The organism is Streptomyces sp. NPDC056224 (assembly GCF_042267665.1).
Taxonomy (GTDB): domain Bacteria; phylum Actinomycetota; class Actinomycetes; order Streptomycetales; family Streptomycetaceae; genus Streptomyces.
The window spans coordinates 1-56,651 of record NZ_JBHJTK010000043.1 but is presented as its reverse complement, the minus strand read 5'-3'; the positions used below and the strand labels follow the sequence as shown (position 1 = coordinate 56,651).

Sequence of the window (56,651 nt, the reverse complement as noted above, 5' to 3'; positions counted from 1 at the left end):
CCTGGTACCTCGCCGGCGGCGACCCCCGGAACGGCAAGGAGACGGTGCTGCGCTTCTGCTTCAAGGACGGCAAGCTTGCCGAGAAGGCCGAGTACCCGATGGCGTAGGGCCGCGACCGCCCACCGTCCCGGCCGCCTCGGGCCCCGGCGCTCATGCGGTTTCCCGGCCCACGGGTAAAGCGCATTAGTGCGGGTCTTCGCGGACCGTCGACAAAGAGTCAACATCCTGACGGTGAACCGGCTTCGCCATCGAATCGATATCACGGTCGATTTCTTTTGGACTAAAGCGCATCAGTCCAGTTCGGAGGCGGTCGCACCGGGCGCCCCAGAGGCGGGTGCGGAGCCGCCGCAGCGATCGTCACCTGTGCACCACCGGCCATTGCCGCTCCGGCCTCATTGACGAGGTCTTGCTCTCCGGCGACCGTGGGCACCGCCTCCGGCAATGAGGCCGGACTTCTGCGAAGGCGGCGACGATGACCCGTGCGAACCCGACCCGTATCGCCGTTGCCGCGCTGGCGGCCGGCGTCCTCCTCTCGGCCGCCGGGTGTGGCATGAGCGGCGCTTCCGGGCAGTCCCGGGAGGCCGAGAGGACGGGCAGGGTGGCGGGTGAGATCACCTTCCGCACGCTCCAGCTGAAGCCCACGTTCACGGCGTACGTGCAGGGCGTGATCGACGGCTTCGAGCAGAAGTACCCCGGGGCCGAGGTCAGATGGGAGGACGTCCCGGGCGACGGCTACAACGAGAAGCTCGTCGCCGACGCCCAGGCCGGAGCCCTCCCGGACGTGGTCAACCTCTCCACCGACTCCTTCCAGCTCCTCGGCGACCGCGGCATGCTCGCCGACGTCGCCAAGCTCGACGGCGCGGTCGCGGGGGAGTACGTGCCGGGCGCCTGGGAGCAGTTCAAACTCCCGGGCAGGGGCGACGGCGTGTTCGCGTACCCCTGGTACGTGACCCCGGAGATCCTCACCTACAACGAGGCGCTCTTCGAGAAGGCGGGCCTGGACCCGGCCGAGCCGCCCACCAGCGTGGAGCAGTTCTTCGACTACGCCGAGAAGATCGCCGCCTCGTCCGGCGGCCGGTACTCCGCCTTCATGGCCGACCCCAAGGGCCGCCTGCCCGGTGACTGGCAGAAGATGGGCGTCCCCCTCCTCGACGAGAAGCGCGAACGGTTCACCTTCGACACCGACACGGCCGTCGCCTGGGTGGAGCGGATGAAGGACCTGTACGCCAAGGGCGCCATGCCCAAGGAGTCACTGCTCAAGTCCGACGACATCAACCAGCTCTACGGCGGCGGAAAGCTCGTCTTCGGCCCCGGCTCCCCGGGCTTCGTCAAGGACGTCAGGCGCAACGCTCCCCAGGTGTACGCGGGCACCCGGGTCGCGGGCGCCGTCACGGGCAAGCTCGGCCACATAGGCATCTACGCCCAGTGCCTCGGCATCAAGAGGGACACCAAGCACCTGGACGCGGCGGCCGAGTTCGCCAAGTGGGTCACCAACGGTCCCAACCAGGTGGAGTTCTCGAAGAAGGCCACCATCTACCCCTCCAACGCCCGGGGCCTCGCCGACCCGTACTTCACGGACAGGGGCGACGGCAAGGACGCGGAGACCCTCGCCCGCGCGGTCGGCGCCGAGCAGCTGAAGACCGCCGGGCTCGACGCCAACACCCCCGTCCAGTGGACCAACCAGGTGGGCGACGCCGTCGTACGCGAGGTGCAGAAGGCCATCAAGGGCGAACAGGACGCCCGTACGGCGGTGAAGAGGGCCCAGGAGGAGGCCAACAAGCTCCTCGCCGACGCGGCGCGCAGGTGACCGGCGCCCCGGACGGCACGCGGCACCGCAGACGGGCGCGGAAGGCGAAGGCGGCCATGGAGGCCGACACCGGGCTGGTCCACCGCACCTGGTGGACCCCCTACCTCTTCCTCGCCCCCGGCCTGGTGATGGTGACGCTGTTCAGCCTCTGGCCGTTCGTCAACACCGTGATCCTCTCCCTCACCGACTCCCGGATCCTGCGCGGCGGCACCTTCATCGGCTTCGACAACTACACCCGGGCCTTCGCCGACCCCGACTTCTGGGTCGCGACCGCCAACAGCGTCCTGTACCTGGTGGTCGTCGTGCCCTGCCTGGTCTTCCTGCCGCTGGCCCTCGCGGTCCTCGTACGGACCAGGGTCCCCGGCATCGGGTTCTTCCGGTCCGCCTTCTACACGCCGGTGATCGCCTCCGCCGTGGTCGTCGGCCTGATCTGGCAGTGGGTGCTGCGCAGCGACGGGCTGGTCAACACCGTCTTCCTGAAGCTGCGCGTCGTCTCGGAGCCGGTGCCGTTCCTGACGGACAGCACGATGCTGCTGGTCTCCGCGATGATCGTGACCGTGTGGAAGGGCCTCGGCTACTACATGGTCTTCTACCTGGCGGCCCTCGGGAACGTCCCCGCCTCCCTCCACGAGGCGGCCGCGCTCGACGGCGCCGGCTCCGTCCGCCGCTTCTTCAGCATCACCGTCCCCCAGGTGAAGCCGATGATGCTGCTGGTCGGCACCCTCTCCGCCATCTCGGCGCTGCGCGTCTTCACCGAGATCTACATCCTCGGCGGCGAGAGCGGCGGTCCCGGCGGCGGTGCCCGCACCCTGCCCTTCCTCATCCGGCAGGTCGGCCTCGGCTTCTCCGGCGAGACGGGCTACGCCTCCGCGATCTCCCTCCTGCTGTTCCTCCTGACGCTGGTCTTCAGCCTGCTGGGCCGCCGCCTGTCGAAGGGGGACGAGAGGTGAGACGTCCCTGGACCGGCCCGGCCTGCCGGTACGCCACACTGCTGCTGATGCTCGTGGTCATGCTGGGCCCGATCGTGTGGCAGTTCCTGACCTCGATCCGCGGCCGCACGGAGAACGTGTACGACGGCGTGCTGCCCTCGCAGCCCACCCTCGACAACTACGTCCGCGTCGCCGAGTCCTTCCCGCTCCTCCAGTACGTCGGCAACACCCTGATCGTTGCCGTCCTCGCCGTCACCTCGAACACGCTGTTCGCGTCGATGGGCGGGTACGCCCTGTCCCGGGCCGCCTGGAAGGGCCGCAAGGCCGTCTTCACCGTCCTGGTGGCGTCCCTGATGTTCCCCTTCGAGTCCGTGATGATCTCGATGTTCCTCACGGTCCGCGGGATGGGCCTGGTCGACACCCTCATCGGCGTGTGGCTCCCCGGCGCGGTCTCCGTCCTCAACATCATGATCATGCGGGCGGCCTTCCTGTCCGTGCCCAAGGAAGTGGAGGAGGCCGCGGTCCTGGACGGCGCGGGCGAATGGGCCCGCTTCACCCGCGTCTTCCTCCCCTCCGCCAAGGGAGCCCTGGCCGTCGTCTGCATCACCAGCTTCATGGGTGCCTGGGACGACTTCCTGTGGCCCCTGCTGGTCCTGACCGACAGCGAGAACTACACCCTGCAACTCGGCCTGAAGACCCTGGCCGGCGCCACCACCGTCAACGACCAGCGGCTCATCGCCGCCGGCGCGATGGCCGCGCTCATCCCGATGGTGCTCCTCTTCTTCGCCCTCCAGCGTTTCTTCTTCAAGGGCGTGGGCGAGGGAGCCGTCAAGACCTGAGCCGGTCCGTCCACCGCCCGTACCGACCACCCTCCCCTGGAGCAGCCGTCATGCACGACGACCGCAGCGTCACCGAACACCGCCTCCGCCGGGTCCTCAAGGAGCGGATCAAGCCCGCCGTCCACTCCCGCCCGGTCCCGCTGACCGTCGAGCGCTGGGAGGTGCCGGGTGAACCCGTCCCCGTCGCCGAGGGCCTGGCGGCGACGTACGGGCCCTGCGCGATCGGCGACGCGTGGGGCCCGGCCTGGGGCACCACCTGGTTCAAGGTCACCGGCACCGTCCCCGCCGAGTGGGCCGGCCGTACGGTGGAGGCCGTCCTCGACCTCGGCTTCGACCGGATGATGCCCGGCTTCCAGTGCGAGGGCCTGGTCCACCGGTCCGACGGCGGCGAGGTCAAGGCGCTCAACCCGTACAACGACTGGGTGCGCGTCGCCGACCGCGCCGCGGGCGGCGAGCAGGTCGAGTGGTACGTGGAGGCCGCCTCCAACCCGGTCCTCGTCGACCACACGGCCACGTCCGAGGGCGACCGGCTGACCAGCGGCGACCAGCCCCTCTACCGGCTCGCGCGGATGGACCTCACCGTCTTCGAGACCGAGGTCTGGGAACTGGTCCAGGACCTCGAAGTCCTCTACGACCTCATGGTGCAGCTCGACACCGCGGACGCCCGGCGGTACGAGATCCTGCGCGCCGTCGAGGCGGCTCTGGACGCGGTGGACCTCGGCGACGTGGCCGGCACGGCGGCCGCCGCCCGGTCGTGCCTGGTGGGCGTGCTCGCCGCGCCCGCCCACGCCTCCGCGCACCGGATCAGCGCGGTCGGCCACGCCCACATCGACTCCGCGTGGCTGTGGCCCCTGCGTGAGACGGTCCGCAAGGTCTCGCGCACCTCGTCCAACATGGTCAACCTGATGGACGAGCACCCCGAGTTCGTCTTCGCCATGTCGCAGGCGCAGCAGCTCGACTGGATCAAGACCTACCGGCCCGAGCTCTTCGAGCGGGTCAAGAAGAAGATCGCGGACGGGCAGTTCGTGCCGGTCGGCGGCATGTGGGTGGAGTCCGACACCAACATGGTCGGCGGCGAGGCCATGGCCCGCCAGTTCCTCTACGGGAAGAAGTTCTTCCTCGACGAGTTCGGCATCGAGACCCTGGGCGCCTGGCTCCCCGACTCCTTCGGCTACACCGCCGCCATGCCCCAGATCGTCAGGCTCTCCGGCTCCAAGTGGTTCCTGACCCAGAAGATCTGCTGGTCCCAGGTCAACACGTTCCCCCACCACACCTTCTGGTGGGAGGGCATCGACGGCACCCGGGTCTTCACCCACTTCCCGCCCGTCGACACCTACAACTCGGACCTCGGCGGTGCCCAGCTGGCCCACGCCGCCCGCAACTACCGCGAGAAGGGCCGGGGCACGCGGTCGCTGACCCCCTTCGGCTGGGGCGACGGCGGTGGCGGCCCCACCCGCGAACACCTCGCCCGTGCCAAGCGCCAGCGGGACCTCGAAGGCTCCCCGCGGGTCGAGATCGAGCGGCCGGACGCCTTCTTCGAGAAGGCCCGCGCCGAATACCCGGACGCGCCCGTCTGGGCCGGCGAGCTCTACCTGGAGCTGCACCGCGGCACCTACACCTCCCAGGCCAAGACCAAGCAGGGCAACCGGCACAGCGAATCGCTGCTGCGCGAGGCCGAATTGTGGGCCGCCACCGCCGCCGTGAAGGTGCCGGGGTACGGGTACCCGTACGAGGACCTGGAGCGGATCTGGAAGACGGTGCTGCTGCACCAGTTCCACGACATCCTGCCCGGCTCCTCCATCGCCTGGGTGCACCGCGAGGCGCGCGAGACGTACCGGGCGCTGCGCGAGGAACTCCGGGGCATCACCCTGGCCGCCCAGCAGGCACTCGCGGGGGAGGGCACGGAGGAACTGGTCTTCAACTGCGCGCCGCACGCCCGGCGCGGCATCCCGGCCGGCGGCGCGGGCCACCCGGCCGAGGCGGGGCATCCCGTCACGGTGGAGGAGCGGCACGGCGGCGGGCACGTCCTGGCCAACGGGCGGCTGCTGGTCGAGATCGACGGCCGGGGGCTGGTCGTCTCCGCCTACGACCTGGAGGCGCGGCGCGAGTCGGTCGCCCCCGGAGCCGCCGCGAACCTGCTCCAGATCCACCCCGACTTCCCGAACATGTGGGACGCCTGGGACGTCGACGCGTTCTACCGCAACAAGGTCACGGACCTCGTGCAGCTGGACGCGCTGGAGGTCGCCGAGAGCGGTCCCGCGTCCGTCACCGTCCGGGTCACCCGCTCCTTCGGCCGCTCGAAGGCGGTCCAGTCCCTCACCCTGCGGGCCGGGGCCAAGACGCTCGACATCGTCACGGACGTGGACTGGCACGAGACCGAGAAGTTCCTCAAGGCCGCCTTCCCCCTGGACGTGAAGGCCGACCGGACCGCCTCCGAAACCCAGTTCGGGCACGTCTACCGGGCCACCCACACCAACACCTCGTGGGAGGCGGCCAAGTTCGAGATCTGCGCCCACCGCTGGATCCACGCGGAGGAGCCCGGCTGGGGGGTCGCGCTGCTCAACGAGTCCACGTACGGGCACGACGTGACCCGCGACATGCGGGCCGACGGCGGGCAGACCACCACCATCCGGCTCTCGCTCCTGCGCGCCCCGCGCTACCCCGACCCGGAGACCGACCAGGGCTCCCACACGCTGCGGTACTCACTCGCGCCCGGCGCGGGGATCGGCGACGCGGTCCGTGAGGGCCACGCGCTGAACCTGCCCGAGCGCGTGGTGCCGGGCGCGGGCCCGGTCGCCCCGCTGGTGGCGGTGGACGACGACGCGGTGGTCGTCGAGGCCGTCAAGCTCGCCGAGGACCGGGGCGGCGACGTGATCGTCCGCCTCTACGAATCCCGGGGCGGCCGCGCCACGGCCACGCTCACGGCGGACTTCCCGCTCACGGCGGCCGCCGAGAGCGACCTCCTCGAACGTCCGCTGGAGGGCGGGGCGGTGGGATCTCCCGCACCGGACGGGACGGTCGCCCTGACCCTCCGTCCCTTCCAGATCCTCACGATCCGCCTGCGCCGCTGATGTCGCGGTAGGCGCGTTGCCGCCGGGCCCGCCGCCTCGTGGCGGCGGGCCCGGACCGGCCGGGGCACCGGGCCGGAGGCGTGAGGCGCTCCGTCATCCGGCAGACGGTACGGGCACCACGTGAGCCGCTGGGGACCGCTGGGCGGGGGAACTGCGTGGACGGTGCTCGGCCGTTGCCGTATGTTCCTGCCTGCCCGCCCCCTGTTGGCGGGCTTCTTCATGTCACGTGCACCCATGGGGGGTCCTTCGCCATGTCCTTCGGCACCAGATCACTGCCTCCGCTCGGCGCGCCCCCGGTGCGCCCGCTGGCCCGCTCGCCGAAGGGCCTGGCCACGGCGCTGACCGTGCTGCTCGGCCTGTGCGCGGCGACCCGTCTGCTGGCCGTGGCCGCCGGGATCAACCGGTACCTGGCCGTGGACGCCCTGCCGAAGGGACCGGTGGCGGGCGCGGGACCGTCCTGGCCGCTGTACTCGATGGCGATGGGTCTGGTCCTGCTGGCCATGGCGCCCACGGCCGTGGTGTTCGTCGTCTGGTTCCACCGGGTCCGGGCGAACGCGGGTGTGTACGCACCGGGGATGTTCATCCGGGGCGCGGGCTGGGCGATCGGGGTCTGGTTCATCCCGCTCGTGGGCTGGACCCTCCTCGCGCACATGATCGCCGTGAAGGTGTGGGCGGCCAGTGCGTCGAGGCAGCCCGGCAGCGCTGCGTCACCCGTTTCGGCGGCCCCCGTCGCTGCCTGGTCCGGCACGTTCGGCGCGGCGCTGCTGGTTTCCCTGGCCGTCGGCCGCTTCGCCGCCGACGCCACGACCCGGGACGGGCTGCGCGACGCCGTCCTGGTCGCCATGGCCTCGGACCTGCTCTTCGCCGTGGCGGCCGGGCTGACCGTCGTCTTCGTGCGCAGGCTGTCGGCGATGCAGTCGGCGTGAACTCCGCCACAGCCGGCGGCGCGGGCGGGCCGCCCGGCCCGGGTTCCGGGCGGGGTAGGGCCCCACTTGGTTTTGCACCTAGTTGCAAAACCGGGCCGCCCTCGCTAGAACAGGGACATCACCCCCGCGCGAGGAGGCGCCCCCCATGTCCCAGAGCCGGTACCCGCACCTGCTGAGCCCCCTGGACCTCGGCTTCACCACCCTGCCGAACCGCGTGATCATGGGGTCGATGCACACCGGCCTCGAAGAGCACGAGGGCGGCTTCGAGCGCCTCGCCGCCTTCTACGCCGAGCGCGCCCGCGGCGGCGCGGGCCTGATCGTCACCGGCGGCATCGCGCCCAACGACGCCGGCCGGCCCTTCGAGGGCGGCTCCCGCCTCACCACCGAGGACGAGGCCGCCGAGCACCGGGTGATCACCGAGGCGGTGCACGCCGAGGGCGGGAAGATCGCGATGCAGATCCTCCACTTCGGCCGCTACGCCTACCACAAGGACCTGGTCGCCCCCAGCCCCCTCCAGGCCCCGATCAGCCCGTTCGTCCCGAACGAGCTCACCGACATCGAGGTCGAGCGGACGGTGGAGGACTTCGTCCGCGCCGCCCGCCTCGCCAAGCTCGCGGGCTACGACGGCGTCGAGATCATGGGCTCCGAGGGCTACCTGATCAACGAGTTCATCGCCGCCGCCACCAACCGGCGCACCGACCGCTGGGGCGGCGCGTACGAGAACCGCGTCCGCTTCCCGCTGGAGATCGTCCGCCGCACCCGCGCGGCCGTCGGCGAGGACTTCATCCTCATCTACCGCCTCTCCATGCTCGACCTGATCCCCGGCGGCTCCACCCTCGACGAGGTCGTCCACCTCGCCAAGGAGATCGAGGCGGCCGGCGCCACCATCATCAACACCGGCATCGGCTGGCACGAGGCCCGCATCCCCACCATCGCCACCTCCGTCCCGCGCGGCGCCTACACCTGGGTCACCAAGCGGCTGATGGGCGCGGTGAGCGTCCCCCTCGTCACCAGCAACCGGATCAACACCCCCGAGATCGCCGAGGAACTGCTCGCCGACGGGCGCGCCGACCTGGTTTCGCTGGCCCGCCCCTTCCTCGCCGACGCCGACTTCGTCGCCAAGGCCGCGGCCGGCCGCCCCGAGACGATCAACACCTGCATCGGCTGCAACCAGGCCTGCCTCGACCACACCTTCAGCGGCAAGATCACCAGCTGCCTGGTCAACCCGCGTGCCTGCCACGAGACCGAACTCGTCCTGTCGCCCACGCAGCTGAAGAAGCGCGTCGCCGTCGTCGGCGCCGGTCCGGCGGGACTGGCCTGCGCCGTCTCCGCCGCCGGCCGCGGTCACGCCGTCACCCTCTTCGAGGCCTCCGGCCACATCGGCGGGCAGCTCGACATCGCCCGCCGCATCCCGGGCAAGGAGGAGTTCGAGGAGACCATCCGCTACTACGGCACCCAGCTCGCCGCCCACGCCATCGACGTCCGGCTGAACACCCGAGCCGACGTGGAGACGCTCCAGGGCTACGACGAGGTCGTCGTCGCCACCGGCGTCACCCCCCGCACCCCCGACATCGAGGGCGTCGACGGCGAGAACGTCGTCACCTACCTCGACGTGCTGCGCGACGGCGCCCACGTCGGCGAGCGCGTCGCCGTCGTCGGAGCCGGCGGCATCGGCTTCGACGTCGCCGAGTTCCTCACCGACAGCGACGAGGGCGCCTCCCAGGACCCCGAGGTGTACTTCCGCCACTGGGGCGTGGACACCACGTACACCGGCCCCGGCGGGCTCGCCAAGCCCGAGCGCCCCGCGCCGCCGCGCCAGGTCCACCTGCTCCAGCGCAAGACCACCAAGGTCGGCGCCGGACTCGGCACCACCACCGGGTGGATCCACCGCGCGGAGCTCAAGCACCGCGGGGTCGTCTCCGTCGCCGGGGCGACGTACGACCGGATCGACCACGAGGGCCTGCACATCACCGTCGGCGACGAGCAGCGCCTCGTGCCCGCCGACACGGTGGTCCTGTGCACGGGCCAGGAGCCGCGCCGCGACCTGTACGAGGCGCTGCTCGCGGCCGGCACCCGGGCGCACCTGATCGGCGGCGCCGACGTCGCCGCCGAACTCGACGCCAAGCGGGCCATCCGCCAGGGCACGGAGCTGGCCGCCACGCTCTGACCCCCCTGCGGCATCGTCTGACCGAAAGGGATTGTGGCGGTCCGCCCGGACCGCCACAATCTCCCGGGTGACGTTCTCACCCGCAGACGCAGACAAGGTCCTCGCCGACAACTTCGCCCCCTGGGTGCTCGCCCTCGGCCTCACCGTCCAGGAGACCGGCGACCGGCACGCCGTCCTGCGGCTGCCGTGGTCCGACACCCTGGCCCGGGACGGCGGCGCCCTCTGCGGGCAGGCCCTGATGACGGCCGCCGACACCGCCACCGTCATCGCGATCTCCGCCGCGCGCGGGGCGTACGGGCCGATGACCACCGTTCAGCAGTCGACGAGCTTCCAGCGGCCGGTCACCGGCGCCGACGTGCTGATCCACGTACGGGTCACCAAGCTGGGCCGGCGGATGGCCTTCGCCGACATCACCATGACCCCCGAGGGCGCCGACGAGCCGTCCGCCACGGCCTCCACCGTGTACGCCCTGCTCGGCTGAGCTCAGTCGCGGCCCGCGAGCGGCAGCCGGACCACGAGCCGGGCCCCGCGCGCGGACGCCTCGGCGGTGAGGGTGCCGCCGTGGTGATGCGTCAGGTCCCGGGCGATGGCGAGACCGAGGCCCGCTCCGCCGTGGTCGCGGCTGCGGGCGTCGTCGAGCCGGGTGAAACGCTCGAAGACGCGCTCCCGGTCACCGGGCGGGATGCCCGGCCCGTCGTCCGTGACCTCCAGCACGGCGGTCCGTACGTGCGGGCCGTCGGCGGTGCGCAGCACCACCTCCACCCGCCCGGCGGCGTACCGCTGGGCGTTGTCGAGCAGATTGGTGACCACCCGGGCCAGCCACAGCTCGGTGCCCGTCACCTCGACGCCGGACGCCAGGTCGGTGCGTACGGGAACACGGTCCCCGAGGCGTGACTCCACCGAGCCGCGGACCACGTCGCCCAGGTCCAGCCGGACCGCGGCGACGGGCTGGGCGGCGTCGATGCGGGCGAGCAGCAGGAGGTCGGAGGCGAGCTGCTGAAGGCGTTCGATGTCCTCCAGCGCTCCGCTGATCAGCTCCGGCCACAGTTCCGGGTCCCGGACCGCCAGGGCCACCTCCAGCTGGGTGCGCAGCACCGTGATCGGGCTGCGCAGCTCGTGAGAGGCGTCGGCGATGAACTCGCGCTGGCGGATGCCGGCGGACTCCAGCCGGTCCAGGGTGGTGTTCATCGTCTGCGCCAGCCGGGCCACCTCGTCGCGGGTGGGCGGCACGGGGACCCGGCGGTGCAGGTCCCTGTCGGTGATCTCGGCGACCTCGGCGCGGATCGCCTCGACCGGGCCGAGCGCGCGGCCGGTGACCCGCCAGGTGACGAGCGCGACGGTGACGAGCAGCAGCGGGCCGCCGACCGCCAGGGCGGCGGTGGTGGTGTCGTCGGCGGCGTCCACGTCGCGCAGCGAGGTCCCCACGAAGACGGTGACCAGGCCCTGCGGGGTCTCGGTGGTGACCTGGACGACGCGCTGGCGGTGCTCGCCGCCGAGCATGCCGATCCGCCAGGTGTGGAAGGCCGTACCGGGCCGCATCGGTTTGACGGGGGCGATCGAGGGGGCCGCCGCCAGGTTCGGGGTCGCGCGCAGCACCCGGCCGCGGGCGTTCACCACCTGGACGAAGTCGGCGCCGTGCAGCGGCGGCCGCATCCGTTCGAGATTTCCGGTGGCCGCGAGCTGGGCGACCGTCTCGGCCTGCCGCTCCGCGTCGCGCTCGGCGTTGCGGAGCAGTTCGGCCTCCAGCAGCCCGAGCAGGGCGAAGGAGGCCAGCGCCAGGGCCGCGGCGACGACCACGACGGCACCCACCGTGGCACGGGCGCGGACGGTCGTGGGCCACAGCCGCCGCAGCGGCGGCCACGGGAGGGCGCCCCGCAGACGTCGCCGACGGGCCGGGCGGGGGAGCGCGGTCTCAGCCACCGTCGGCCGCCAGGCGGTAGCCGGCACCGCGTACGGTCTCCAGGGCGGTGCGACCGAACGGCGTGTCGATCTTGCGGCGTACGGCGCTGACGTGGACCTCGACCACGTTGGGGTCCCCGGCGAAGGCACTGTCCCACACCTGTTCCAGGATCTCCCGTTTGGGTATCACCTCGCCGGGACGCCGGGCCAGGTACTCCAGGACCGCGAACTCCCGTGCGGTCAGCCGTATCTCGCTGTCGCCGCGGGCGCAGGAGTGCCGGGCCGGGTCCAGCGTCAGGTCGCCGAACCGCATCGTCTGCGGGCCCCGCCGGCCCGTACGCCGCCCCAGCGCCCTCAGCCGGGCGACCAGGACGAGGTACGAGAAGGGCTTGGACAGGAAGTCGTCGGCGCCGGTGTCCAGGGCCTCCGCCTCGTCGTACTCGCCGTCCTTGGCCGTGAGCATCAAGATCCCCGACTCGTTGCCGGCGGCGCGCAGCCGCGCGCACACCCGGTAGCCGTTCAGGCCGGGCAGCATGATGTCGAGCACGATCAGGTCGTAGTCGTGCTCGGTGGCCATCCACAGCCCTTGCAGCCCGTCGTGGGCCACGTCCACCGAGAACCCCTCGGATTGAAGTCCCCGCTGCAGGGCCACGGCCAGTCGCCGTTCGTCCTCCACCACCAGTACGCGCATGCCGACAGGGTCTCAGGCCCGGCCGGCATCCGGCTGAAGAGGTCTTCAGCTGGCTTCAGGTGGGCTTCAGCATCCGCTCGGCATGCTCGGGAACGATCCGGGTGCGGTGCCCGGTTGTGCATGAGGAGTGCCGGTATGTCTGAGTCCGTCCCGCCGTCCGTCCCGCCGTCCGTCCCGCCGTCCGAGCAGCCCGAGAACACCCCGGGACCCGGCGTCCGCAAGCGCGCGCCCCTGGGACGCCTGGTCCCCGGCAGCAAGGGCGCCCGCTGGGCGGCGCTGGGTGCGGCCGCGGTCATCGTCGGCGGTGGCGCGGCGGCCGTCGCCGTGGCCGGGCACCACGACGGCCAGGTGAGGGCGCACGGGGGCCCGCGCATGGCCTGGGCCGGTCCCGGTCACGAGGGTGAGGGCAAGCGCGGACCCGGGAAGCCCGGCGAGCCCGGTGAGAAGCGCGAGCGCATGCGCCTCGACCTGAGGGGGATGGGCCCGGGGCAGCCCGGCATGCTCAAGGAGCACGGCGCCAAGGGCGGCCCGGGCTCCGGGAAGGCGGCGCCGGCGCCGCTGCCGTCGCTGCCCATCGGCCAGGCCGCCGAGAAGGCGGCCGGCGCGGTGGAGGGCGGCAAGGTGGAGAGCCTTCGCGTCGTCGCACAGGAGGGTGGCGGCAGCGCGTGGCGGGCCGTGGTGATCGGACCGGACGGGGTGCGGCACGCGGTGACCGTCTCCGGCACCGACGGCACCGTCACGGGCAACACCACCCTCACCGGCCACGGCCGGTAGGAGAGGGCCGCCGGAGGGCCGGCCGGGGGCCGACCGACGGTCGCGCCGGAGGAAAACCGCGAGACACACCGGGACGGCGTCGCATAGCGTCCCGGTGTCGACGTCCTCGCCGTCGCACACCACACACGCGCGTAGTGCGGAACGGGAGTTCGTCCGGTTTGACTGATCGAGGCCTTGCACGCGAGCAGCCCCCGCTCGGACGGAACAGGGACTTCAACGTCTTCTGGCTCGGCCAGGCCCTCTCCGTCCTGGGCGGGTCCGTCTCGCTGCTCGCGCTTCCGCTGCTGGTCCTCGAAGCCACCGGTTCCGTCGTGCAGTTGGGCCTGATCACCGTCGTCTCCGGTGTCACCGCCATCGGCACCGGGCTGTTCGCCGGATACGTCGTGGACCGGGTGGACCGCCGCCGGCTGATGATCGTCTGCGATCTGACGCGGGCGGCGCTGCTCGGTGCGGTGCCGGTCGTGTGGTGGGCCGCCGGGCCGCGGATCTGGCTGCTGTACGTGCTGACCGCGCTGGCCACCGTACTGAAGACGCTGTTCGACGTGGCCTACGTGACGTCCGTGCCGAACCTGGTCCGCAGGCAGGACCTGATCGCCGCCAACGGACGGCTGATGGGAACCTTCGCCATCGGGACCCTCCTCGGGCCGGTGGCGGCCGGGTTCCTCGCGGCCGGGGTGGGCCCGGACTGGGCACTGGGCGTCGACGGGGCGACCTTCCTCGTCTCCGCCGCCAGCCTGGGATGGGTGCGGTTCCGGCGTCCCGACGACGGCTGCGCGGAGCCGGCGGGGGCGCGGGCGGGGGCGGGGGCGCTGCGCGAGGTGTTCCTCGTGGGCTTCCGCTTCCTGTGGACGCATCCGCTGCTGCGCCCGCTCACGGTGCTCCTCACCCTGCTGACCTTCGTCACCATGGGCGCCGTCGACCTGCTGATCTACCGGGTCCGGATCGACCTGGACCGGGACGCCGCCACCCTCGGCTACGTGATCGCCGTCAGCGGGATCGGAGTGGTCGCCGCGTCCCTCGGCGCCGGGCGGCTGCGCCGGGTCCTCGGCTTCGGACCCTGCTGGCTGACCTCGGTCGCGCTGATCGGCGTCGCGGTGGCGGGAATCGGCGTCAGCCGCAGTGTGCCGGTGATCGCCGTGCTCGCCGCCGTCTTCATGTTCGGGATGACCCTGGGCGGGGTGACCAGCATGACGCTGCGCCAGGAGGTGACCCCCGGTCACCTGCTCGGCCGGGTCACCTCCGCCTTCTGGACGGTCCACAACGCCTCGGGTCCTGTGGGCGCGGGCGTGCTCACGGTGCTGGCCGACGGCCACGGGGTTCCGGCGGTCAGCCTGGCGGCCGGAGCCTTCTGCCTGCTGATCTTCGGGGCCGGGCTGCTGACGCCGCTGCGCGCCGCACGCGACGGCGCTGCCGGCGCGGCGCCCCGGGCCACCCGGAAGCCGGATGCGAGGTGCGACCCGGAGGAGCGTCTGGGATCGTGAGGGACGGGCCGTCTCAGCGAGGAGCGGATATGTCCGGACAGTTCGAGGCGGGCGTCGAGATCGACCGGCCGGTCGAGGAGGTCTTCGCCTACCTCGCCGACGGTCGCAACGACCCCGAGTTCAGCCCGCGCGTCCAGCAGATCACCAAGACCCCCGACGGCCCCACCGCGCTCGGCACGGTCTTCCGCAGCACCGTCAAGGACGCCGGGATGAAGACCGGCCGGGAGTTCCGCATCGTCGGCTACGACCCGCCGCACCGGATCCGCTGGTCGGAGCAGAGCCGCAACCTGGTCACCGCGGAGGGCGGCTACGACCTCGAAGCCCTCCCCGGCGGCCGCACCCGGGTCCGCATCTTCAACACCCTCGAAGGCCACGGCCTCGGCAGACTGCTCGTCGGCTTCGCGGTGAGCGCGGCCCGCAAGGACGCCCCCGCCTTCGGCCGCCGCATCAAGGCGGCCGCGGAGGCGTCCCTCAGGCGGTAGGGGTCAGAACCGCGCCGGACCGACCGGGAACGGCAGCGGCTTCGACGGGACCGGGGACACCCGCCGCTCGGCGGCGGCCGGCGGGTTCTGGCAGGTCACGTCCCCGGCGGGCAGCCGCCCGGTGGTGAGGTACGTGTTGACGTGTTCGTTGGCGCAGGAGTTCGGGTCGGAGAGGTACACGCCGTGCCCCTCACCGCCCATCGCCAGCACCATCCGCGAGCCCTTCAGCGCACGGTGCAGGCCCTGGCCGCTGCTGAGCGGGGTCTGCGAGTCCCACTCGTTCTGCACCGTCAGCACGTTCGCCTGCTTCTTCATCGGCGTGGCCGCCTCGGCCGGCCGGTCCCAGAAGGCGCACGGCTTGATGTTGGACGCGAAGTCCCCGTACAGCGGGTACTTCACCTTGTCCTTCGCCGCGTCCCGCTCGTACTGCTCGGTGTAGCGGGGCCAGCTGCCCGTGTCCCCGCACGCCACGGCCCAGAAGACGGCGGTGCCGGTGTCCGGGGCGGGCCCGGCCGCCCGGCTCCCCGAAAGCAGCCGCTTGAGTCCGGCCGTGTCCGAGCCCGCGGGCTGCGGCTTGCCCTCGGCCGCCGCCTTGAGGGCCACGACCAGGGGAGTGGCCTGCGCCGGGTAGAAGAACACGCCGCGCGCGGTGCGGATGATGTCGCCGGTGACCTTCTGCCCCTCGAAGTCGATCGGCTCCCGGTCGGCGCGCGCCACGAGCGCCCAGAAGGTGTCGGACACCGCCTTCGGGGTCTCGCCGAGCCCGTACTGGGCCGACCGCTCGGCCGCCCAGCCCGCCCACCGCTCGTAGGCGGGTTCGGCCTCGGTCGCCCACATCTGGATCATGCCGCGCCAGATCCGCTGCGGGTCCACGCCGCTGTCCAGCACGAAGCGGTCGGTCCGCTCCGGGAACATCTGCGAGTACACCGCGCCGAGGTAGGTCCCGTACGAGTAGCCCAGGTACGAGAGCTTGCGCTCGCCCAGCACCGCCCGGATCGCGTCCATGTCGCGCGCCGTGTTGCGGGTGGTGATGTAGGGGAGCACGTCCCCGGCCTTCTCGCGGCACTTGTCCGCGACCGTACGCGCCCACGCCACGTCGGAGGAGAAGGTCTCGGGACGGTACGGCCGGTCGAAGTTCTGCTCGGTGTCGGTCAGTCCGCAGGTGATCGGACTGCTGGCGCCGACGCCGCGCGGATCGAAGCCGATGAGGTCGTACTGGTCCCGTACGTCCTTGGGCATCAGCTCGGCCGCCATCAGGGGCAGATCGAGTCCGGAGCCGCCCGGGCCGCCCGGGTTGAGGAGCATCACACCGTGACGCTTGGCGGGGTTCTCGCTCTTGACCCGGGATATCGCGAGGTCGATCGTGCGGCCCTGGGGGCGCTTGTAGTCGAGCGGGACCTTCAGGGTGGCGCATTCGTACGAGGCCGGCTGGCCGTCCGCGCAACGGTGCCAGGCGGGCTTCTGCTTGAGGTAATCCGCCTCCGGAGCGGCGGAGGCCTGGGTCGCGGCCAGCAGCGGCACGGTGGTGGCGATGAGGCCGGCGGTGGCGAGCAGCGGTGCGAGGCGTTTCAGGCGCACTGTGGTCGTCCTTGCGTTCGGTGAAGTCGTGTACGCATCCACCTTGTTGCACGCGGGGACGAGGCGAATCATCCCGAAGGGTCGGCCCGTGTGCGCCTCACGAAGGAGCTGATATCCGGACAACTGGCCGACACGCCGGAGCCGTTGCCCGCCCCGGCCGGCCACACCTGGTCAGTGGTGGCCGCTGTGCGCGGCGCCGGTTTCGACGGTGCCGCCGATCTGGCCGCGCAGGGCTGCCAGGGCCTCCTCCGATGGGCCGGTGACCACCCAGCGGCTCCCCACCAGGTAGGTGCCGCCGTACATCCGCGCCTCGTCCAGCCAGGAACGCTGCCCCTGGTCGGCGGCGAAGGTGGCCATCCGGTAGGCGCCCTGCCCGGTCTCGCACCCGCCCTCGCGCAATTCGTCGGCCTGGATGTCCACGTGGGCCGTGCAGCCGACGGCCGCGGCGATCTCCTCGATCGACGAGGACGGTGGGGACGATGCGGAGGGTGCGGACGGTGCCCCGCTCTCCTCCTCGGAGGTGACGTGGGCGCCGTGCGCGGCCTGCGCCGCCGGGCTTCCGCCGCAGCCCCCGGTCAGCAGCACGGCGCACAGGGCGGCGCAGGCCGGCCCGAGAGCGCGGAGGATCCGGCGGTGCGGGCGGGCGGCGGTGGACGGCTGCATGGCTTCCTCTTCACTGACTCACTGACTCACTGACTCACTGACTCACTGACTCACTGGGCTCTCGTCGACCCACGTCTTCAGGTGTTCACGAACTCACTCGCTCACTTGCTCACCGGCTGACCGGGATGCCGGCGTGGTGCCCGGGCTGGGGAGGCGCCCGGGCACCACGGGTCTTCGCGGGCCGGGGCTAGCTCGCCATCTTCGCCTTCTTTCCCTTGTCGGTCACGGCGAACCAGAGGCCCTGCTTGCCCTGTCCGAGAACATCGCCAGGTGCCTTGTCGCCGGTGAACGTATAAACCGGCCAGCAGTCGATCGTCAATTGTTCCGAACCGTCGGGACGCTTTACCGAGCCGATCAGTTGGGGCGCAATTCCCGTCACCTTCGTCTTGTCGACGGGCTTGGCGGGCTTCCAGGTGTCCAGGCAGGCATCGAGACAACCGATCTTCATCGGCCAGGCACTGTCCTTGTCGAATCGGTAAAGCGTCTGGCCTTCCCCGTCCGCGATGATGTCGCCGAGCATGACGTTCTTCGTGATGGACAGTTCGGATTCCTGCGCCGGTGCCTTCTTGGCGGCCTTGGCCGGCTTCCCGTCGGCCCCCAGCACGTGCCAGGTGCCGCCGACGCCCTCGCCGAGGGTGTCGCCCGCCTTGGCGTCCTTCGCGTAGCGGTACACCGGCCAGCCCGCCAGGGTCAGCTGCCGGGTGCCGTCGGCGCGTTCGACCGAGCCGAGCAGGCCCGCTTCGATTCCCGCGCCCGCCGTGGCGTCGTCCGCCGGCACGGGCGGCCACGTCGTGGCGCAGTCCCCCTCGCAGTTGGACTTGGGGGGCTTGGGCGTGTCCTTGTCGAACCGGTAGAGCGTGAGGCCGTCGCCGTCGGTGACCGCGCCGCCCACGTTCTCGACCTCCGCGACCTTCAGCTGTCCGGCCGGGCCGTTCTTCGCCGGCCCGCCCGCCGGGTTGGCGCCGGAACCGCTCCCGTAGCCCGCATCCGCTCCGGAACCCGCATCCGCGCCGTACGAGCCGTCGGCGCCGTAAGCGGACCCTATCTTCTTGCTGTCGCTCACCGGCTGCACTGCATTTCCCTTACCCGACGGTTTCTCGGCGAGGCCGCATCCGGCCGTAAGCAGCAGTACCGCTACCGCCGACCCGGCGAATATCTCACGGCGCATCCTCTTCACGATTTCTCCTTCAGGTTCGGTCCCGTGTTTCCGTTCGCCCCTCGGGTAATTGATACGGGGCCCGGGGCGGTGAAAGCGGATATCCTCCGGAATTTGTCAGATCGCGCCAACATTGAACTCGCCGACGGCCCGCATTCGTACACGCCCTCATTCCTGGATGCGCAGCGCGAGGGCCGGGCACCGCCGCACCGCGCGCAGCGCCTTCGGCCGCAGCCGGGCCGGCACCGGCATGGACGCCTTCGCCGGGTAACCGTCCGCGTCGAGCCGTACGACCTCGGGGAGGACGTCCACGCACAGGCCGTGCCCCTTGCACAGGGTCCAGTCCACGAGCAGCCGCTCCGGACTCTCGTCCCGCGGCCGCTCCGGAGCTTCGTCCTGCGGCAGCGGGAGCGCACCCACCACCCGTCGGCCGCATCCGGAACCGTAGGCGTGGTCGTGGAACTCGTCGGGGAAGGCGGCGAGCGCCGAGGCCACGAAGCGCGAGGTGCCGTCGGGATGGCTGCACGCACCGCGTCCCAGAACGGCCGCCAGCCGCGCCTCCAAGGTCTCCAGGGCGCCGCCGCCGCCTCCCCGTAGGGCGTCGTCCAGTACGTCGGCGAGCGCGGGCAGGCCGCGTACGCAGGGCCCGCACTGCCCTGCCGTCTCCTTCGCCATCCACCGGGTCACCCGGGCCACCTCGCCGGCCGGGCAGGTGTCATCGGGCAGCGGAAGCACCGCCCCCGCCCCCAGCACCGCGCCGAAGGACGTCAAGGACTGGCGGGACATCTGTGCGGAGCGCGCGGAGACCGGGTCCAGCCACTTGCCGTGGTAGCCGCCGACCAGGACGCCCTGGCCGGGATCGGTACCGCACAGATCCAGGACGTACGCCAGGGACGTGCCCGTCGGCGCCTCGACCACCGTGGATCCGGCGACGGTCAGCATGACGGTGCCCGGCTCGGTCGGCAGGCCGGTCGCGCAGAACTCCCGCGCGCCCAGCCGTGCGGCCAGGCCGAGTTGGGCGTAGGTCTCGGTGTTCGACAGCAGGGTGGGCACACCACCCAGGCCCCTCTCGCTGGTTCGTACCTTCTGCCCGGACGGCACCGTGGCACCGCCGTTGAGTCCGTTGACCATGGCGGTCCCCTCCCCGGTCACGAAGCGCTCGGGAAGCCGTGCCACCCGCACCCGGCGGCCGGCCGGGCCGCGTTCGGCGACGGCGTCGCGTACCGACTGCTCCACGTCCCCCCGGGTGACGGCCACCACGATGTCCTCCGCGCCGAGCGCGGCGGCGGCCAGCAGGGCTCCGTCGAGCACCAGGTGCGGGGCGTGCAGCAACAGGGCCTTGTCCTTGAGGCAACTGGGCTCGCCCTCGCTGCCGTTGACGACGACGGCGGTGGGCGTGTCCCGCCCCCGGGCCGACCGGGTGACCGCCTGCAGTTTCCGCGCGAACGGGAATCCCGCTCCGCCGCGGCCCCGCAGGTCGATGTCCTCCGCGAGGGCGATGAGTTCGCCCGGGCGGTACCGGGGCAGCGTGCCGTGCGCGGCCAGATGGGCCGAGCGGTCGAGCCGGGGGAGCTGGTCGAGTCCGGCCAGCAGTCTGGGGGCGCCCACACAGCCGAGGCTGGGGCGCGGCCAGCCGTTCACAGCCACCTCTCCGCGCCGGCGGGCTGCTCACCGTACAGCTGCCGCCTCCCCCTCGCCCCGCCCGGTGTGGACGCCGCGGCGTACGCCCGGGAGGTGGGCCGGGGCAGCGGGGCGGGCCCCGTGGCCGTGGATGCGAGCGGACGAGCCCCGCGCGCCGTGGCGGCACGCGGACGCGGACGCGGCCGCGGGCTCGGCTCGGCGACCGGGCGCGAAGGCGCCTCGCCCGCCCGCGATTTGACGCGGAGCAAGAGGACTCCGGCGACACCGATCAGGCAGAGCCCGTACGAGACCGTCACGAAGGTGCCGCCGGGTCGGCCCGACTTCAGCCCGTGCACGAGGGACGCGCCCCAGGCCGGATAGGCACCGAAGTGCAGGGCCCGCCACCACAGTGAGCGGGCTTTGGTCGCGAACACGCTGCGCACCGCGCCGGAGACGGCGACGGACACGAAGAGGTATCCGGCGAGCGTGCCGAATCCGATGAGGACGGGCCGTCCTTCGTCCGCGAAGGGCACCACCGCCGCGGCCGCCGATGCCTGTTGCGATGCGACCTTGACCCAGATGTGCAGGGCCAGGAAGGACAGCCCGGACACGGCCAGGCCGCGGTGAGCTCCTTGGGCGAGCAGCCGGTGGCCCGGCCCGAGAAGCGCCCGGTCGGTGGCCAGCAGTCCCCATAGGACGGTGGCGGTGAGTGAGACGAGCGAGAGCACGCCCGCCCCGAAGTCGAGGAAGTCCCATATGTGGGACAGGGCGCCCGCACGGGCCACCACGATGAAGGAGACGACCGCCGCGGCGACGGCCGGGACCGTCGCCGGGTGCCGATTCCTGCGGCGCGCCCGGTGCGAGCGGCGTATGTGCGGCTGGGGCAGGGGCATCCAGATCTCCTGTGCGCCTGGGAACCGAGCACGTCACCTGGCGCTCGGCACCCGGGGGTTGTTGTCGGTCGAGCCCGGCAGCGCTGTGAATTCCTGCGCCGGCCGAGGAGCGTGGGGCCGGAGTGCAGAAGCATCGTGGAGCTACACGGCACCTCCACAGGATTTATCGAAACGTGATAATTTCTCGCAGCGTGTCTACAGGGCACCGAACAACACCGGAAGATTCCCCTCCAGCGGAGGTTCCGACTGGCCACCGCACCGTCCGTCACCTACGCGTCCCCAACGGCAAAATCACGGTAAAACCACGGGACCGAAGGTGGCCGGACCCCTCCAGGAGGGAGTACGAGGACCGCAACTCTCTTGCGTAGAGCGGCTGTTGGCGAGAGAGGCAACCTCGGAGGGCTTGTCGCACAGACACCGGACAGGCCTCACCCCGGCACGAACGAGGAAACGATGTGCGAACTTCTGAACCGCATCTGGTCCCGCCCGCGAGGCGAGTGGACGCGCGTCCTGCGCAGGGAACTCCCCGCGCTGGCCGCCGAGATAGTGGAGGAGCTTCTGCATGGAATTCCGGGATTTTCCACCCTTATCGATGACAACGATGCCATCGACGACGAATTGCTCAGACAGTGCGTGGAAGAGGCCCTTCTCAGCGCTCTCGGCTACCGCGACGCGCGTAGCGGCAACTTGTGCAAGGAGCAGGAACAACACCGGCAGCAGGCAATGGACATGGAGCTGGACCCGGACGAGGGCGTGTGCGCGGACGAAGTGCAGCACGAGCGCGCGGGCGAGCTCCGGGTCGAGGCCAGGCATCACGGCAGGCAGCAGGACGCCGGCCGGCACGACGAGAAACAAGGCGGGCACCACGGTGAGCCGCAAGGCGGGCACCACGACGGGCACCACGACGGACTGCCCGGGCTGCCCCGGCAGCCCGGGCGCCCCGGCCGTGACCGGGCACGCCAGGACCTGTTCAAAGCCCTCACCGATGACCGGGCCCCCTCGGAGAGTTCCCTCACCGAGCTCGCGGAGGCGGCCGGCTGGCCCCTCCCGGTGGCCGTACGGGCCATCGTGCCGGCCACGCCCGGCGAGGCCCAGCAGCTGGCGACCGTGCTCGACGACTCCCTCGTCGGCATGTTCGCGGGCCGCCCGTGCCTGCTGGTCCCCAGCCCCGATCCCGACACCCGGGCCCCTTTCGAACTCCCGCTGCGCGGCCGCTTCACAGCCGTCGGCCACGCGGTTCCGCTCCGGGACACCGCGTCCTCGTTGCGCTGGGCACTGCGCCTGCTCGCCCTGACACCTGCCCGCGCCGGTCTGGACGCCCGCCCCGTCTTCGTCGACGACCACCTCTCGACCCTGCTGCTGCTCCAGGACGAGCCCCTGGCCCACGCGCTGGCCGCCCGCTGGCTCCGGCCGCTGGCTGATCTGACCCCGCGCCAGAGCGAACGGCTGGAGGTGACCCTGCTCGCCTGGCTGGAGGGCGGCGGCGCCCCCGAGGCGGCGAAGGCCCTGAGCGTGCACCCGCAGACCGTGCGCTACCGCATGCGGCAGCTGGAGAAGCTCTTCGGACCCGGTCTGCGTGACCCCCGTACCCGGTTCGAACTGGAGATGGCGCTCCGCAGCCGCCGACTGATGGCCCAGGTGCGGCGTCAGGCCTCGCGGGTGGGACGTCGCACGGCACGCGTGGTCACGGCGGACTTCAGGCCCGTGGTCGTCGGGCGGATGGCTCGCGTCAACGGTCTGTGAGCAACCACGGCAAACCGGCCCGGCCCCGTCCACACGGGGGCCGGGCCGGCTGCATGTGCGCCGGGCCAGGTGTTCACATGGCGGCCGGCGCGGCGGAAACCGCACCGTGCATCGTGGAGTTGATGTCCATCAGTTCCTGGTACGCCTGGGCACAGGGCCCGCACGCCGCCAGATGACGGGCCAGGCCGCGGGGCTGCTGCGTACGGCTGCGCCGGACCGCCGAGCCGAGCATGTGGCTGTAGTGGTCGCACCGGGCGTCGGCCGCGGTGTCCAGATGGGCCAGGAGGAACGCCTCGCGCAGCCCTTCCCTGGCCCGGAACGCCAATGAGGTCACCGCGCTGGGGGTGATGCCCAGCAGCGCGGCGACCTCGTGCGGCGAGTCCTCCTCGACGAGCGTGTGCCACAGCACGGCCTGCCAGCGCGCGGGCAGGGTGTGGAAGGACCGGGCGAGGAGCCTGCGGTCCTCGCCGGCCAGCAGCCGGCGCTGCGGGTCGCCGCCGGCGGCCGCCTGCTGGCACCAGGAGTCGAACTCCGCGGTCAGCAGCATCCTTTCGGCGCCGTCGCTCCACTGCATGGCCGTGTGCCGGACGACGGCCAGCAGGTACGCGCGCCAGGGGCCGCGGGGCCCGGCGCCGGAGCGGACGGCCTGCAAGGTCCGCAGGAAGGCCTCCGAGACGAGGTCCTCGGCGTCCTGCGGGGTACGGCAGCAGGTGCGCGCGTACGCGAGGGCGGCCCGCCGGTGGCGCCGGTAGAGGAGATCGCACACGGCCGCGTCCGCGGCGCCCGAGCCGAAGCCGCTCCTGAGCCGGCGGGTGAGTTCCCCGTCGGAGGGCGGCGGCGCCTCGCCGTCGTCCGACGGGTGCGCACCGTCCGTGGATTCACAAGAGCCGGACGTGGTGCCGGAGATGGAGCCGGACATGGCACTCCTCGTGTTCGGGACCCGGCTGGGCACATGCGTGCGGTGTTGGCCCGAAGTCTGCTTCGGGCCAACACCTGTCCCGGGCGGGGCGCGGGGCGCGAGGGGGAGGAGCGCCTCGTCCGGGGGCTGGGGAGGGGATCCGTACTGCGCGGGGTCAGCGGCAGGAGCGCCCGCCGTTGATGCAGTTCACCGCCTTGGTCATCAGCTGGTCCGGCATCACGTTGATGAAGTCGTTGTGGTCGGTCACCGGCTTGTGGAGCTGCTCGGGGAAGCTGTCCACGGCGAACCGGGCCCCGGGTGCGACCCCGTACGTGAGCCGCTGCACCAGTTGCGGAATGGCGGTGAAGCCCTTCGGGCAGCGGCCGGCCTTGTCCGGGAAGGCCACGTGGGTGCGGTGGTTGGCGCTGTCGGCGTTGCGGCCGTCCCAGCAGCTCTGGAAGGTGAAGGTGCGCACCACGTCGCTGCCCTTGGGGCAGACCGGGTACTTGTCCTTCAGCTGGCGGTTCTCGAAGCCGGTGCAGCTCCACGAGGCGTTGGCGTTCGCGTTGCCGTTGGCGAACGCCTTGGCGTCACCGGTGATGATCCGCATGAAGCGGGGCATGGCCTTGACCTTGCCCACGGGACTGCCCTTGAAGGTGATGCTCACCTGCTTCGGGCGCAGGATCGTGCCGACGTTCGCGTCCTGGCCGCCGCCGGGCGCCTTCGCATCCTTCTCCGCCTTGCCGTCGCGCAGCCGCAGCACCGGCCAGAAGTAGCTGGACAGGTCACCGTTGGTGCAGGTCGTGCCCGCCTTGGCCAGGCTGTCGTTGGTGGAGAAGGCGTCGGTGGACTTGTTGCCCACGTAGTCGTGCATGTGGTGGGCGCCGTTGGAGACGCCGGGGGCGACGATCACGTTGTCGGGGTTGGCGTGGCCGTTCTCGTTGCGTCCGCAGCTGGAGCTGAAGGACCCGGTGGAGGCCCCGGCCGCCGCGCCGGGCGCGCGCACGTTCGGCCGGACCTTGGTGATGTCGGTGAAGTCGCTGCGCGCCGGGCCGCCCTTCCCGCCGATGGTCCGGGCTGCGGCGGCGCCCGCGTCAGTGGAGGCGGCAGCCGGGTTGGCCGCAGGGTCCTCCTGGGCGGAGGCCTGCTTCATCTGGCACGCGCTCATGGACTTCAGCTCCTCCGGCCGGGGCGCGGAGCGGGCTATCGCGTCGGACACGCGGGAGATGGTCCCGTCGCGCTGCTTCTTGAGCTCGCCGAGGAGGGCGTCGCCCTTTGCCTCTCCGGCGGCGAGGCGCCGGTAGGCGTCGGCCACCTGTACGTCCAGCTGGGCGAGGTTCTCGTCGACCTCGGCCTTGGCCTGCTCGGGTACGGCGGTGAGCTTGTCACCCACGTCGGGGCAGTCGATGGTGGCGACCACTTGGGCCGCGCGGTCGGCGTTCCGGTTCCCGTCCTGGCCGGCGTTGGCGTTGCCGGCCACCACGGCGACCCCGCCGCCGCCCAGCACCAGGGCGGAGACCATGGCCAGGAGCTTGTTCGAAAACCGGGGGCGTTTATGGCCCTTTTCACTCATGCGATCACTTCACTTCACTTCGTCGGTCGGACATCGGACGGAGCAGGGGCCTTGTTGTCGGGGACGCTCAGCGCTTCGAAATCGACCAGCCCGCTGTCCTCGAGGACCGTGATGTGGTCCAGGACCGTGGTGTTGGCGGACGTGGCGAGGGCGCGGACCTTGGAGTTCTTGGTCTGGGCCCGGATCTGGGCGAGGAGCGCGAACACCTTTCCGTGGGCTCGGCGCAGCAACTGGACGAACAGCCGCTCGTACTCGTCCCCCTGAGCGCGGGTCAGCTGGTCGAGCCATCCCCGCTGCTGCTCGGACGGCTGGTTGGGCAGGTCGATCCCGAGGGCTTGGCCGACCTGGATGACCTGCCGGTCCAGGTCGGTGTGACCCATCACCAGGTGCTCTCCGGCGGTCTTTATCGCAGGCCGCGTCCCGCGCTGCTGGGCCTGTCGCCCGGCGGGCAGCTCCCACAGACCGGCGAGCCGTACCTTGCGTACGAAGTCCCGGTCCGCCGGGGTCAGCGGTCCGTACGGCGTACTCAGGATCCCCAGGCCGTCGTCGTCGCCCGCGGGCGCCCCCGACGCGGCCGCTGCCCGGCCGCCGAACTTGTCCACGGGGATGAGCAGCGCGACCAGCGTGAGGACGAGAGCGGTGATGACGAAGCCGGTTCCGACCGTGTACTTCGTGGCCACCGACAAGCTGCTCAGGGGTCGCCGTCGCAATGACAGCACAGTGCCTCCTTGGTCCTAGGGCCGGGAGGGGTAGCGGGGCCGGAGGGTCCGCACGTGCCGTGCGGTGCACACCCGCATTCCCGGGGTGTCACGGGACGCTAGTGCCACGCGTGGTGCCCCGGCGGGGGGACCATCACTATTGGATAAACATCCGGGCAAGCCCCCGGAGGGCTGATATCTTGCCGCGTTCCCAGGTGTCCGCACGCACGCCCCGCGTCCCCGGGTCCCTCTCCCCTGCCTCGTCCCCGTCCCGCCGGGCCGTTGCGCGGTGAAATCGCGGAAAACGTCCCCCGGTTGAGTGGTCCCTGACAGGATCGGCGCACCGATCCAGGGGGGTCCCATGCGTATCCGTTTCCTCTTGCACGCCGGTGTCACCGTCACCGCCGTCATCGCCGTGCTGCTCACCGGCTGCGGCTCGCATCCGGCCGAGGACGTGGAGGACTGGTACTCCTCGGGGGGTGAGGCCCAGATCAAGACGCTCGCCGACGACGCGGCCAGGGTCAACGAGGTGAGCATGCGCACGATCGACGTCCAGGGAACCGCCTGCCAGGAACTCCTGACGCACGTGGCCAACGCCGAAGGGCTCGACCCCGTCCCGGACGAACTCGCCCTGAACTCCTGGAAGAAGGCCCTCACGGCCTTCAGGCACGGGTCCTCCGAATGCACCGCCGGAGCCGGCGGACAGGACGAGCCCCAGGTCGGCCGGGGCATCCGGGAGGTCCAGACCGAAGGCATCCCCAGCCTCGCGGCCACCGTCTCGCGGATCAAGACCGTCATCAAGGCCAAGTAGTACCGGTATCACCGCCGATGCCCCGCGGTACTCCCCCCCGGGGGCAAGCGCTCCCCACGGCCTTCCTGTGAGTGAGCTGTACAGTTCCGCTGACCTGACGGCGGTATTCGGACAGCCGTCCATATGAGGGGCGGTCGAGGGATGAGCGCGCGCAGTTCCGACGGCGGGCCGCGGTGGAGCGGCCGGAGCCGGGGCGGCGATACCGGCGGGCGCCTGGTGGCCCTCGACGGCGTTCGGATTCTCGCCGCGCTCGCCGTGGCCTTCTACCACTACGTGGTGCTCGAAAGCGCGTGGGGCGAACCGACCGACAGGGTCTTCCCGGTGGCCCGGAGCTTCGCCGTGTACGGCTGGCTGGGGGTCGAGATCTTCTTCCTGGTCAGTGGCTTCGTCATATGCATGAGCGCCTGGGGGCGCACCGTGGGGGACTTCGCGGTGTCGCGCGTCTCCCGGTTGTTCCCGGCCTACTGGGTGGGCATCGCCTTCACCACCCTCGTCCTGTTCGCGTGGCCCGAGGTCAGAGCGCGCGAGGCCCTGACCGACGTCGTGGTGAACCTCTCGATGCTCCAGGGCGGTGTCGGGGTCCCCCACGTCGACGACGCGTACTGGACGCTCTTCGCCGAGCTCAAGTTCTACGTGCTCTTCTCGGCCGTCGTCATCCGCGGCGTGACCTACCGCAACTGCGTGCTCTTCTGCGGGCTCTGGACCGTGGCCGCCGTCGTGGCACCCACCGCCGACAACGGTGTGCTGTCCTTCTTCGCGATCACGAACTGCTCCCCGTACTTCATCGCCGGGATCGCCTTCTACCTGATGCGCCGCTTCCGGCCGAGCGCCGTCACCTGGGCGATCGTCGGCGTCCAGTTCGTGCTCGCGCAGCACTACGTACACACCCGCATGCTGTCCAGCCTCGGCCGGGGCCTCACCGAGCGGACACCCGCCTGGCCCGCCCACCTGATCATCACGCTGGGCTTCCTCGTCATGGCGGCCATAGCGCTGGGCCACTTCGACGGCGTCCGGTGGCGGTGGCTGCCGCACGCGGGCGCGGTCACCTACCCCTTCTACCTGATCCACATGATGGCCGGGCTGACGGTCATCCACCACTTCCGGGACCGGCTGGCGCCCGTCCCGCTGGCCCTCGGCGTGACCGCCGTCATGCTGACGCTCGCGTGGATCATCCACCGGCTCTTCGAACGCCCGCTGAGCCGCTTGCTGCGCGAGGGCCTGCGCCGCGGACTCCAGGACATCCGGACGAACACCCCGGTCCGCCCGGCTCTCTCCCGGCTCCCCGCGCAGCCCTCCGCACCCGAAGCGGAACGCGTACCTTCCCTCCGCTAGCGCGCCGGTCCGCACCCGTGGGAGGGGCTCCGCCGCCCCTCCCACAGGCACCGCACGGAGATCAGCCGACCGACGCCATCAGGGACGTACGGGCGCGGGCCACGCGCGAGCGGACGGTGCCGATCGGGCAGCCGATGGCCGAAGCCGCCTCGGCGTACGGGAGGCCGAGGAGCTGGGTGAGGACGAACGCCTCCCGGCGTTCGGACGGTATCGCCTCCAGCAGCTCCGCCAGGGCGATGCCGTCCTCGAAGCCGGGGACGCCGTGCGGCTGGGCCTGCTCGGCGGCCGTCTGCCAGTCGTGCCGGTCCGAGAGTCTGGGCCGGGCGGCGGCGTGGCGCAGGCTGTCCACGACGGTGCGCCGGGCGATGGACAGCAGCCAGGTGCGTGCCGATGAACGGCCTTCGAACCGGTGGAGGCCGGCGAGCGCACGGAGGAAGACGTCCTGGGTGAGGTCGTCGGCGGCCTGGGTGTCGGCGCTGAGGTAGGCCACGTACCGCCAGACGTCGCGGTGGAGCGCGCGGACGAAGCGGTCGGCCTTCGCGGGGTCGCCGTCGCGGGCGGCGAGTGCCAGTCGGGTCACCGCCGCGTCCGAGCCGGCGGTGTGCCTGGCCGGCCTTTCGCCGACGGGACGGTGCTGGGGGGTCAGGGCAGGAGTCATCGCCAAAGGTCCTTACGGGCAAGGGGTGTCCGGCGCTCGCCGAAGCGGGGCCGGTGAAAGGGGTACGGCCTGCCGGAGGGCATGGCCGATGCCCGAGGCGCGGGGTGCGTGGCGCGAACGCGGACGCCGACGCGTGCTCGGGGAGCCGACTGTCAGAGGACAGCGGTGCCCGTCGGAGGACCCCGTGAGGTGATGGCGTGGACGAGGAAGAGCCGTCGCGGCGAGCGGCGTCGGCGCGGTCGGCGTACGCGGACGCGCGGCCGGAGCGCGGTCGTCGGCGGCCACAGGAGCAGGCGCAGCGGCGTCCAGAGCCATCCGGCGACGGCGCGCACGACGCGGAAGACGGCCCGCTCGCCGTACGCGAGCCACAGGCCGCACAGCACGGCGGCCAGCAGGTGGGCGGTCAGCATCCCGGCCGGTGACATGCCGGCCACCCCATGGCCGACATCCGCGAGCGGCGCGGCCGTTGGGACGCTCGGGACGGTGTGCGCCATCTCGTGCGCGGCGTGGTGTACGTGGGCGGCCGCCTCCGGTGCGACGGTCAAGGACGGCACGGACGGGACGGATGGCACGGACGGCGGGGACGGCCGGACGAGGGCCTGGGCCAGGGAGAACCCGGCGTGCAGCGCGGCCTGGACCGCGACGGCCGCCGCCGTGACGGTGAGCAGCCCGCGCTCCCGGCCGGCCAGCGTCCAGGCCGTCGCCGCCGCGGCGGCGAACGCGGCGGACAGCGCCCACCAGGGCACCGCCGCACCCGACATGAGGATGTGGCCGGTGGCCGTGAGCAGCACGCACACGGCTGCGAACATCGCAGCCCGAACGGCTCGGAACAGGAGGCCTGGCGTCATTGCGGGCTCATCCTCGCACCAGCTTTCCGAGCCGCGCACCGGGGTGCGCACTTCCGGACAACTTCCCGTGTGGTGCAGGGCACAGCGGAGCCGGGGAACCGATCCACCACGCCTTCCGACTGCCTACCCGGCCGGTCGAAGGGTTCAACGTCCGGGGAACGGAGACTTCTGTGGCGGTGGAGAGGAAGGCGAGCGTGTCGCCTGCGGCGGGAGCGGACGGCGGGGCGGGCCGGTGGCTGACGGCGCTCCTCACCTGCGCCATGGCGTTCTCGATGCTGCAGCTGTTCCTGCTCGGGGCGCTGGGGCCGCGCCTGGTGGGCGAGTCGGGGGTGTCGCCTGCGGTGCTGGGGCTGACGACCACCGTCGGGTTCGGGACTGCCGCCGTACTGTCCCCGGCGGGCGGCCGGATCGTGGACCGCATCGGTCCGCGCCGTTCGCTGGTGGTCCTGCTGCTGCTCTCCGCGGTGGCGCTCGCCCTCATCGGCGCCGCGCCCGGCGCCGGAGTGCTGCTGGCCGCCGTCGCGCTCGGCGGCGTACCGCAGGCGTTGGCCAACCCGGCCACCAACAAGGCCGTCCTGCGCGCGGTTGCGCCGACGCGACGCGGCGCGGTGACGGGACTCAAGCAGTCCGGTGTCCAACTCGGCGCTTTCGCCGCCGGTTTGCCGCTGGCGGCGCTCGCGGGCTGGATCGGCTGGCGGGGCGCCGTGTGGACGGGGGCCGGTGCGGCCGCGCTCGCCGGGCTGTGGGCGCTGCGGGCGCTGCCGGCCGACCCTCCGCCGCCCCCCGCGGGCGCCCGTACGCCGCTCGTGCCGCAGGGCATGGTGGCCTGGCTGGCGGTCTTCTCGCTGTTCCTCGGCGCCGGGATCGCCTCCGTCAACACCTATCTCGCCCTGTTCGGCGCGCAGCGCCTGGGGATGGGCCCGACAGCGGCGGGCGCTCTGGTCGCCGTGCTGGGCGTGGCCGGGATCGCGGGCAGGGTGGGGTGGTCGAGGGCGGCCCGGCCCGGGCGCGCCGAGTGGCTGCCGGGATGGCTCGCGTGCGGCGCGCTGGCGGCGACGGCCCTGCTGGGAGCCGCCCTCGTCGCGGCTCCGCTGGTGTGGGCCGGTGCGGTGGCCGTCGGCGTGTTCGCCGTGTCGGGCAACGCCGTCTCGATGGTGCTCGTCATGCAGCGGGCCGCGCCCGGCCGGGCCGGACAGGACTCGGCGCTGGTGGCGGCCGGCTTCTTCGCCGGATTCGCGGTGGGACCGCCCCTGTTCGGCCTGCTCGCGCAGAGCGGACGGTACGGGTCCGGCTGGCTGCTGGTGGCGGCGGAGTTCGCGGCGGCGGGAGCGGTCGCGTTCCTCTGGGCCGTACGGGACCAGCGGTCTGTACGGGACAAGCGGGATGGGCAGGACCAGCGGGACGGCCGCGGTCGCCGGGAGGAGGCGGCGTGAGCACCACGGGGTCCGGGGACTGGGCCGGGCGCGCGCTGGCCGCCGTCATCGAGCGGGTGGCGGTGACCGCGTCCGAAGTGGGAACGCGCTTCCCCCTGTACGCCGCACCCGGCGACGGTCGGTGGACGACCACCGGCCGTGGCTCGTGGACCGGCGGATTCTGGGCCGGCCTGCTGTGGCTGCGCGCCCGGTACACCGGTGACGCCGCCGACCGGCGGGCCGCCGCCGCGTGCACGGCCCGGCTCGCGCCGTGGGCGGACGCCGACACCGCCACCCGCGGGCTGATCCTCTGGTACGGGACCGCCCCGGCCGGGGACGACGCCGAAGCCGCCGCCCTGCGCGAGCGAGCGGCCCGGGCCTGCCTGTCGGCCTGCGATCCCGGACTCGGACTGCTGCCCTGGGGCGGAGCCCTGGGCGGGCCGCGCCTGCTGGCCCGCGTGGACGGCGTGCCCGGTACGGTGCCCCTCCTGGCCGGCGCCGGTCCGCTCGGCGCGGCGGCGGCAGCGGCCCATCTCCACCGGCACCTGGACCTCTGCCTCGGCGCGGGCGGGACGGGGCACCCGTGGCTGCGGCCCGCGTGGCGCTTCGACGAGGACGCGGGCTGGCAGCCCTGCGAGGATCCGCCGCCGGGCTGGAGCCGCGGAGCGGCCTGGCTGCTCCTCGCCGTCGCCGACGCCCTGCTGCGCCCGGATGTCGCGGGGCCCGGCCAGGCCCGGCTCGACGGGGCGGCCCGGCACCTCCTGTCGCGGGGAGGGGCACTGGCCGGACCGCTCGTACCTCCCGCCGACGGGTCCAGCCCGGACGGGCCCCTCGACACCTCGGCCGCCGCGATCACCGCCGTCGCCCTGCTGAAGCTCGCGCGGGTCCCCGGCCCGCGGTCGGCCGCGTACGCGTCCCGGGCCGAGGCGATCCTGCGCCGCCTCGCGCGGGCCCATCTCACCGGCCCCGGCCCCGGCCCCGGCCCTGGGCGCCCGGCCGGGATGCTCCTCGACGGCTGCTACGACGCCGGGAAGGGGCTGGCGGTCCGGCACGAACTCGTGTGGGGCGACTTCTTCCTGGCGCTGGGGCTGGCCGCGCTGGACGGATCCGTCGACATCACCCGTGTGTAGGCCCTGACCCGGCGGCTTCCCGGGCCCCGTAACCGCGCAGGACGCGCCGGGCCACGGAGGTGATGTGGAGCTCGTCCGGGCCGTCGAGGATACGGGCCGCCCGGCCGGTACGCAGGAGCGCCGGCAGCGGGGTGTCCGGACCGAGCCCGGCGGCGCCGTGCACCTGGACGGCGCAGTCCACGACCCGCTGGAGCATCCGGGCGGCGGCGACCTTGGCCAGCCCCACCTCCGTGCGCGCGTCTTGACCGGAGCCGACCAGGGCCACCGCCTCGTGGACGAGCGGCCGGGTGGTCCGCAGCGCGAGCAGGGCGTCGAAGACGTGCTGCTGGATCAGTTGGTGATCGGCGAGCGGTCCCCGCGAGCCGCGGCGGGTGGCGGCCCGTTCGCACATGAGGTCGAAGGCGCGCTGGGCCTGGCCGAGCCAGCGCAGACACCGCAGCGTACGGCCGAGCTGGAGCCGCTCGCCCGCGAGGGTGAGGGCGCTTCCGGGCTCGCCGAGCAGGTGGTCGGCGGGCACCGGGACCCGGTCGAGCGCGATCTCGTACTGGCCCGCCGCGCCGAGCACGGGAAGTTCCCGGACCACCCGGAAGCCGGGGGAGCGGGTGGGTACCAGCAGCAGGGACAGCCCCTCGCGGTCTCCGGTGGCCCCGTCCGTACGGGCCATCACGGTCACCAGGTCGGCGTCCGCGGCGCCTGAGGTGAACCACTTGCGCCCGGTGACGACCCAGCTGCCGTCCGCCTCACGCTCCGCCCGGGTGCCCGTCAGGAAGGGGTCGGTCCCCGGCACGTCCGGCTCGGTCATGGCGTAGCAGGTACGCAACTCCCCTGCGACCAGGGGCTTCAGGTACTCCTCCCGGACCCGCGTCCCCCCGTGCCGCGCCAGCATCGTGACGTCGAGCAGGGGCGCGGATCCCAGCGCGGCGGGGCCGTGATCACTGGCGCCCTCGGTCTCGGCCAGCTCGGCGTACGCCTCGAAGGACAGCCCGCCGCCGCCCAGCTCCCCGGGAAGCGGCAGCGCCCAGAGCCCTTCGTCCCGGGCGTGGCGGCGCAGCCCGGCCAGTGCCGCGGCCGCCCCGGGGCCGCCCGCGTCCAGCACGGACTCCAGCGGGATCACCCGGGTACGGACGAACCGGTCGATCCTCGCCCTCAACTCCGCTGTCTCACAGGTCCGTTGAGTGAAGGGGGTGTGGTGGTCCGACTCCGGTGCTGTCACTGCTCTCTCCTCGTTCCCGCTCATTCCCGGGAACTCCTGGGAACGGCTGTCCGACTGTCTGTCCGTGGAACTGGTCGGGTGCGGACGCTCCCGGGTTCCCCGCGTTCCGTAAGACCCGGGCGACGGCCACCGCCGCGCCAGGAGAGGAGAGGCATGGCGTCACCAGCAACCACGCAGACGGTCCGGCCGCTCGGCACACTGCGCTTCGACACCTCGGGGCCGCCGCAGATCACCAGCGTCGCCGCCGATCACCTGCGCATGCTCGGCGCGCGAACGGAAGACGCCGGCGGGGGAGACGGCACCAGCGCAGGCATCACGCTCACCGGTGGGGAGTTCGCACCGGCCCACGCGCACGTCACCTGGGCGCTTCCGGCGAGCGGACTCGCCGACGAGGCCATGGTGCAGGCCGCCACCGGCATCATGGCCGTGCACGGCCGCAGGGACGGCGGCCCGCGCGGGCTGGCCGTCGACTTCGCCGCCACGGCCACCGCGGTCCTGGCGGTGCAGGGGCTGCTCGCGGGCCTGGTGGGCCAGGCCCGAGGCGGCGCCGCCGCCCAGGTGAGCACCAGTGCGGACCGGGCCGGGCTGCTCACGGTGTCCCAGTACCTCGCCGCCGCCGGAGCCGACGAAGGGGAAGCCTGCGAACTGGGCCCGGGCGGACCCCCGTTCACCTCCGCCGAGGGCCGTCTCTTCGAGCTGGAGACGCTCGACCCCGGTGCCTGGGCCGCGTTCTGGCGGGCCCTGGAGGCACCCGCCGACGCGATACGGGCGGGCTGGATGCCCTTCCAGTTCCGCTACGCCACCGCCTGCGCCCCCTTCCCGGCGGCCCTGCACGCGGTGACACGGGCCCACGGCTGGGCACGGATCCGCCAGGCCGCGGCCGGCTCCGGAGCCCAGGTGTGCGCCCTGCGCACGCTCGCGCAACGGGCCGGCGAACAAGACGGCGCCGCCCCCTGGTCCCTGGCCCCGCTGGGTGCCGGGCCCCTGACCGGCAAGCCGGGCCCGCCGGCCCCCGGCCGGCCCCTGGCCGGAATCACCGTGCTGGAGGCCGGCCGCCGCATCCAGGCACCGCTCGCCGCCCACCTGCTGGGACTGCTCGGCGCCGAGGTGATCCGGATCGAGCCGCCGGGCGGGGATCCGCTGCGCGGCATGCCCCCGGCCTGCTCCGGAACCTCGGCCCGCTGGCTCGCCCTCAACCGCGGCAAGCAGGCCGTCGAGATCGACATCAAGACACGGGCGGACCGGGACCGGCTGCGGGAGCTGGTGGCGACGGCCGACGTGTTCCTGCACAACTGGGCGCCGGGCAAGGCCGCCGAACTCGGCCTCGACGCCGACGACCTCGCGCGGGTCAATCCGGCGCTGGTGTACGCGTACACCAGCGGATGGGCCGGCCGGATCCAAGACGCCCCGATGGGCACCGACTTCATGGTCCAGGCCCGCACCGGCGTCGGCGAAGCCGTCCGCCCCGAAGGCGAACCCGCGGCCCCTTCGCTGATGACCCTGCTCGACGTACTCGGCGGGCTGCACGGCGCCGAGGCCGTACTCGCCGGGCTCCTGCTGCGCGAGCGCACCGGCCACGGCGTACAGGTGGACTCCTCCCTCCTGGGCGCCGCCGACACGCTGACCGCCCCCGCCCTGCGCCGGGCGGCCCGGGGCGAGAACCCCCGTTCCCCGGCCGGATTCCGGCAGCCGCTGCCGACGGCCGACGGCTGGATCGCCCCCGCCGACGTCTGCGCCCCCGCGGCCGCCGCGTACGACCTGCGCGCGCTGGCGACCGACGAGGCCCTGCGGCAGCTGCGCGACCACGGACTGACGGCGACCGCCGTCACCACCGACCTGTCCGACCTGCACCACGACCCGCGCTTCGCCGGCTCGATCAGCCGTGACGCGCACGGTGCCCCCGCCGTTCCCGACCCCTGGAGCTTCGCGTGACCGTCGCACTGCACGACCTGTTGCCCGCCGAGCTCCGCCGGTCCTGGGTGGTCGACGGCACCTGCCCGGACCTCGACCTCTACAGCCTCTTCCGGGCCCGCCAGATCGCCGACCTGCACCGGACCGCCGTCCTCGACGCCAAGGGCGCACTCTGCTACACCGCACTGGACCGCAAGGCGCGATGTCTGGCCGCCGGCCTCGCGGGCCTCGGCATCGGCCCGGGCGACGTGGTCGGCGTGCAGCTCCCCAACGACCGGGGCGCCGTCATCGCCGATCTGGCGCTGGCCGCCCTCGGGGCGATCGCACTCCCGTTCCCCGTCGGCCGGGGCGCCCTGGAGGCCGAGTGTCTGCTGCGCCGGGCCGAGGCGGTCGCCGTCATCGCCGCGACCGAGCACCGCGGTTCCAGGCACGCGGCGTCGCTGGCGACCCTCGCGGGAGCCCTTCCGGCGCTCCGCCACGTCGTCGCCGCCGGCCCGGGCACCGCACCTGAAGGAACGATTCCGCTGGCGCGGCTGATGCGCTCCGACCCCAGCGGGTTCGTTCCCGCCCGGCCCGACCCCGACAGCGCGGCACGCATCCTCGTCTCGTCCGGCTCGGAGGCCGAGCCGAAGATGATCGCGTACTCGCACAACGCCCTGGCCGGCGGGCGCGGGAACTTCCTCGCCTCCCTCATCCCCGATCGGACCCCGCCGCGCTGCCTCTTCCTGGTACCGCTGGCCTCCGCTTTCGGTTCCAACGGAACCGCCGTCACGCTCGCCCGGCACGGCGGGACCCTCGTCCTGCTCGACCACTTCAGTGCGGAGGCGGCGATCGCGGCGGTACGCGCACACGAGCCGACCCACGTCCTCGGCGTTCCCACCATGGTCCGCATGATGCTCGAACGTCTCGACGAGACGGGCGAGGAGCTGCCCGCGCCCACCGCGCTGATCCTCGGCGGGGCCCCGCTCGACGAGACCACGGCCGCCGCCGCGGCGCAGGCGTTCGGCTGTCCGGTCGTGAACCTCTACGGTTCCGCCGACGGGGTCAACTGCCATACGGGGCTCGGCCACACGGTGCCGCCCACCGACGGCGCGGGCGTGGTCGCGGGCCACCCCGACCCCCGCGTCGCCACGATCCGCATCGCCGACCCCGACACCCACGAGCCGCTGCCCGACGGGGACATCGGGGAGATCATCTCGCGCGGCCCCATGACCCCGCTGTGCTATGTGGGCGCCCCCGACCTGGACGCCCGGTACCGGACCTCCGACGGCTGGGTGCGCACCGGTGACCTCGGCTACCTCGACGCCGACAGCGTCCTGCACGTCGTCGGCCGGCTCAAGGACATCGTCATCCGCGGCGGCGCCAACATCAGCCCCGCCGAGGTGGAGCGCGAGCTCACCGCGCACCCCCAGGTCCGGGACGTGGTCTGCGTCGGCGTCCCCGACCCGCTGATGGGGGAGCGGCTGGCGGCCTGCGTGGTGGCGCGCGGCGGGCGGCCTCCCACCCTCGCCTCGCTCGGCGACCACCTGACCGGGCGCGGGCTGGAGCGGCGCAAACACCCCGAGCGGCTCCTCGTACTCGACGAGCTGCCGCTGACGGCGGCCGGTAAGCCGGACCGGGCGGCGCTGCGCGAGCGCCTGACGGAGAACCTGACGGAGCGCCTGACCGAGGTCCTGTCCGAAGACCTGTCCGAGCGCCTGCCCGGGGCCCTGGTCGAGAGGCTGCCGCAGCCGGGCGGCGGCGCGGGCGCCCCGGCCCCGCTCGCACAGGCGGGATGACGGCGGGGCCCGGCGGCATGATGCCGCCGGGCCCCTTCCCGTCGTGCCGTCCGCTCAGGAGCTGCCCATGGCCTTCTTCAGCTCGGCCGCCGCATTGCGGTAGACCGGCAGCAGGTCGAGGTCCTCGCCCGGGTAGTTGACGATCTTCAGCTGCCGGGCGCCCGCATCGGGCAGGACGGTGCCGGTCGACATGTGCGCGTTGTCCAGCACGAGCGCCGGCTTCTTCGCGGAGAGCTCGGCGAGCTGCGCCGGGGTCACGGCCTCGGGCCCGTACGTGCCCACCACGGTGGCGCCCGAGAGCCTCGCCGACCACGCGGTGAAGACCTGGGTCACCACGGAGGGGCTCTTCCCGCCGGGCCAGGCGGCCTGGAGTTCCCCGTTCAGCTTCGCGTACTCGGTGTCGAAGCCGGACTTCCACGCGGCGGCGGCGTTCTCGGTGCCGAACAGCTTGCCCAGCTCGGCGACCTCGGCGTTCACCTTGTCGGGGTCGTTGTCGAGGTTCACCTCGACCAGCTTCGCCTTGGAACCGGCCGCCTCCTTGATCTTCGCGGCGTACGGTTCGAACGGCGCGTACAGCACGAAGTCGGCCTTGGCCACGGCGGCGAGGTCGGAGGGCTTCGGATCGTAGTCCGGGGCGTGATGGACGGACTGCGGCACGATGACCTTGATGTCCTCGGCGCCGGCCGCCTTCGCGAGGGCGCCCTCCCACGTGGTGGTGACGACCACGACCGGCTTCCCGTCGTGCTGGTGCTTGCCGTCCCCGGACGAGGCGTCGTTCCCGCAGCCGGCGGCCAGGAAGAGCGCCGTGCTCAGTGCGAGGAGGGAAGGGATACGGCCGCGGGTGCGCGCCATGAGCTGATTCTCCGTTCGGGTATGAGATGCACGGCGAGGACCAGTGCCCCCGCCGTCAGGACGAGGACGGGGCCCGGCGGCCAGTCCAGCCACAGGGCCACGAGGAACCCCGTCAGATTCACCGCGACACCGATGCCGACCGCCCACAGGGTGATCGACTTCAGAGAGCTGCCGAGGCGGCGCGCGGCGAGGGCGGGCAGCAGGGTCAGGGCGTCGACGAGCAGAGCGCCGGTGAGTTTGATCGCCCCGGCGACCGCGACGGCGACCAGGACCAGGAGCACCGCGGTCAGTGCCCGCACCGGGACGCCGGAGCACTGCGCGAGCTCACGGTCGTACAGCAGCAGGGCGATCTCGCGCCGCCGCCACCAGAACAGGGCGGGTACGACGGCGGCCAGGACGCCCAGTACCACGAGGTCGGCGGTGCCCACCGACAGGATCGACCCCCACAACAGGGCGAAGGCGCCGGAGGCGTTGACCCCCGACACGGCCAGGACGAGCAGGGCGGCGGCGATGGCCAGGCTCATCAGCAGGCCCATCGCCCCGGACAGCCCGTCCGGTGTGCGGGCGAGCGGCGCCACGCCCGCGCCGGCCAGGGCGCAGGCCACCAGCGCGCACAGCATCGGGTCGAGTCCAGTGAGCAGGCCGACGGCGATGCCCAGCAGCGCGACGTGCATCATCGCGAACCGGACCGGCATGATGTCGAGCCCGACGATGACCACCCCGATGACCGGAAGGCCGATCGCGGCGAGCAACAGGGCCAGGCCGGCCCGCTGCACGGGCAGCAGCTGGAGGAGCGTGCCGAGATCGGCGGTGGCGAGGGTCACCGGACCTCCCGCAGCCGGCCCGCGGCCATCTCCAGTACGCGGTCGCAGCGTTCGGCGAGCGCGCGGTCGTGCGTCACGACGACGAGCGTCACCGGCAGTGACGCGAGGACGTCCGCGGCCTCCGACTGGCCGTCGAAGTCGAGGGCGGCGGTGGGCTCGTCGGCCAGGAGCACCTGGGCACCGGCGGCCACGCCGCCGATCGCCCGGGCCAGGTACATGCGCTGCAGCTGTCCGCCGGAGAGGGTGTGCAGGGGCCGCCCGGTCAGCGGACCCACCCCCAGCCGGTCCGCGGCCTCGGCCGCCTCCGCCGGAGAGCCGCCGGCGGCCAGCAGTTCGGCGCCGAGGAGGGGGAAGCGGCCGGCTGCGGGCTTCTGCGGGATCCAGGCGCAGGCCCGGCGCCGCCACGCCCACTCGGCGGGCGAGCGGGTGTCCCGGCCGCCGACCAGGATCGAGCCCGTCACCTGGCGGTGCAGGCCGAGGACGGCACGCAGCAGGGTGGTCTTGCCCGAGCCGTTGGTCCCGGTCAGGGCCACGCGTTCACCTGCGGCGATCTCCAGGTCGACGTCGGCGACGGCCTCCACTCGGCCGTGCCGGCAGGCGACCCCCCGCATGCGCACATCCAGCCCGCCCATCACACGCCCCTCGATCGTCCGCTGCCGCGCGGGAAGACGAGGCTCGCCTCCCACGCGGCAGTAGTCGGACGCGGGGGCGCTGGGGTTCCCGATGAGCACGAACCGTTTCCGTACGGGGCACAGCCGGCGCGGCGGACAGACGACGGCACGCCCTGCGCCAGGCCCCTCGCGGACCCGGACCCGGACCCGGACCCGGACTCCTGCGGACCCGGACCCGGGCCCCGCCGTCCAGCCGTGCGCCCGCCCTGTCGATGCCGTCCACGCCGTCCGGGCAGGGCCGGGCAGGGCCCGGACGGGCCGCGCTGTCGCGTCAGAGCGGGTGGCCGTTGGAGTCCGTGTGGTCCTTCTGGGTGGAGAACTTGTTGAGGAACACGTCGTACCGGCCGTCGGGACGGCGGGTCAAGGTCGCACCGTCCTGCCAGATGCCGTTCTCGGGCCACCAGTCGCTGCCGTACGGGTCGCCCTGGTTCTGGTGGATGTTGTGCATGCCCAGGCCGTCGGTGAACGGCTCGCCGAAGACCAGGATCGGCCGTCCGACGACGAGGAGCGGTTCCAGGGCGAGCGCGGCGTCGAGGTTGGACCCCGACTGCCACGGCCGGGAGGACCTGAGCAGCCGGTCGAGGAGGTCCCACAGCCGACGGGGCAGCGGGAGCGGCGGCAGGCGCGGGTGGTCCCGCAAGGCCGGATGCCGGATGTAGTCGAGCGCGCCGGACCCGGACGTGCGGTCGAGCTCGTGGTACCCGGGGGCCAGTGCGGCCACCGGAGCGAGCGCCGAGGCGTCCACGGTGAGGACCTTCCACTGCACACCCGTCGCGGAGTCGTGGCTGTCCACGTCGACGGCGCACTTGTAGCGGCCGGCGGGCGCATCGACCCGGAGGTTGACGTGGAACCACGCGCCCTGCGTGTCAGGCGTGTCGCGGAAGTGCTGCCGCAGAGTCCCGGACAGCACACCGTAGTGGTCGAATGGCATGCCCCTCAGTGAATCACCGGCCCGGGCGGGCGGCCATCAGGGCTCGGCCATGTGGAGGGAGGGCGGCACTCGGGCGAGGCACGGCACCTCGCCGGTTTCGCCCAACTCGGCGCGCACGGAGGAGCACTGCGACGCACTCAAGACGTCCAGAGCAGGGCGGCAGGGCGGCACGGCAGACACGGCAGACACGGCATACATGGGGGGTCTCCTCCTCGTCCGCCGAACCGCTCTGACGGGGCGTCGAAGCGGAACGGCTCCAGCGGCGCCTCGGCCGTACGCACAGCGCAGCCCGGTCCGCTCCGGTCCGCTCCCTGATCCCGGAGGAGGGCTCAGAACGGCTCGCCCGCGACGAGGAGTTCGCCCACCGTGTCCGTGAGGACGGCGCGGACCGCGGCAGGCATCGCGGCGTCGGTGACGAACCAGTCGGCCTGGTCCAGTGCCGCGAAGCCGCTGAGCCCGACCACGCCCCACTTGCTGTGGTCGGCCACGACGGCGACCCGCCGGGCCGAGGCGACCAGTGCCCGGTTCGTCTGGGCCTCCATGAGGTTGGGGGTGGTCAGCCCGGCCTCCTCCGTCACCCCGTGCGCGCCGAGGACGAGCAGGTCCACGTGGAGGGAACCGATCGCCAGGTCGGCGAGCGGGCCGACCAGCGCGGCCGAGGGGGTGGGGGAGCCGCCGGTGAGCAGCAGGGCCGGGGCGCCGGCCGCCGGATCGCGGCCGGCCGCCCGCACCAGCTCCGCCACCGGAAGGGAGTTGGTGACGATCGTGAGCCGCGGGACACCGAGCAGCCGGGCCGCGACCGCGTGGGCGGTCGTGCCGCCCGAGACCGCGACCACGCTGCCCGGTTCCACGAGGGTCGCGGCCGTCTCCGCGATGGCGGCCTTGGCGGCGCCCTCCAGATCGGCCTTGGCGTCGAATCCCGGCTCGTGGCCGCTGGCCCCGGCCGCGGCGACGGCCCCGCCGTAGACCTTCTCCACGGCGCCGCGCCGGGCGAGGGCGTCCAGGTCGCGGCGGATCGTCATGTCCGAGACGCCGAGTTGCCCGACCAGGTCCGCCACCCGGACCGCGCCGTCGCGCCGGACCACGTCCAGGATGAGCGCCCGGCGCTGGTGGGCCAGCTGAGCAGCCTGCTCGGCCACGGTCACTCCCGCGTATCGGCGAATCCGGTCAGAAGGCAGCAAGATAGCACAGCAATTCTGTTGAAGTATGGGGAAGTCGGCGCTCCTGCTCCCGCCCCACTGGTGATTGATGTTGAGGTCTGTTTATTCTTGCCGGGTGAAGAAAACACTCGCGAAACTCGCGGACGGTCGCGAACTGATCTACTTCGACACCGACGAGAGGGCCGTACGCGAGGCGCCCGACCTGCGCCCCCTCGACCGCGTGCAGAGCCGCCCGGAGCTGCGGAGGGACGAGGCGACCGGCGACTGGATCACGATCGCCGCCCACCGGCAGGGCCGCACCTACCACCCGCCGGCCGGTGAATGCCCGCTCTGCCCCTCGCGGGACGGCAGGCTCGGCGAGATCCCCGCCGACGACTACGAGGTGGCCGTCTTCGAGAACCGCTTCCCCTCCCTGGCGGGCGGGGCCGGCCGCTGCGAGGTCGTGTGCTTCACCCCGGAGCACGAGGCCCGCTTCGCCGACCTCACCCCGGCCGCCGCCCGCCTGGTCCTGGACGCGTGGACCGACCGCACCGCGGAGCTCTCCGCCCTCCCGGGCGTCGAGCAGGTGTACTGCTTCGAGAACCGGGGCGTCGAGATCGGAGTGACGCTCCCTCACCCGCACGGCCAGATCTACGCCTTTCCCTTCACCACGCCGCGCACCGCCAAGATGACCGCCGCCGCGGCCTCCCACCGCGCAGCCACCGGCCGCAACCTCTTCGAGGACCTGCTGGCGGGCGCCCGCGCCGCCACCGAGCGCGTGGTGACGGCCGGGGAACACTGGACGGCCTTCGTGCCGTACGCCGCCCGCTGGCCCTACGAGGTGCACCTCTACCCCCACCGCCGCGTCCCCGACCTGACCCGCCTCACGGAGGCGGAGCGGGCCGAGTTCCCCGGCATCTACCTGGACCTGCTGCGCCGCTTCGACCGGCTCTTCCCCGTACCCGGCCGGCCGGAGGGCGCGGCTCCCACGCCGTACGTCTCCGCCTGGCACCAGGCGCCGCGCACCGGTGGCGCGGAACTGGCGCTGCACCTGGAGCTGTTCACCGTCCGCCGGACCGCCGACAAGCTCAAGTTCCTCGCAGGGACGGAGTCCGGGACGGAAGCCTTCATCAACGACGTGGCCCCCGAGGCGGCCGCGGAGCGACTCCGGGGGGCCCTGTCGTGAACCGTGCGGACCGATCGCACCAGGCGGACCAGGCGGACACCGCTGACCAGGCGCACCGAGCGCACCAGGCGCACCAGGCGCACCAGGGGGACCAGGGGGACGACGACAGCCGGGCCGACCGCGTCGCGGACGACTTCCGGCAGCTCTTCGGCGGCTCCCCGGACGGGGTCTGGGCGGCACCGGGCCGGGTCAACCTGATCGGCGAACACACCGACTACAACGACGGGTTCGCCCTCCCGATGGCCCTCCCGCAGAGCACCCTGCTCGCCGCCCGCGGCCGTACGGACGGGCGACTGCGGCTGCACAGCGCGCAGGGTGACGGCCGGACCACCGAACTGACCGTGGCGGCGCTGGCCCCCGGTACCGTGTCGGGCTGGGCCGGCTACCCGGCCGGCGTGGTCTGGGCGCTCGCCGAGGCGGGACACCCGGTCGGGGGCGCGGACCTCCATTTCGACAGCACAGTGCCCACCGGCGCCGGCCTCTCCTCCTCCGCCGCGCTGGAGTGCGCGGTCGCCGTCGCGTACGACGAGTTGTACGGGCTGCGCCTGTCCGGACCCGAACTGGCCAGGATCGCCCAGCGCGCGGAGAACGCCTTCGTGGGGGTCCCCTGCGGAATCATGGACCAGATGGCCTCCGTCTGCTGCGTCGCCGGGGCGGCGCTCCACCTCGACGCCCGGAGCCCGGAGCTCCATCAGCACGTGCCCTTCGACCTGCGGAGCCAGGGTCTGCGGCTGCTGGTGATCGATACCAGGGTCAGCCACGACCTCGGCGACGGGGCGTACGCCGCCCTGCGGGCGGGCTGCGAACGCGCGGCCGCGCTGCTCGGCCTGCCCGCCCTGCGCGACCTGCCCGCCGGGGATCTCCCGCGAGCCCTGGACGCCCTGCCGGCGGAACTCGCCCCCCTGGTACGCCATGTGGTGACCGAGAACGCCCGGGTCGCGGAAGCGGTCTCCCGGCTGGAGGAGGGCAACGCGGCGGCGCTCGGCCCGATCCTCAGCGAGGGTCACGCCTCGCTCCGCGACGACTACCGCGTCTCGTGCCCGGAGACCGATCTCGCCGTGATGGCCGCGGTCGACGCCGGGGCGCTCGGCGCCCGGATGACGGGCGGCGGGTTCGGGGGTTCCGTCATCGCCCTGGTGCGGGCCGGCCAGGAGAGCGCGGTGGGCGGCTCCGTCACGGCTGCCTTCGCCGCCGTCGGCCACCGTCCCCCGCGCATCCTCGCCGCCACCCCCGCCGCGGGCGCCCGCCGCCTCACGACCGGAAGCCGTCAGCAGCCGCCGCAGTTGTAGTAGAGGACGTCCCAGTGGCTGCCCTCGTCGGCGTACACGTTCCCCGAGCCGGACCGCCACATCGGCGCACCGTCGCCGCGTACGCCGATGTAGGTGAAGGTGCCCTTGATGTAGTTGGTGACGCACGTGCCCTTGGTGAAGTCGAGCTTGTACCCGTTCCAGTGCGAGTACGTGCCGCTCGCGTGCCCGGTCTCGGTACCGCCGGTGATGTTGAGGGCGCACCCGGTGGCGCGCTTGAGGGTCTGGGCGCCTTGCGCGGTGGCGAGGTTGAGCTGCTCGAAGGACGTACAGGTGGGGTTGTTCCGGTCGGAGCAGCCGCCGGACGAGGACCAGGTGATGCCGACCTGCCGGAACATCGAGGTCGCGGTCGCATGGCTGATCTTGGTGGTGGCGGCGTGGGCACCGGTCGTGGCGACGAGGGCCCCGAAGCCGGGTGCGAAGAGCGCGCCGAGGACGAGGGCGAGAGAGGTGAGGACGGAACGGGTCTTCACTGAATTCCTCCTGCGGGATTCCGCCGGTTCGGTGGTCCGGGGTGGGGAGGTGCAGGTGGTGCGTCGAGCGGTTCGAGCACAGCGATGGTGCCCGACATCTACGCGTGAAGACCAGAGGGCCTCCCGGACTGCGGGTGTGCCGGTGAAGCCCGTACGCCCTCAGGCGACGACGAACAGGCGCACCCTCCTGAGTGCTCGACCGGTGCGGCTCGCCACTGCGCACGGCGGACGCCGGAGAGGCTGTGTGCCTCTCCGGCGTCTGCCGTGCGGTGCGGCTCGCCGGGACGGGCTCCCGGGGGCTGCGGGGCTCTCAGTGCGCTCACTTACCGAGCTTCGCCTTCAGGTCCTGCTTGATCTGGTTCTTGACGACCTGCTTGTTGACCTTGTTCACGGTGCCGCCCGTGCCGGTGCCGTCACCGCCGACGGCCGTGGCGTCACCCAGGTTGGTGGCGTCGGCACTGGCGTTGCCGCCGGTGGCGTTGCCCGTGGTCACTTCGCACTTGCCCTTGCACTCGCCGACACCGGAGTTCGCGGCGCCACCGGTGGCCTCACCACCGACCGTGGTGTTCTCGGCATTGGCGTCACCGCCGGTACCGATGCCGTCGGCGCTGTCGTCGACAGGGGCGAGGGTGACGGCCTGCTGCGGGGCGGCGGCCGGGGCGGCCATCGCGGTCGCCGGAAGGGCGATACCGCCACCCACCAGCGCCAGGGAAGCTCCGGCCAGAACGACACGACGGGTCGAGAAACGCTCGAACATGGGAATTCTCCATTCGGTGCAAATAAAAGGTGACTGTGTACCGCCCGGGGAAACGGGCCGGGATGATATGTCGACCTCATTTCCTCCGGGGGATTCCCCGGTGAGGGCGTACTTCAAATAAACCCTGCCGAAGGAGGTGCGTCACGCCACTCGAACACGTGACTTGACGCCGAAAATCAATCTTGGTAAAAGCCGGGCGCCGTGTCGGACGGCCTGCTGAACGGGCATTCGTATGGACCACTGGATAGACTTTCAGGCAGGGAAGGCGGCCTGTCGCGCCGCCCGCGCGTCCGAGTCGGCACCGTCGCGTCGAGCGGTTTCGCGTGCGGAGGCCGGCCGCGGGCCATCGAGGACGGGGGTCGGCGTGATCGGCACCTTCGGCCAGGGGTACGGCAACGGCGCAGAGGCGTCGCCGGGCCGGCCGGGTGAGAGGGGTGCCCGATGGGCACGGCATCGAACCTGAGCGCGTACACGGGCCGGGCCTCCGGCCTGATCGGGAAGCAGATCGCCGGCTACCGGGTCGAGCGACTGCTGGGCCGCGGTGGCATGGCCGTCGTCTACTGCGCGAAGGACCTGCGCCTGGACCGTACGGTCGCGCTCAAGCTCATCGCCCCCGAGCGCGCCCGCGACGACACCTTCCGACGCCGCTTCACCCACGAATCGCGGGTGGCCGCGTCGATCGACCACCCGCACATCGTGCCGATCTTCGAAGCCGGTGAGACCGAAGGCGTCCTGTACATCGCGATGCGCTACGTCCCCGGTCCGGACCTGCGCGTCCTGCTGGACCGGGAAGGTCCGCTCCCCGTTGCGACCGCGCTGCGCATCGCCGCCCAGGTGGCATCCGCACTCGACGCGGCCCATGAGCACGATCTGGTGCACCGGGACGTCAAACCCGGCAACATCCTGGTTGCCGCGGGAACCGACAGCGAGCACCCCGAACACGTTTATCTCACGGACTTCGGGCTGACGAAGAAATCGCTCGCGCTGACCGGGTTCACCACCGCGGGGGAATTCGTCGGCACGCTCGACTACATGGCGCCGGAACAGATTTCCGGCCGGCCGGTCGACGGCAGGTGCGATCTCTACAGCCTCGCCTGCGTCGTCTACGAAACCCTCGCCGGCGGGCCGCCCTTCGAACGCGACGGAGACGCGGCGGCCCTGCTCTGGGCGCACCAGTACGACCCGCCGCCTCCCCTGACCGAGAAGCGGCCCGAGATCGAGCCCGCCGCCGTCGACGTGCTGGCGAAGGCCTTGGCGAAGGTCCCCGAGGACCGGTACGGCTCCTGCCTGGAATTCGTGGCGGCCCTGCGCGCCGCCACCGGCGGCGGCGCCGGCGAGCGGGCCGGTCAGCCGGCCCCGGCGGTTCCCGGGGCCCCGGGGAGCCCCGTCCCGCCACCGGAGCCTCCGGCCTGGGCCCTACCGGTCTTCCGCGGTCTGCCCGGCAGCCCTTAGGATCTTCGATCCGAACGTGCCCCTGCCGACAGGATGCGGACCTGTCAGGTCCCCCCTCAGGGCCCTCATGCCGACTGAGTCGATCGCGCAGCGGGACCGGTCCAGATCGCCGCGGGCGCCGAGCTCGTCGAGGACCAGAGCCGGTGGAGCTTGGGCCGAGGCTGAGAACGCCGGGCCGGGCTGAGCAATGGCTCAACGACCTCGCGGAGCCCTAAAGGGCACCCTCCTGAACGGGAGCCGAGGATTTCGGGTGATCTGGATCATCGGCCGGGGCGGCGGCACGCAGCGCCGCCTCGACCCGGCGGTTGCTGGTCATGGTCGACGTGACGGCGGTCATGGTGAGGAGGAGGCCGGCGGCGGCGTAGAGCGGGGTGCGTACGTCGTACGTGGTGGCCAGCCAGCCGCCGAGGAAGGCGCCGAACGGGGCGGCGCACATGGCGAGCATGCGGGAGGTGGAGGCGACCCGGCCCATCAGGTGGGCCGGGACGATCGCCTGTCGGAGGGAGGGGCCGAGCACCATCGTGGCGCCCATGCCCGCTCCGCAGACGGCGAGCGCGAGCCCGGCGACGTACGGGTTCGGGGCGGCGGCAAGGCCCAGGACGGCGAGTCCCTCGACTGCGGCCGTGCAGGTCAGCGCGGTGCCGGTGCCGAGTCGTCGGCCGAGGAAGGAGGCGATGCCCGCGCCGAGCAGACCCCCGGTGGCCTCCGCCGTGAGGAGCAGGCCGAAGCCGAAGGTGTCGATGCCGAGACGATCGTGCGCAAAGAGGGCGAGCACGGTCTCCACGGCGAGGAAGGCGATGTTCCCGACCGCCGGACGCAGCGCGAGCCCGAGCAGCAACCGATCCCGGAATACGTACGAGGCGCCGGCCCGCGCCTGCCGCAGCAGCGACTCGCGGGCCTGCGGTACGGGCCGGGGTGCGGCGGGCAGCGACCGTACGAGCAGTGCGGAGAGCGCGAACGACACCGCGTCGGCGAGCAGCGGAACCGCCCGCCCGAGGGCGAGCAGCGCGCTGCCCGCGGGCGGCCCGGCGAAGCCGGACGCGGCGGTCTGGGTGCCGCGCAGACGGGAGTTGGCGCGCTCCAGGAGCGCGGGGTCACGGCCGAGCAGATCCGGCAGATAGGCCGTGGCGGCCGTATCGAAGAAGAGTCCGCCGAGGCCGAGGAGGAAGGCGACGGCCGCGAGCAGTGGAATGCTCAGCACGTCGAGCGCGGCCGCTGCCGCCGGTATCGCGAGCAGCACCGCACGCGCCGCGTCCGTGACCCACATCGTGCGCCGACGGTCCCAGCGGTCCACCAGCGCACCGCCGAGCACCCCGAAGAGCAGCCACGGCAGCGTTCCGGCAGCCGTGACGACGGCGAGCGCCATCGGATCCCGCGTCAACGCCAACGCGAGCAGCGGCAGCGCGGCATGCGACACCCCGTCACCGAGCGAGGACACCGTCTGCGCGGTCCACAGCCGTCCGAACCCGGTCGGCAGCTTCCGAACGCCCGAGGTCACTTGGCGTCCCCCTCGGCCTGCTCGCGCGACGCCGGGTGGAACAGGGCGAAGACGAGTGACGCGTCCGGCAGCGACGGATCGGACAGCTCCCGGTACTCGTCCGCCAGCGCCTGCAGCCGCGCCCCCAGCTCCGCGAACTGCTCCTCGGTGAGCCGCAGATGCGCCATCCGTACGTGCCGCTCGCCATCCACCGGCGCTGCCTCCAGGTCCGCCACCGCGTGCCGCATCAGCACATCCGGCCCTCCCTCGCCCGGATCCGGCAGCACGATCGCCCGCGCGGCCATTGCGTAGTACCGCTCGGTGACCCCCCGGACCTTCCGCGTTCGCACCACCTTCACCAGGCCGGCCCGCTCCAGCAGCCGTACGTGGTAGCTGGAACTCCCCTTCGCGAGGCCCACTCGCCCGGCGATCTGCGTGATCGTCGCGGGCTCGAAGCGGAGCACGGCCATGATCCGGTGACGCGTGAGATTGGAAACGGCGCGTAGTTGCTCGTCAGTGGTGACGTGGAACGTCTCAGGAAGATCATCGGTAGGCATGTCCCCAATGGTCAACACTTCTTGACCATTGGGCAAGTGGGTTTCGTTCGGGCTTCCGGAATCGGCTGTCCAGGACGTGAGGCCTTCGCTCCCCACTCTCCTTCCCGACCTCGCTCAACCCGCACCCGGGCGACTTCGCTCCACCCGTCGCGGAAGCTCATCCGCACGCCTTGGCGCTGTTTGCTGCGGGTGCCCGATGATCGTCTCCATGTCGCGTGGGTCGTATCCAGCGATGAGCGTCGGCCGCTATGCCGGCCTCCTCGGACCACCCGGCCTCGGTCTGCGCCTGACAGGACTCTGCGACGAGGGCGAACAGGGCTTCTGCGAGCGCGGCCTGACACGGGCCCAGGCACCGCTCCAGGACGTCTACGTATGGACCGGGGATCTGGAGGACGAACTCATCCGCGCGCTCGGCACGGCAGGAGTCGAGGAGATCCTCCGCGCCGAGGGCGACTTCCGCGCCTGGCAGACCTTCCGGCGCCAGCCCGCACAGCACGGCCGGCGCAGGCATCAGCAGGTGAGGCGCTTCCTCGGCACAAAAGTAGGGCCGCAAGATCCGCTACGGCCGTCTCCTTGTGGAGGCCTCGCACCGGACCGGACACCGGCCCCGGTCGACGGCCTCCTCGCGAGCCGGTGAGGGCGTAGACGGACTGCCGTTTCGAGCGTGCTCGACAGCAGACGAGCGCGAGGCTTAATCAGTTGACCGGGTGGCAACGGCTGGGCAGGCTCCAGCACGACCCGCCCGCCTGCCCCTACCGGGAGACCTACGGATGGCTTCTCACCTGCACGCGCTCTGCTTCGATGCGCACGACCCGCTCCGTCTTGCGCGCTTCTGGGCGGACCTTCTCTGCTGGGAGACGTCCGATGGCACCTCCGACGGCATCACACTGCTTCCCAGTGATGACACCGGGTTCCGGCTCCGCTTCCTCCCGACCCGGGAGCGGAAGACAGGCCAGAACCACATGCACTTCGATCTGACGAGCACGTCCCTCGACGACCAGAGGCAGGTGGTGGAGAGGGCGATCCAACTCGGCGCCCGGCACATCGACATCGGCCAACGCCCGGAGGAGGGACATGTGGTGCTCGCCGACCCCGAGGGCAATGAGTTCTGTGTCATCGAGCCGGGCAACGGCTTCCTCGCCGAGTGCGGATTCATCGGAGCGCTGGCGGGCGATGGTTCGCAGGAGACCGGGTACTTCTGGAGCCGAGCGCTGGGCTGGCCATTGGTCTGGGACCAGGACCAGGAGACCGCGATCCGCTCACCCCGCGGTGGTCCGAAGGTCACGTGGGGTGGTCCACCCCTGATGCCGAAGACGGGGAAGGAACGGCTGCACTTCGACCTCGCTCCACCGGTCGGCAGTGACCAGCAGACGGAGGTCGACCGGCTCGTCTCCCTCGGGGCAACACGCATCGACATAGGTCAAGGGGAGGTCGACTGGGTGGTGATGGTCGACCCCGACGGTCACGAGTTCTGTGTGCTGACCCCCCGATAAGCCCGGAGCGGGGCTCACGGCCCGGGGGGCCGGAGACCCGGCATGCCGAAGTCGACCGGCGCGATGCGACAGCCGCTGGCTCTCTTCGCGTTTCTGACGGAGGAAGGTGAGGGTGAGGTCGATCCCCTCGATCTCTTTGAGCCAGCCCTCCTGTTCGGCACGGGCCCGGCGATCCAGGAGATCGGTCTCGATCTCGTCGAGGCGAGGCAGCATCATGGGGTTGATGTCGAGCATGGGACATCGCAAACAAGCTTCTCCGAACTTCCTGTCGCTCGCCTTTCCGCCCGGCGGCCCTGACCGTCGACATGTCAGTGGGCTCTGACAGCATCACGGCCATGACCGATATCGATGACCTCGTGCAACGCGTTGTCGCCCGGGCCGCATCGGACAGCAAGAACCTTCCCGAGCCTGTCGACGATGCCCAGATCGCGGAGGCGGAGAGGCAACTGGGCATCGCGCTGCATCCCCTACTTGCGCGCCTGTATCGCGAGGTCGCTGACGGCGGCTTCGGCCCTGACTATCGACTGTTGCCACTGCTTGGTCCGGGCTCCAGCGTCGTTGGCGAATACCTGACGCGACGTGAGGCGTCCGTTGGAGTGGAGCACCCGGAATGGCCCGAAGGCGTTGTGCCGATCCTGACCTGGGGCTGTGCCATGTACGCAGGCGTTGATTGTCTCAGTGAAGACGGTCAGGTCCTGCTCTTCGAGCCGAACCCGTATAGCGGCGGATCGTGGGAGCAGTGTTGGTTCCTCGACTCCGCCAGCCTCGCAGCGTGGCTGGAGACATGGCTCGCGGGGACGGCCTGGTTCGAGGAGGACGCCTTCGACAGGGACGACCTGGTCGAGCCTCAGCCATGGGGCCAGGCCGCAAGCCGACTGTCCTCCGGTGCATAGCGAAACACCAACGCCCCGGATCTCCTCCAACCGGCCGAGCTGGGCCGGGTCTGGCCGGAGAAGCGAGCAACGAACGCAAGCATCTGTCCAGTCCGCGCCGGGGATCTCCTCGGCGCGGCTGGTCTCCCGACGCTGCTGCCAGGTCTCCCATCCGGCACCGGCCGCTCGACAACCCCCGCCACGACCGACGGCCTCAGATCTCCTCATGAGATGACCTCTTGGGGCAGTAGCAGCTAGTCGGGGAGGGGGCGAACCTTCAACGAGTTACGCGGTGATTTGGCATGGTTCGAACCTCTATGGGGAAAGAGGGGCAATGGGCATGACTTTTCGCAATTTTGTAATTGTAGTCGTATCCTTTTATGTAGCCATCCCTGCGGCCCCCCTCGTAATAGCCCTCGCCATAAGGAAATCCCGGCAAGCTGTATGGACGGCATCGAACACCGTCCAAATTTCCAGCCGATTGCCCAGCCCGGTAGCCGGCACAGCGACCCCTCCAATACTGGGTGCCTGGTGACGGGTCAACTCCGTTGAGGAAGCAGCCCGTCTCGGACTTGTCGTGGTTCAAGTCGCCCGAATCGTCGTTCGGCAGCTTTGTCGGGACGCCCATCTCTGTGATCGGCGCCGCGTCGAACGTGGTGGCTACGGCGCGCTGCTCCGGCGAGGCCGCGAATGCGTTGGAGGGGAGCGCTGCCGCCCCGACGGCCAAGGCTGCCGGGATCGCAAGCGCCACAAGTCGTTGCCTCAGAGGTATGCAATGCATGGGATTTACCCTTCACAGGTTGATGGCGAGTCGGGATTATTTCGGGCTATGCGCCGGTTCACCGATCCGCGTGAACTCACGTCTCCATTACGCCCTGGCTGTCCGCCCGTGTCATGGCGCGGCATGTCGGGACTTGACGAAGGAGGGCAGGAGATGCGTGGGAAATGCTGTGATCCCCAGGTCGTCTCGCCCGAAGTCGGCCAGGCGTTGTGTCAGGCGCGGTCCGCGTGCTTCGTCCTCTTCAGGACACTCCGCCCTCACAGACCCAGGGAGACGGCCAGCCGGGTCAGTTCCGCCGTGTTGTTGATGCCCAGCTTGGCCCGGATGCGGCGGAGGTAGGCGTCGACCGTGTGCTTGGAGAGCCCCATCTGGCGGGCCGTCTGCAGGTAGGTGCACCCGGCGGCGATGTGTCGCAGGGCCTCCTGCTCGCGGGGGGCCAGTGCAGGTGCAGGCGCGGGGGCTTCGGTGTGCGGCGCGGCGAGTGCGAGGCTCATGAGGTCTCCTCCGACGGATCGGATCGGTCATCACTGCTCGCACCCTTGAAAGCAGGGGGGCATGTACCTAAATGCCGGTTTTGCCCTTGTTGAAAAGCTTGGCCGCGCGACTTCATGACCGTGTCCGCCGACTGTCACAGGCGTGTCACAGGGCCCGTCTGCGTGCAACCGGTGCCTCAGTACCCGACGAGGGACTGCTCGGCCCAGATGGTCTTGCCGATGGGGGCGTGCCGGGTGCCCCAGCGCTGGGCGAGCTGGGCGACCAGCAGCAGGCCCCGCCCTCCCTCGTCGAAGATCCGGGCACGCCGCATGTGCGGGGCGGTATTGCTCGAGTCGGAGACTTCGCAGATCAGGGTGCTGTTCTCGTGGATCAGCCGCAGCTGGATGGGCGGCTGGCCGTAGCGGATGGCGTTGGTGACCAGCTCGCTGACCAGGAGCTCGGTGACGAAGGAGGCCTCTTCGAGCCCCCAGGCCGTCAGCTGGTCGGACGCGTGCCGACGGGCGTGGGCGACGACGGAGGGGTCGGAGGACAGGTCCAGGACGACGACCCGGTCGGCATGGAGGGCCCGGGTCCGGGCGACGAGCAGGGCGACGTCGTCATCCGGCGGATGGGTCAGCAGGCCCGTCAGGACGCGGTCGCAGACCGTCTCCAGCGTGGACGCGGGCTGGCTGAGGGCCACGAACATGCTGTCCAGGGCCTCGTCGATGTCGTGGTCGCGGGGCTGGAGCAGGCCATCGGTGTACAGGGCAAGGATGCTGTTCTCGGGGAGTTCGACGTCGACGGTCTCGAAGGGCAGGCCCCCCAGGCCGAGCGGCGGGCCGGCCGGGACGTCGAGGAGGTAGACGGAGCCGTCCGGGGAGACCACGGCGGGCGGGGGGTGGCCGGCCCGGGCGACGGTGCAGCGGCGGGTGACCGGGTCGTAGACCACGTACAGGCAGGTGGTGCCGATGCCCAGGGAGGCGGCTTCCCCGGTGGCTTCCTGGTCGGCATCGTCGGCGGACAGGTGGATGACGAGGTCGTCGAGGTGGGTGAGCAACTCGTCGGGCGGCAGGTCGACGTCGGCCAGGGTACGGACCGCGGTGCGCAGCCGGCCCATGGTGGCGGCGGCACGGATGCCGTGTCCGACGACATCGCCCACGACCAGGGCCACCCGCGCGCCCGACAACGGGATCACGTCGAACCAGTCGCCGCCCACGCCGGCCTGGCCGCCGGCCGGCAGGTAACGGGAGGCGATCTCGAGCGCCGCATGCCGGGGCAGTGTCTGCGGGAGCAGGCTGCGCTGCAGCGTCATCGTGTTGGTGTGCTCCCGGGTGTACCGGCGGGCGGTGTGCATGCTGCCGGCCGCTCTCGTCGCGAGTTCCTCGGCCAGCCACAGGTCCTCCGGATGGAAGGGCTCCAGGCGCTGGTGACGGCCGAAGACGGCCAGGCCGAGAGTGATGCCGCCCGCTCGCAGCGGCACCACCATCATCGAGTGGGTCCCGCTCGCGCCGATCCAGGCGGCCCCCGGGTCCTCGGCCAGCCACCGGGCGACGGTCGAGTCGGCCGCCCCGTACACGGCGCCACGGCCCGTGGCCAGACAGTCGGCGCACGGCGACAGAGCCGGATAGACGGCCGCCCCTCCGGCCGCGAGCAGGGACTCCGGGCTTCCCTCGAGGATCGACCGCACGCCGGTACGGCGCACGGTGACCGGTCCCGTCAGTGGGCCCGGGGACGGCTCCTCGCCGTGCGGGAGGGGCTCCAGCAGGTCCACGACCGCGAAGTCGGCGAGACCGGGGACGGCGGCGTCGGCCAGCTCCTGCGCCGTGCGGGCGATGTCCATCGTCGTGCCGATGCGGGCGCCGGCCAGGTTCGGCAGGAGCATCTGCTGCCGGTCGACCTCGATTCCGGTGATGTCGTGCGCGGCCAGGCACACGGCGCGTACCCGGCCCTCCGGGTCCCGCAGAGGGGCCAGCGAGGTCGCCCAGCTGTGCTCCGTGCTCGCACCCGCGGGGCGGACGAAGGCGTTCACGTCCTGCGGCTCACCGGTCTCCAACGCCAGGCGCATCTTCCGCTCGGTCTCGTCGCTCACGGGATCGGGCGCGATCTCCGGCAGCCGCAGCCCGCGCATCTGCGCTTCCGTCAAGGACAGCGTGCGCTCCATGCCGACGTTCGCCCGCACCAGCCGCAGGTCCTCGTCGAAGACCGCCAGGAAGCACGGGGACTGGGAGAACGCCCACTCGTTCAGCGGTTCGCCCCAGGGTGTGCGGGGCTCCCCGCCCGTCACGGCGGACACCACGAACCACTTGGTGCTCCCGCCGGTGGAGGTCCAGCGGTGCGCGAGCAGTCCCACTTCCAGCCGCGTGCCGTCCCGGTGCCGCAGCGCCACGGTGCCGCTCCACCGTTCCTGCTCGGGCGGGACGCGCCGCGCCGCATCGCCGACGTCGTCGGCGAGCAGCTGGGCGGCGGACAGTCCCACGACCTCGGAGGGTACGTAGCCGAGCAGTCGACGGGCTTCCTCGCTCCACTCGGTCACGATGCCCTGCTCGCTGACGGTGGCCGTGGCCGTGTACGCCGACCCGTGGGAGGCGCTCGCCCCCGCCGGCCGCTCACCGGGAGAGGTGGGAAGTCGCTCCATCGCCGGTCATCTCGCCCTCGCTAGTTCCATGCCCGCTGTCCCACGGGAACCTGCACGGCCAGGGGCTCCACTGACCAGCATGTTCCAGCGGGGCGGGGAGCACCAACGCAGTCCGCTCACGGGTACGTCCAGCCACCCGGACCCGGGGAGGGGGCCGCAGGGAAACCCGGCGCCGTGACCGGCGGCGCGGGCAGCGCGAGGACGGGGGCGAGGACCGCGTCCCCCGCCTGCCACACCATCGCGCGGCGCCGGCCGCCGAGTGCGGGCGGCCGAAGGCCGAGGATCACGACGCGGCGCGGAGCGGCGCCGAAGACGCCGCTCCGGTCGGCCTTGACCGCGGCTTCCTCCAGCGCCCAGGCACCGGCCAGGGCCTCGGGCCGACCGTGCCGATCAGGGACAGTTCACCGGGGGATGGGACGCGGTCCGCGACGCTGCGCACCGTGGCGGCCGAGACGGTCTCGCACAGGTCCACACCGGCCGGTTCCGGTGCGAGGGCCGCGGCGGCATGGCGGGCGGTGTGGCTGAGGGAGACGTGCAGGGTGGGCATCGGGCTGCCGCAGACGACCACGTACGGACTGCCGTCGTCACGCGGAAGGACCTCCACGTCGCTCGCCGGAACCCCGAGGACTTCGCCGACCAGACGCTTGACGAGCAGACGGCCCGCCAGCCACTCGGCCTGCCGCCAGACCGGCAGTGCGTGGACCACCCGCACGCTCAGGACCAGCAGAGTCCCGGCGATGGCCAGAACCCCGATCAGGAGGGGCAGCGCAGCGGCCACCACACTGCCGAACACCAGGACCAGCAGGATCAGGGTTCCCGGCAGGACGACGGCCTCGGCCCGCTTGAGGTCGGAATCCGAGAGGTCCTGGAGCTCGGCGTCGACGAGCGCCGTCCCTCCCACGTGCACGCTCAGGGCCGCCGGGGAAGCCGTCGGGGCGGTCAGCTCCCTGCTCAGCCGCTTGACTCGCGAAGCGAGCTGTTCACCCTCACCGTCCACGTGCGCGACCAGCATGGCCGCCCGACCGTCCCGGCTGCGCAGCTCCGCCGCGTCGGCGGTCCAGTACGAGGTCACGGCGCTCACGTGCGGCTGGGCGGCGAGGCGTCCGGCCAGGTCCTCGCCCGAGCTGCGGGCCGCCTGCCCGTCGACGGAACCGCTGCGGGCCTGCGCGACGACGACCAGGTTGGGGGACGCCCCCATGTGCTCGGCCGCCACGCGGGCGGCCCGGCTGGACTCGGAGCGCGGATCTCCTACCCCTGCGTCTTGAGGCGGCCGGTCGCGTCCGCACCGAACGCGGCGGACAGCAGGAGGAAGGCGAGCGCGGCGAGCAGCACGAGTCGGGGACGGCCGGTGACGAAGCGTCCCCGTGCACGACGGGACATTCAGGCCTCCGATGCGGATGGCGTTTCGTTCCTGCCCTTGCGCAGGAAGGTCGATTGCCGCCGTGCCCGGAGGAGGGATGAGGCCGTAGTCCCGGCTACTCGTCACTTGGCAGGAGCCGATGAGGCCGGTTCGGCGCTCTGAGGAGAGGCCGCCCCTCGCGCGGCGCCCAGCTTTTACCAAGATTGGTTTTGGACGTCAAGCCACGTGTTCAAGTGGCGTGACGTCCGTCCTCGCGCAGGGTTTATTTGAAGTACGCCCCCACCGGAACCCCCGGAGAATACGGGCCGAAAACAATTACCCCGGCCCGTTCCGTGGGACGGTATTTCCCCCTCTTTTTACACCGAATGGAGAATTCCCATGTTCGAGCGTTTCTCGACCCGTCGTATCGTTCTGGCCGGAGCTTCCCTG

At 72.2% G+C, this 56,651-nt stretch carries 49 protein-coding genes and 3 pseudogenes (1 of these 52 running past the window's edge); 25 read left to right on the top strand and 27 right to left on the bottom strand.

Going from position 1 to position 56,651, the window contains the following annotated elements:
- The 8 genes from ACFCZ1_RS32105 to ACFCZ1_RS32070 form a co-directional block, all read left to right on the top strand.
- On the top strand, positions 1–107 hold the 3' end of the coding sequence (locus tag ACFCZ1_RS32105) for a hypothetical protein (protein ID WP_376681793.1). The gene continues 259 nt to the left of window position 1, outside the view; 107 of the gene's 366 nt are visible here — the last part of the coding sequence; the start codon falls outside the window, past its left edge; it ends in the stop codon at positions 105–107.
- A gap of 365 nt (positions 108–472) precedes the next feature.
- Positions 473–1,807 carry an ABC transporter substrate-binding protein gene (locus ACFCZ1_RS32100; protein WP_376681792.1) on the top strand — a complete coding sequence of 445 codons (1,335 nt, stop codon included), beginning with the start codon at positions 473–475 and terminating at the stop codon, positions 1,805–1,807.
- Between the two features lie 56 nt (positions 1,808–1,863).
- Positions 1,864–2,757, top strand: a complete 894-nt coding sequence (locus ACFCZ1_RS32095) for a carbohydrate ABC transporter permease (protein ID WP_376681791.1) — start codon at positions 1,864–1,866, stop codon at positions 2,755–2,757.
- 47 nt (positions 2,758–2,804) lie between these two features.
- Positions 2,805–3,575, top strand: coding sequence for a carbohydrate ABC transporter permease (locus tag ACFCZ1_RS32090; RefSeq protein ID WP_376681799.1), 771 nt, complete (start codon positions 2,805–2,807; stop codon positions 3,573–3,575).
- Between the two features lie 50 nt (positions 3,576–3,625).
- The gene (locus ACFCZ1_RS32085) at positions 3,626–6,646 is read left to right on the top strand and encodes an alpha-mannosidase (protein WP_376681790.1); all 3,021 of its coding nucleotides are present in this window, start codon (positions 3,626–3,628) and stop codon (positions 6,644–6,646) included.
- A 251-nt stretch (positions 6,647–6,897) separates the two neighbouring features.
- Entirely contained in the window at positions 6,898–7,572 is a 675-nt protein-coding gene (locus ACFCZ1_RS32080) for a DUF4328 domain-containing protein (protein ID WP_376681789.1), read from the top strand.
- 145 nt (positions 7,573–7,717) lie between these two features.
- The gene (locus tag ACFCZ1_RS32075) at positions 7,718–9,739 is read left to right on the top strand and encodes an FAD-dependent oxidoreductase (protein WP_376681788.1); all 2,022 of its coding nucleotides are present in this window, start codon (positions 7,718–7,720) and stop codon (positions 9,737–9,739) included.
- Positions 9,740–9,806: 67 nt separating this feature from the next.
- Complete coding sequence (locus ACFCZ1_RS32070) at positions 9,807–10,220, top strand: PaaI family thioesterase (RefSeq protein WP_376681787.1); 414 nt, start codon at positions 9,807–9,809, stop codon at positions 10,218–10,220.
- A gap of 2 nt (positions 10,221–10,222) precedes the next feature.
- Here the strand turns inward: ACFCZ1_RS32070 and ACFCZ1_RS32065 are convergent, their stop codons facing one another.
- Positions 10,223–11,590, bottom strand: coding sequence for a sensor histidine kinase (locus ACFCZ1_RS32065; RefSeq protein ID WP_376681798.1), 1,368 nt, complete (start codon positions 11,588–11,590; stop codon positions 10,223–10,225).
- Between the two features lie 61 nt (positions 11,591–11,651).
- Positions 11,652–12,329 (bottom strand): response regulator transcription factor, encoded by a 678-nt coding sequence (locus tag ACFCZ1_RS32060; RefSeq protein WP_376681786.1) that lies wholly within the window; start codon positions 12,327–12,329, stop codon positions 11,652–11,654.
- A 135-nt stretch (positions 12,330–12,464) separates the two neighbouring features.
- On the opposite strand from ACFCZ1_RS32060, the gene ACFCZ1_RS32055 reads away from it, so the two are divergent.
- The 3 genes from ACFCZ1_RS32055 (at position 12,465) to ACFCZ1_RS32045 (ending at position 15,066) form a co-directional block, all read left to right on the top strand.
- Complete coding sequence (locus ACFCZ1_RS32055; protein WP_376681785.1) at positions 12,465–13,103, top strand: hypothetical protein; 639 nt, start codon at positions 12,465–12,467, stop codon at positions 13,101–13,103.
- Between the two features lie 158 nt (positions 13,104–13,261).
- Positions 13,262–14,584 (top strand): MFS transporter, encoded by a 1,323-nt coding sequence (locus ACFCZ1_RS32050; protein WP_376681784.1) that lies wholly within the window; start codon positions 13,262–13,264, stop codon positions 14,582–14,584.
- A 29-nt stretch (positions 14,585–14,613) separates the two neighbouring features.
- Positions 14,614–15,066, top strand: a complete 453-nt coding sequence (locus ACFCZ1_RS32045) for an SRPBCC family protein (protein ID WP_376681783.1) — start codon at positions 14,614–14,616, stop codon at positions 15,064–15,066.
- A gap of 3 nt (positions 15,067–15,069) precedes the next feature.
- On the opposite strand, the gene ACFCZ1_RS32040 is transcribed toward ACFCZ1_RS32045, so the two are convergent.
- From ACFCZ1_RS32040 to ACFCZ1_RS32020, 5 genes are all read right to left on the bottom strand, one after another.
- Positions 15,070–16,644, bottom strand: coding sequence for an alpha/beta hydrolase (locus ACFCZ1_RS32040; RefSeq protein ID WP_376681782.1), 1,575 nt, complete (start codon positions 16,642–16,644; stop codon positions 15,070–15,072).
- A gap of 171 nt (positions 16,645–16,815) precedes the next feature.
- Complete coding sequence (locus tag ACFCZ1_RS32035; RefSeq protein ID WP_376681781.1) at positions 16,816–17,307, bottom strand: hypothetical protein; 492 nt, start codon at positions 17,305–17,307, stop codon at positions 16,816–16,818.
- A 187-nt stretch (positions 17,308–17,494) separates the two neighbouring features.
- On the bottom strand, positions 17,495–18,475 hold the full coding sequence (locus ACFCZ1_RS32030) for an SCO0930 family lipoprotein (protein WP_376681797.1): 981 nt from the start codon (positions 18,473–18,475) through the stop codon (positions 17,495–17,497).
- Between the two features lie 156 nt (positions 18,476–18,631).
- Positions 18,632–20,071, bottom strand: a complete 1,440-nt coding sequence (locus tag ACFCZ1_RS32025; protein WP_376681780.1) for an NADH-ubiquinone oxidoreductase-F iron-sulfur binding region domain-containing protein — start codon at positions 20,069–20,071, stop codon at positions 18,632–18,634.
- A 29-nt stretch (positions 20,072–20,100) separates the two neighbouring features.
- Positions 20,101–20,976: a hypothetical protein gene (locus ACFCZ1_RS32020; protein WP_376681779.1), complete on the bottom strand. Its 876-nt coding sequence runs from the start codon at positions 20,974–20,976 to the stop codon at positions 20,101–20,103.
- A 453-nt stretch (positions 20,977–21,429) separates the two neighbouring features.
- Here ACFCZ1_RS32020 and ACFCZ1_RS32015 point away from each other — a divergent pair, with 453 nt between their 5' ends.
- Positions 21,430–22,719, top strand: coding sequence for a PucR family transcriptional regulator (locus tag ACFCZ1_RS32015; RefSeq protein WP_376681778.1), 1,290 nt, complete (start codon positions 21,430–21,432; stop codon positions 22,717–22,719).
- Positions 22,720–22,792: 73 nt separating this feature from the next.
- Here ACFCZ1_RS32015 and ACFCZ1_RS32010 read toward each other — a convergent pair whose 3' ends face one another.
- From ACFCZ1_RS32010 to ACFCZ1_RS32000, 3 genes are all read right to left on the bottom strand, one after another.
- Positions 22,793–23,638 carry an RNA polymerase sigma factor gene (locus ACFCZ1_RS32010; RefSeq protein ID WP_376681777.1) on the bottom strand — a complete coding sequence of 282 codons (846 nt, stop codon included), beginning with the start codon at positions 23,636–23,638 and terminating at the stop codon, positions 22,793–22,795.
- A gap of 154 nt (positions 23,639–23,792) precedes the next feature.
- A complete protein-coding gene (locus ACFCZ1_RS32005) occupies positions 23,793–25,190 on the bottom strand; it encodes a DUF1996 domain-containing protein (RefSeq protein WP_376681776.1) in 1,398 nt (465 codons plus the stop codon).
- Between the two features lie 14 nt (positions 25,191–25,204).
- Positions 25,205–25,870 carry a DUF4142 domain-containing protein gene (locus ACFCZ1_RS32000; RefSeq protein ID WP_376681775.1) on the bottom strand — a complete coding sequence of 222 codons (666 nt, stop codon included), beginning with the start codon at positions 25,868–25,870 and terminating at the stop codon, positions 25,205–25,207.
- Between the two features lie 379 nt (positions 25,871–26,249).
- Between ACFCZ1_RS32000 and ACFCZ1_RS31995 the strand changes: the two genes are divergently transcribed.
- Together ACFCZ1_RS31995 and ACFCZ1_RS31990 are read left to right on the top strand one after the other, a co-directional pair.
- Positions 26,250–26,699 carry a hypothetical protein gene (locus ACFCZ1_RS31995; protein WP_376681774.1) on the top strand — a complete coding sequence of 150 codons (450 nt, stop codon included), beginning with the start codon at positions 26,250–26,252 and terminating at the stop codon, positions 26,697–26,699.
- 141 nt (positions 26,700–26,840) lie between these two features.
- The gene (locus ACFCZ1_RS31990) at positions 26,841–28,031 is read left to right on the top strand and encodes an acyltransferase family protein (protein WP_376681773.1); all 1,191 of its coding nucleotides are present in this window, start codon (positions 26,841–26,843) and stop codon (positions 28,029–28,031) included.
- 61 nt (positions 28,032–28,092) lie between these two features.
- Here ACFCZ1_RS31990 and ACFCZ1_RS31985 read toward each other — a convergent pair whose 3' ends face one another.
- On the bottom strand, positions 28,093–28,689 hold the full coding sequence (locus ACFCZ1_RS31985; RefSeq protein WP_376681772.1) for a sigma-70 family RNA polymerase sigma factor: 597 nt from the start codon (positions 28,687–28,689) through the stop codon (positions 28,093–28,095).
- Positions 28,690–28,841: 152 nt separating this feature from the next.
- Positions 28,842–29,537: a hypothetical protein gene (locus ACFCZ1_RS31980; protein WP_376681771.1), complete on the bottom strand. Its 696-nt coding sequence runs from the start codon at positions 29,535–29,537 to the stop codon at positions 28,842–28,844.
- 194 nt (positions 29,538–29,731) lie between these two features.
- Between ACFCZ1_RS31980 and ACFCZ1_RS31975 the strand changes: the two genes are divergently transcribed.
- Both ACFCZ1_RS31975 and ACFCZ1_RS31970 read left to right on the top strand, forming a co-directional pair.
- Positions 29,732–30,970, top strand: coding sequence for an MFS transporter (locus ACFCZ1_RS31975; RefSeq protein ID WP_376681770.1), 1,239 nt, complete (start codon positions 29,732–29,734; stop codon positions 30,968–30,970).
- The gene (locus tag ACFCZ1_RS31970; RefSeq protein WP_376681769.1) at positions 30,967–32,079 is read left to right on the top strand and encodes a sugar ABC transporter permease; all 1,113 of its coding nucleotides are present in this window, start codon (positions 30,967–30,969) and stop codon (positions 32,077–32,079) included. The genes ACFCZ1_RS31975 and ACFCZ1_RS31970 overlap by 4 nt, the downstream gene beginning before the upstream one ends.
- Here ACFCZ1_RS31970 and ACFCZ1_RS31965 read toward each other — a convergent pair.
- Positions 32,066–33,292, bottom strand: coding sequence for an acyl-CoA dehydrogenase family protein (locus ACFCZ1_RS31965; RefSeq protein WP_376681768.1), 1,227 nt, complete (start codon positions 33,290–33,292; stop codon positions 32,066–32,068). The two genes, ACFCZ1_RS31970 and ACFCZ1_RS31965, sit on opposite strands and share 14 nt — an antisense overlap.
- Positions 33,293–33,445: 153 nt before the next feature.
- Between ACFCZ1_RS31965 and ACFCZ1_RS31960 the strand changes: the two genes are divergently transcribed.
- Both ACFCZ1_RS31960 and ACFCZ1_RS31955 read left to right on the top strand, forming a co-directional pair.
- Complete coding sequence (locus ACFCZ1_RS31960; protein WP_376681767.1) at positions 33,446–35,224, top strand: CoA transferase; 1,779 nt, start codon at positions 33,446–33,448, stop codon at positions 35,222–35,224.
- The gene (locus tag ACFCZ1_RS31955) at positions 35,221–36,981 is read left to right on the top strand and encodes a class I adenylate-forming enzyme family protein (RefSeq protein ID WP_376681766.1); all 1,761 of its coding nucleotides are present in this window, start codon (positions 35,221–35,223) and stop codon (positions 36,979–36,981) included. The genes ACFCZ1_RS31960 and ACFCZ1_RS31955 overlap by 4 nt, the downstream gene beginning before the upstream one ends.
- A 54-nt stretch (positions 36,982–37,035) precedes the next feature.
- Here ACFCZ1_RS31955 and ACFCZ1_RS31950 read toward each other — a convergent pair whose 3' ends face one another.
- The 5 genes from ACFCZ1_RS31950 to ACFCZ1_RS31930 form a co-directional block, all read right to left on the bottom strand.
- Positions 37,036–37,833 (bottom strand): ABC transporter substrate-binding protein, encoded by a 798-nt coding sequence (locus ACFCZ1_RS31950; protein WP_376681765.1) that lies wholly within the window; start codon positions 37,831–37,833, stop codon positions 37,036–37,038.
- Positions 37,791–38,657 (bottom strand): metal ABC transporter permease, encoded by an 867-nt coding sequence (locus ACFCZ1_RS31945; protein ID WP_376681764.1) that lies wholly within the window; start codon positions 38,655–38,657, stop codon positions 37,791–37,793. Before ACFCZ1_RS31945 ends, ACFCZ1_RS31950 begins: the two co-directional genes overlap by 43 nt.
- A complete protein-coding gene (locus ACFCZ1_RS31940; protein ID WP_376681763.1) occupies positions 38,654–39,289 on the bottom strand; it encodes a metal ABC transporter ATP-binding protein in 636 nt (211 codons plus the stop codon). Before ACFCZ1_RS31940 ends, ACFCZ1_RS31945 begins: the two co-directional genes overlap by 4 nt.
- 310 nt (positions 39,290–39,599) lie before the next feature.
- Positions 39,600–40,259, bottom strand: a complete 660-nt coding sequence (locus ACFCZ1_RS31935) for a DUF2278 family protein (protein ID WP_376681762.1) — start codon at positions 40,257–40,259, stop codon at positions 39,600–39,602.
- Between the two features lie 329 nt (positions 40,260–40,588).
- The gene (locus tag ACFCZ1_RS31930) at positions 40,589–41,398 is read right to left on the bottom strand and encodes a DeoR/GlpR family DNA-binding transcription regulator (RefSeq protein WP_376681761.1); all 810 of its coding nucleotides are present in this window, start codon (positions 41,396–41,398) and stop codon (positions 40,589–40,591) included.
- Between the two features lie 136 nt (positions 41,399–41,534).
- Between ACFCZ1_RS31930 and galT the strand changes: the two genes are divergently transcribed.
- Positions 41,535–42,584, top strand: coding sequence for a galactose-1-phosphate uridylyltransferase (gene galT, locus ACFCZ1_RS31925; RefSeq protein WP_376681760.1), 1,050 nt, complete (start codon positions 41,535–41,537; stop codon positions 42,582–42,584).
- The gene (gene galK / locus ACFCZ1_RS31920; RefSeq protein WP_376681759.1) at positions 42,581–43,873 is read left to right on the top strand and encodes a galactokinase; all 1,293 of its coding nucleotides are present in this window, start codon (positions 42,581–42,583) and stop codon (positions 43,871–43,873) included. Before galT ends, galK begins: the two co-directional genes overlap by 4 nt.
- Here the strand turns inward: galK and ACFCZ1_RS31915 are convergent.
- A complete protein-coding gene (locus ACFCZ1_RS31915; protein WP_376681758.1) occupies positions 43,852–44,364 on the bottom strand; it encodes a hypothetical protein in 513 nt (170 codons plus the stop codon). The genes galK and ACFCZ1_RS31915 overlap by 22 nt on opposite strands.
- A gap of 319 nt (positions 44,365–44,683) precedes the next feature.
- Positions 44,684–45,121 carry a hypothetical protein gene (locus ACFCZ1_RS31910; protein WP_376681757.1) on the bottom strand — a complete coding sequence of 146 codons (438 nt, stop codon included), beginning with the start codon at positions 45,119–45,121 and terminating at the stop codon, positions 44,684–44,686.
- 441 nt (positions 45,122–45,562) lie between these two features.
- On the opposite strand from ACFCZ1_RS31910, the gene ACFCZ1_RS31905 reads away from it, so the two are divergent.
- Positions 45,563–46,573, top strand: a complete 1,011-nt coding sequence (locus ACFCZ1_RS31905; RefSeq protein WP_376681756.1) for a serine/threonine-protein kinase — start codon at positions 45,563–45,565, stop codon at positions 46,571–46,573.
- Here ACFCZ1_RS31905 and ACFCZ1_RS31900 read toward each other — a convergent pair.
- The 3 genes and pseudogenes from ACFCZ1_RS31900 to ACFCZ1_RS31890 form a co-directional block, all read right to left on the bottom strand.
- Positions 46,574–46,711 (bottom strand): annotated as a pseudogene (locus ACFCZ1_RS31900) (IS5/IS1182 family transposase); the annotation flags it as partial. It abuts the gene before it with no gap.
- Between the two features lie 73 nt (positions 46,712–46,784).
- Positions 46,785–48,071, bottom strand: a complete 1,287-nt coding sequence (locus ACFCZ1_RS31895; protein ID WP_376681755.1) for an MFS transporter — start codon at positions 48,069–48,071, stop codon at positions 46,785–46,787.
- Positions 48,068–48,607, bottom strand: a complete 540-nt coding sequence (locus ACFCZ1_RS31890) for an ArsR/SmtB family transcription factor (protein WP_376681754.1) — start codon at positions 48,605–48,607, stop codon at positions 48,068–48,070. Before ACFCZ1_RS31890 ends, ACFCZ1_RS31895 begins: the two co-directional genes overlap by 4 nt.
- Positions 48,608–48,635: 28 nt before the next feature.
- On the opposite strand from ACFCZ1_RS31890, the pseudogene ACFCZ1_RS31885 reads away from it, so the two are divergent.
- The 4 genes and pseudogenes from ACFCZ1_RS31885 to ACFCZ1_RS31870 all read left to right on the top strand — a co-directional run bounded on the left by ACFCZ1_RS31885 (position 48,636) and on the right by ACFCZ1_RS31870 (position 50,993).
- Positions 48,636–49,244, top strand: a pseudogene (locus ACFCZ1_RS31885) (ATP-dependent endonuclease).
- Positions 49,245–49,377: 133 nt separating this feature from the next.
- Positions 49,378–50,100: a VOC family protein gene (locus tag ACFCZ1_RS31880; RefSeq protein ID WP_376681753.1), complete on the top strand. Its 723-nt coding sequence runs from the start codon at positions 49,378–49,380 to the stop codon at positions 50,098–50,100.
- Positions 50,101–50,142: 42 nt separating this feature from the next.
- On the top strand, positions 50,143–50,397 hold the full coding sequence (locus tag ACFCZ1_RS31875; protein WP_376681752.1) for a hypothetical protein: 255 nt from the start codon (positions 50,143–50,145) through the stop codon (positions 50,395–50,397).
- A 38-nt stretch (positions 50,398–50,435) separates the two neighbouring features.
- Positions 50,436–50,993, top strand: coding sequence for an SMI1/KNR4 family protein (locus ACFCZ1_RS31870; protein ID WP_376681751.1), 558 nt, complete (start codon positions 50,436–50,438; stop codon positions 50,991–50,993).
- Positions 50,994–52,010: 1,017 nt separating this feature from the next.
- Here the strand turns inward: ACFCZ1_RS31870 and ACFCZ1_RS31865 are convergent.
- The 4 genes and pseudogenes from ACFCZ1_RS31865 to ACFCZ1_RS31850 all read right to left on the bottom strand — a co-directional run bounded on the left by ACFCZ1_RS31865 (position 52,011) and on the right by ACFCZ1_RS31850 (position 56,242).
- The gene (locus tag ACFCZ1_RS31865) at positions 52,011–52,247 is read right to left on the bottom strand and encodes a response regulator transcription factor (RefSeq protein WP_376681750.1); all 237 of its coding nucleotides are present in this window, start codon (positions 52,245–52,247) and stop codon (positions 52,011–52,013) included.
- Between the two features lie 176 nt (positions 52,248–52,423).
- A complete protein-coding gene (locus ACFCZ1_RS31860; RefSeq protein WP_376681749.1) occupies positions 52,424–54,862 on the bottom strand; it encodes a SpoIIE family protein phosphatase in 2,439 nt (812 codons plus the stop codon).
- Positions 54,863–55,145: 283 nt separating this feature from the next.
- Positions 55,146–56,084: pseudogene (locus tag ACFCZ1_RS31855) on the bottom strand (MMPL family transporter); the annotation flags it as partial.
- 26 nt (positions 56,085–56,110) lie between these two features.
- Positions 56,111–56,242 carry a hypothetical protein gene (locus ACFCZ1_RS31850; RefSeq protein ID WP_376681800.1) on the bottom strand — a complete coding sequence of 44 codons (132 nt, stop codon included), beginning with the start codon at positions 56,240–56,242 and terminating at the stop codon, positions 56,111–56,113.
- Positions 56,243–56,651 lie beyond the last annotated feature (409 nt).

Excerpts from the sequence above, each read along its gene's own strand:
- ACFCZ1_RS32090 (WP_376681799.1), top strand. The coding sequence starts at position 2,805 with ATGCTCGTGGTCATGCTGGGCCCGATCGTGTGGCAGTTCCTGACCTCG.
- ACFCZ1_RS32010 (WP_376681777.1), bottom strand. The coding sequence starts at position 23,638 with ATGTCCGGCTCCATCTCCGGCACCACGTCCGGCTCTTGTGAATCCACG.
- ACFCZ1_RS32005 (WP_376681776.1), bottom strand. The coding sequence starts at position 25,190 with ATGAGTGAAAAGGGCCATAAACGCCCCCGGTTTTCGAACAAGCTCCTG.
- ACFCZ1_RS31860 (WP_376681749.1), bottom strand. The coding sequence starts at position 54,862 with ATGGAGCGACTTCCCACCTCTCCCGGTGAGCGGCCGGCGGGGGCGAGC.
- ACFCZ1_RS31910 (WP_376681757.1), bottom strand. The coding sequence starts at position 45,121 with ATGTTCGAGCGTTTCTCGACCCGTCGTGTCGTTCTGGCCGGAGCTTCC.
- ACFCZ1_RS31865 (WP_376681750.1), bottom strand. The coding sequence starts at position 52,247 with ATGAGCCTCGCACTCGCCGCGCCGCACACCGAAGCCCCCGCGCCTGCA.
- ACFCZ1_RS31990 (WP_376681773.1), top strand. The coding sequence starts at position 26,841 with ATGAGCGCGCGCAGTTCCGACGGCGGGCCGCGGTGGAGCGGCCGGAGC.
- ACFCZ1_RS31870 (WP_376681751.1), top strand. The coding sequence starts at position 50,436 with ATGACCGATATCGATGACCTCGTGCAACGCGTTGTCGCCCGGGCCGCA.
- ACFCZ1_RS32060 (WP_376681786.1), bottom strand. The coding sequence starts at position 12,329 with ATGCGCGTACTGGTGGTGGAGGACGAACGGCGACTGGCCGTGGCCCTG.
- ACFCZ1_RS31890 (WP_376681754.1), bottom strand. The coding sequence starts at position 48,607 with ATGCCTACCGATGATCTTCCTGAGACGTTCCACGTCACCACTGACGAG.
- ACFCZ1_RS32020 (WP_376681779.1), bottom strand. The coding sequence starts at position 20,976 with ATGCCCCTGCCCCAGCCGCACATACGCCGCTCGCACCGGGCGCGCCGC.
- ACFCZ1_RS32075 (WP_376681788.1), top strand. The coding sequence starts at position 7,718 with ATGTCCCAGAGCCGGTACCCGCACCTGCTGAGCCCCCTGGACCTCGGC.
- ACFCZ1_RS32085 (WP_376681790.1), top strand. The coding sequence starts at position 3,626 with ATGCACGACGACCGCAGCGTCACCGAACACCGCCTCCGCCGGGTCCTC.
- ACFCZ1_RS32095 (WP_376681791.1), top strand. The coding sequence starts at position 1,864 with ATGGAGGCCGACACCGGGCTGGTCCACCGCACCTGGTGGACCCCCTAC.
- ACFCZ1_RS31940 (WP_376681763.1), bottom strand. The coding sequence starts at position 39,289 with ATGGGCGGGCTGGATGTGCGCATGCGGGGGGTCGCCTGCCGGCACGGC.
- ACFCZ1_RS31935 (WP_376681762.1), bottom strand. The coding sequence starts at position 40,259 with ATGCCATTCGACCACTACGGTGTGCTGTCCGGGACTCTGCGGCAGCAC.
- ACFCZ1_RS31880 (WP_376681753.1), top strand. The coding sequence starts at position 49,378 with ATGGCTTCTCACCTGCACGCGCTCTGCTTCGATGCGCACGACCCGCTC.
- ACFCZ1_RS32035 (WP_376681781.1), bottom strand. The coding sequence starts at position 17,307 with ATGCAGCCGTCCACCGCCGCCCGCCCGCACCGCCGGATCCTCCGCGCT.
- ACFCZ1_RS31995 (WP_376681774.1), top strand. The coding sequence starts at position 26,250 with ATGCGTATCCGTTTCCTCTTGCACGCCGGTGTCACCGTCACCGCCGTC.
- ACFCZ1_RS31850 (WP_376681800.1), bottom strand. The coding sequence starts at position 56,242 with ATGTCCCGTCGTGCACGGGGACGCTTCGTCACCGGCCGTCCCCGACTC.
- ACFCZ1_RS31875 (WP_376681752.1), top strand. The coding sequence starts at position 50,143 with ATGCCGAAGTCGACCGGCGCGATGCGACAGCCGCTGGCTCTCTTCGCG.
- ACFCZ1_RS32045 (WP_376681783.1), top strand. The coding sequence starts at position 14,614 with ATGTCCGGACAGTTCGAGGCGGGCGTCGAGATCGACCGGCCGGTCGAG.
- ACFCZ1_RS32015 (WP_376681778.1), top strand. The coding sequence starts at position 21,430 with ATGTGCGAACTTCTGAACCGCATCTGGTCCCGCCCGCGAGGCGAGTGG.
- ACFCZ1_RS31905 (WP_376681756.1), top strand. The coding sequence starts at position 45,563 with ATGGGCACGGCATCGAACCTGAGCGCGTACACGGGCCGGGCCTCCGGC.
- ACFCZ1_RS31985 (WP_376681772.1), bottom strand. The coding sequence starts at position 28,689 with ATGACTCCTGCCCTGACCCCCCAGCACCGTCCCGTCGGCGAAAGGCCG.
- ACFCZ1_RS31950 (WP_376681765.1), bottom strand. The coding sequence starts at position 37,833 with ATGGCGCGCACCCGCGGCCGTATCCCTTCCCTCCTCGCACTGAGCACG.
- ACFCZ1_RS32080 (WP_376681789.1), top strand. The coding sequence starts at position 6,898 with ATGTCCTTCGGCACCAGATCACTGCCTCCGCTCGGCGCGCCCCCGGTG.
- ACFCZ1_RS31960 (WP_376681767.1), top strand. The coding sequence starts at position 33,446 with ATGGCGTCACCAGCAACCACGCAGACGGTCCGGCCGCTCGGCACACTG.
- ACFCZ1_RS31980 (WP_376681771.1), bottom strand. The coding sequence starts at position 29,537 with ATGACGCCAGGCCTCCTGTTCCGAGCCGTTCGGGCTGCGATGTTCGCA.
- ACFCZ1_RS32055 (WP_376681785.1), top strand. The coding sequence starts at position 12,465 with ATGTCTGAGTCCGTCCCGCCGTCCGTCCCGCCGTCCGTCCCGCCGTCC.
- ACFCZ1_RS32100 (WP_376681792.1), top strand. The coding sequence starts at position 473 with ATGACCCGTGCGAACCCGACCCGTATCGCCGTTGCCGCGCTGGCGGCC.
- ACFCZ1_RS32030 (WP_376681797.1), bottom strand. The coding sequence starts at position 18,475 with ATGCGCCGTGAGATATTCGCCGGGTCGGCGGTAGCGGTACTGCTGCTT.